The organism is Micrococcales bacterium (assembly GCA_009784895.1).
Classification (GTDB): domain Bacteria; phylum Actinomycetota; class Actinomycetes; order Actinomycetales; family WQXJ01; genus WQXJ01.
The window spans coordinates 1-49407 of record WQXJ01000013.1; the positions used below are offsets into that span (position 1 = coordinate 1).

Genomic DNA, 49407 nt, shown 5'->3' on the forward strand with positions numbered 1-49407 from the left:
ACCAGAGGCAAAACCGCCGGTCGCGGCACCAAGGGCACCAAGGCTCGCGGCCGGGTGCCGGCCCGCCTAGAGGGCGGCCAGATGCCACTGCATATGCGCCTGCCCAAGCTGCGCGGCTTCAAAAACCCGTTCACCACCCAGTACCAGGTAGTCAACCTGGACAAGCTCAATCAGCTCTATCCAGAAGGCGGCTTGGTGACCTCCGCCGATTTGGCCCTCCGGGGCGCCGTCAGGCCAAACCGGCTGGTCAAGGTGTTGGGCGGCGGTGACGTGACGGTCAAACTAGACCTTGAAGTCGATGCCTGCTCCAAGAGCGCCATCGACAAGATTTTGGCCGCTGGCGGGTCAGTCAGCGGTACGGACAGATAGAGTTGATCAGACTTCGCCCTAGGTGAGGTCGAACTAGGCACCGGGAGGGAATCAGTGCTTCGCACTTTCGCGAGGGCGTTTAGAACGCCGGACTTGCGCCGCAAGCTGCTGTTCACAATTGGCATCATGGTGCTTTTCAGGGTCGGCTCATTTATCCCGACCCCCGGTGTTGACTACGGCGCCATTGCCCAAATGCAGGAGCAGGCGGCGCAAAACGATCTGCTTTCGTTGATCAACCTGTTTTCTGGTGGTGCCTTGCTCCAGCTGTCGGTCTTTGCCCTGGGCATCATGCCCTACATCACGGCATCGATCATTGTCCAGCTGCTGCGCGTGGTTATCCCGCGCTTCGAAACCCTGCACAAAGAGGGGCAGTCAGGCCAAACCAAACTGACGCAGTACACCCGCTACCTGACCATAGCCCTGGCCGTGTTGCAGTCCACCATGGTGATTACCACGGCCCGGACTGGCCAGCTGTTTGGCAACACCGGCACCGATGTCCAGCTGATCTACAACGACGGCCCTATGACCATCGCTCTGATGATTTTGACCATGACTGCCGGCACCGGCTTGATCATGTGGCTGGGCGAGCTGATCACCGAAAAAGGTGTTGGTAACGGCATGTCACTGCTGATCTTCACCTCGATTGTGGCCGGCTTCCCAGGTTCGATGGCCTCGATTCTGCAGCGGGGCGGCCAAGGTAACGCGGTGACCAACTTCATTGTGGTGCTGGTGGTGTTCCTGGCCGTGATCGTGGCCGTGATCTTCGTTGAACAGTCCCAGCGCCGCATCCCGGTGCAATACGCCAAGCGTATGGTGGGCCGGCGAACCTATGGCGGTTCTTCGACCTACCTGCCCATCAAGATCAACACGGCCGGGGTCATTCCGGTTATCTTCGCCAGCTCGATCCTGTCTTTGCCTTCGATGCTGCTGCAATTCGCCGGCGACAGACAACTGCCTGAGGTATTCAACTGGCTGCAGAGGAACCTCCATTCCACGGCCGGGTTCTACATGCTCCTGTATGGCCTGTTGATCATCTTCTTTGCCTTCTTCTACACCGCCATCACCTTCAACCCCGAAGAAACGGCCGACAACATGAAGCGCTACGGCGGCTTCATCCCGGGCATCAGAGCCGGCAAACCCACGGCCGAATACCTGACTTATGTCATTAACCGAATCAACACTCCAGGTGCCATCTACTTGGCAATCGTGGCGTTGATTCCGCAAGTGCTGTTCGGGGCCCTGGGCATCACCCAAAACCTGCCGTTTGGCGGGACCACGCTGCTGATCATTGTTGGTGTCGGTCTTGACACCGTCAAGCAGATCGAATCCCAGCTCCAGCAGCGGCACTATGAGGGCTTTTTGAGGTGACTTGCCGCCTAGTTCTACTAGGTCCACCAGGTTCTGGCAAAGGAACGCAAGGGGCCATACTGGCCGAACGCTTAGGCATCCCGACCATCTCCACCGGTGCGTTGTTCCGTGACCAGATGGCTCGAGGCACAGCCCTTGGGGTCGAAGCCCAGACTTACATTGCCCAAGGCCATCTGGTACCGGACCGGGTGACCAACGCAATGGTTGATCAACGGCTAGATGGGGCTGATCTGGCCGGCGGTTTCATTCTTGACGGCTACCCGCGCAACGTCGACCAGGTGGCGGTGCTGGATGCGATGCTGGCCAAGCGGTCCATAGATATTGACGCCGCCCTTGAGCTGACCTTGCCGGAGGAGCTGATCGTTGACCGGCTGCTCAAGCGGGCGGTGATTGAAGGCCGGGCTGACGACACTGAACCAGTCATCCGCGAGCGGCTCAAGGTCTACCACGCCGAGACCGCGCCCATCGCGGCGCTTTACCGTGGCCTCAACGCCCTGCTGGAAGTTGACGGCCTGGGCACAGTCGACCAGGTCTCCCAGCGCTTGCAGGACCGGGTGGACTCTTTGGCGGGGTCGTAGGGTGTCCCGGCGCCGGATCGAGCTGAAAACCCCCGGTCAAATTGAGGCCATGCGAGCCTCCGGGCTGGTCACAGCGGCGGCGCTAGCGGCCTTGGAGGCCGCCGTTGTGCCTGGTGCAAAGGCCAAGTACCTTGACGACCTGGCCCGCGACATCATTCGCCAGCACGGCGCCGAGCCAAGTTTCCTGGGCTACCGAGGCTTTCCCGCCTCAATCTGCGTCTCGATCAACGAGGTGGTGGTGCACGGCATCCCCGAAGGCCAGGTCATCCACGAAGGCGATCTGGTGTCTGTCGATTGTGGCGCCGTGTTGGACGGCTGGCATTCAGACGCGGCTTTCACGGTGGTGGCTGGTGAAGGGTCGGCCGTGGCCGAATGCCTCAACCAGGTCGCGCGCCAGGCCCTGTGGGACGGCTTGGCGGCCTTCGCCAAAGCCAAGCATCTGGGTCAAGTTGGGGCCGCCATTGAACAAAGTGTCAAGGCCTCCGAACCGACGTTCTCTGTTGTCGAGGAGTACACCGGCCACGGCATTGGCACGGCCATGCATATGGAGCCAGAGGTGCCCAATGTGGCGCGGCGCTCCCGCAGTCCGCGTGTCTCGCCCGGCCTGGTGGTGGCAATCGAGCCGATGGTGGTGGCGCAGGCGATTGCCACATCCCTCGACTCAGATGGCTGGACCGTGCGAACCGTTGACGGCGGGTTGGCAGCCCACTGGGAGCACACCGTGGCCCGGACTGCCGCTGGCATTTGGGTATTGACCGCGCCCGATGGCGGCGCCTCAGAAATGCAGGCCCGCGGCGTCAACGTGGGACCCTAGTCGAGTGTCTGGCAACACTCTCCTAGGGTCCAGGGCAGCGTTTTCTGGCCGCATCTTCGCTGGTAGCCGTTTCACGGCTACCGCGTGCGACACGGCAGGGCCTGTTTTCAAGCAGGCCCCATGTCGAGTGCCTAACGACACTCTCCTAGGGCCCAGGGCGGCCATTTCTGGCCGCATCTTCGCTGGTGGCGCAGCGCGCGCACCGCGTGCGACACGGCGGTTGGTGTAATGGGTGGAGCACTGGGCGGTTTTGTTGTTGTCTCATTGCCCATCGCCGTGGGCTACACGGTGGCCCGGACCGGTTTGCTTGGACCGGCGACTCATGCTTCGCTTAGCCGGCTGGTTTTCTATGTCCTGATGCCGGTGCTGTTGTTCACCGTGCTAGCCAAGGCCGAATTGGACGTAGTTTTCTCCAAATTGGCCCTGACCTCCTTTGTCACCGCCTTGGTCATGTTTGCTCTCTACAGCCTGATCGCCGGACTGGTTTTGCGGCGCCAGGCCGGTGCGGTGGTGGTTGGCGCGCTCAGTTCCGGTTACACCAACGCCAATAACATTGGCCTACCCATCGCCATCCATATGCTGGGCCAGGCCTCACTGGTAGCGCCGGTGATTCTGTTCCAGACCCTGGTCTTTTCCCCGATCGCGCTGGCGGCGCTGGATCTGGGCTCTTCGCGGCGCGGCTCGCTGGGGCGGGTGCTGGTTGGGGCGTTGGCCAATCCGGTGGCGTTGGGTTCAGGGGTTGGGCTAGCAATCAACCTACTGCCATGGGATCTGCCATTTGTGGTGATGGACGCCCTTAGCTTGATTGGCGGTGCGGCGGTGCCAATCATGCTGATCGCACTGGGCATGTCGCTGTACGGGCGGCAGTCCCTCGGCTCGGGGACTTCAGGCCACGACGCCTTTCTGGCGGCCGGTTTCAAGCTGCTGTTGATGCCAGTGGTGGCCTTCTTGCTGGCGCATTTCGTCTTCGGTCTCGATTCTGTCCAAACCTATGCCGCCGTGGTGCTGGCGGCCTTGCCTACGGCCGGCAATGTTCACAACTACGCCATGCGCTTCAACCAGGCCACATCCTTGGCCCGCGACGCCATCACCCTGACCGTAATAGGCGGTGCCCCGGTGCTGCTGGCAGCGGCCGCCATCTTTGCCTAAACAGCTCCGCTAATGAACGCTGGCACGCTGACCAGGTTCGGTGATTTAGATCATTTGGATGAACCGGGCTTGCCAGGAGCCGCGGTCGCGCTCCATGCGCAGTGCGACGGTGCGCACCCGGCCAGGGCTGGTGCGGACCAAAGCGACCTCGAGGACACGCTCGTTGACCCGGCATAGACGCAGTTGGTGTCTAGATTGGCCGGCTGGACGGGGCCGGCTGCGGGCGGCCATGGCGTGCTGTTCTAGGCGGATAATGACGTCAGGACTGGCGTAACGACGCAGAGCTGGGGCGGGGGAATGCCCCTGCATGGCGGCCAGAATACAGGCCACTACAAACTTCAGGCAGACATCTGGTCTTTGGGCCCGGCCGGCAGGGTGGGGCATAGGCGGATGAGAGACCGTTCGAGTCAGGTCCATTGGACAACTCCCTGTGTCGTGGAGCCTGACCGGTGGCCAGACCCCGACCTTTGCGGACGCTGGTTGGCTAGACACCAATCAGCTGAGACGCGGAGCTCATCGCAGTCTCGATCCTCGACCACTAGTGCCAAGTCTGCTGGTGAACAATTCCCCTTGGCCACTTGTCGCTTTCAACGCACCTTGTTCACCGACTCCCGAGCGCCTAAGCCCGAGGACTGGACACTAGCCTGCACGATTTTCGCTAGACAAAGCCAGCGAAAATAGGCTGGCCTGTGGATGAGCCGGCGAACTACACCGCGGGCATTTTTGAGCCCTGGTCAGTAGCCCGGGCGGTTGAGGCATTGGACCCAGCCGGACTGACTGATGGCGGGCCGGCCACTGATTGCACCCTTTGCTTATGCAAAGTGTTAGCCGCACGGCTCTGGGGGACTTGGTCTGTGGTACCTACGCAAAGCGGTGCTTATTCGACAGTAGATTTCCTCTTCGCCGCGCGACCGGTGGTGCCAAGGGTCGTCGACTTGGGAATCGACAGGTCGGTTCCTTCGGGGAAGTAGTGGCGCAACTGATGACCAACCAGGCGCCACAACCGGTTCAGTACAGGTGGCTCAGGACTGACGAGGCTGCCTTGACACCGGAGCCAATGGCGGGCCCCGCCCGCCTGGCGACCTGGTCGAGCGGCTAGTTTGGCTGGTTCGGCCGGTCCTTGGCCCACAACACCTGTGGCTGCCGGATCAAGGCCGGGCTCCGGCCAAGCCAGACGGCGCTGAGGCCTGGGCCTTTATTTCTTTGCTGTCCGCTTGCATCTTGGTCACCTGATCTGTCAGACTGAAAGATGAACCGGTTCAGTGACTAAGGGGATCCAAGCCTGTGTCGCCTGTGGGCCGGGCTGTTGCACCGAATAGGAGGGATGGCGCAATTGGGCGAGCTTGATGTGGCTGGCTGGCGTCAGTCTCTTGACGAGGAGCTGCGCCACCGCATCATCCCGTTTTGGCGTTCACTGCGTGACGATGACTATGGCGGCTACTTTGGGCGCGTCGACTGGGACCTGAACCGCTGGCGGTTTGGCCACAAGGCCGCATTGCTCAACAGTCGGATCATGTGGTTTTTTGCCACCGCGGCCAAGCGATTTGGCGACGAGGATCTGCTGGCCGAGGCCCAACATGCTTTTCGTTTCTTGGTCGACCACTGCCTGGACCACGCCGGCGGCGGGGTGGTGTGGTCAGTCAGTCACGACGGGACTTGGCGCGACACTACTAAACAGGCCTACAACCAGGCCTTTGCCATTTATGCCCTGGCGGCCTATTACCGAGTCAGCCGGGACAAGGCGGCCCTTGACCTAGCCTTTGATCTGTTTGAGCTGGTCGAGCGACGCTTTGGCGCGGCACCTGGTTACATCGAGGCCTTCGATCAGAGCTTTAGGCCAATTGCCAACGACAAGTTGTCAGAAAACGGCGTACTGGCCGAGCGCACCATGAACACGCTGTTGCACACCTTCGAAGCCTACGCCGGCCTATACCAGGCCAGTGATGGTGAGGCGGCGGTGGGCCAGGCCATGGGTCGGATTCTAGATCTCTTCTGCAAGAGGATCTACAACCAAACAGAGCGTCGCCTCGAGGTGTTCTTTGACGCCAAGCTGGCCCCACTGCTTAACCTGCAGTCCTTTGGCCACGACATCGAGGCCTCTTGGCTGCTGGTGTGGGGAACGGATCTGCTCGGAGATCCTAAGCTCTCTCAGCGAGCCAGCGAGATTGGGGCTGGTCTAGTCGACTCTGTCTACAACCGCGCCTACCGCGACGGTTCGGTTGCCTTCGAAAGCCTCGACTCCAAGCTCAACACCAGCCGAGTGTGGTGGGTTCAGGCCGAGGCAATGGTGGCGTTTTACGCCGCCTCGACCAGAACCCCCGATCCGCGGCGAGCTCGGCTCTATCGCCAAGCGTCGCACCAGCTGTGGGACTTTTGCTCCAACCGCCTGGCCGACCCAAGACCTGGATCGGAATGGTTCTGGGCGGTTGACGCGGTGGGGCAACCGGTGCCCGGCCAGCCCATCGCCTCGACCTGGAAATGTCCCTACCATTCTGGCCGGGCCTGCCTAGAGATGTTGGCCTATCTTGAGACCCAGCCTGGAACTACCGTCACGGAGGATGAACGTGCTGCATCCTAACTACCACGCCCTAGCGGCCGAATATGCCGACCTGATTGCCCGCCCCAATTATGCGCTGCCCCAAGCCCGCGGGGTTCTGACCCGTTGGGCTAACCCGGTGTTGACCAGGGATCACATTCCCCCTGCCTGGGTCTTTGATCTCAATGTCGAAACCAACCCTCACTTTCTACCCCGCCTTGGCGTCAACTCGGTTTTCAACGCCGGGGCCATCAAGCTGGCCGGCCGCTACCATTTGGTGGCCCGGGTCGAGGGGGTCGACCGCAAGTCGTTCTTCGCGGTAGCAAGTTCTGACAGCCCAACTGAAGGTTTCGCTTTTGCCGACTATCCGGTTCAAATACCTGACACCGTGCCAGAAGAGGTCGACGTCTACGACATTCGGGTGACGGCCCACCAAGATGGCTGGATTTACGGTGTCTTTTGTTCTGAGGCCAAAGATCCCAACAACACCGAAGTCAGCGCGGCGGTAGCCTACGCCGGCCTGATCCGGACGCGTGACCTGGTGACATGGGAACGCCTCGGTAACGTGGTGACCTCTACCTCATCGCAGCAGCGCAACGTCGTGTTGCATCCGGAATTCGTGGACGGCCAGTACGGCCTTTACACCCGGCCGATGGACGGCTTCATCGATGTTGGTAGCGGCGGTGGCATCGGTTTTGGGCTGGCCCCAAACCTTGACCAGGCAGTGGTTGGCGCCGAGCGCGTCATCTCGCCGCGTCGCTTCCACGCCGTCTTTGAAGCCAAGAACGGGGCCGGCGTGGTGCCAATTAAGGGCCAGCGTGGCTGGTTGCACATCGCCCACGGTGTGCGACTAACTGCGGCCGGCCTGCGCTATGTGCTTTACGGTTTTGCCACCGCGCTAGACGATCCGGGCCGGGTGATTGCCGAACCAGGTGGCTACCTGCTGGCACCAATGGGGACGGAGCGGGTTGGCGACGTTGGCAACGTTGCTTTCAGCGGCGGCGCCATTGTGGGCGATGACGGCACCTGCTACGTCTACTACGCCTCGGCCGACACGCGCATGCATGTGGCCTCGGCCAGCCTCGAGGCTCTGGAGGACTACATTTTTGCAACTCCGCCAGACGCCCTGCGCTCGGTCGACTGCGTGCGCCAGCGCAGCGACCTGATTAGCCGGAATCTTGATCTGTTGGCGGCTGTGAACCGTTCCATCTGACCAGCCCACCGGACCGATCCAGACCACCTGGACCAGGCCGGTTCTCCATGGTTACCACATTGTTACCAAATAACTGAACCGGTTCATTGTATTGTCCGGCATTTGCCAGTAGCGTGGTACCCAGAGACCGCGGTGTGGCCGTGGGATCGCATCTTCGATGGCTCATCAAAGACGACGAGAGGACCTGACAATGAAGATCAAGGCGATGGCAGCGCTGGCACTGAGCGCGCTGGTGGCGACCTCTTTGAGCGCCTGCAGCAGCGACAATGAAGCTGACACTGCCTCATCCGAAATCAAAGGCGAAATAACTGTGTTGACCCACAGGACTGACCTTGACCAAGACGGCACGTTGAAGGGCTACGCCGACCGCTTCATCGCCAAGTACCCCGATGTCACAAAGGTTACCTTTGAGTCCATCACCGCCTATGACGAAGACGTCGCCCTGCGGCTGTCGACCGGTGACTTTGGCGACGTGTTGTCAATACCAAACGGCGTCACCAACGACCAACTGGCAAGTTTCTTTGAGCCGTTCGGCGCCATGGCGGACCTTGAAGGCAAGTACCGCTTCCTGGACGCTTTCGCAGTTGGTGACCAGGTCTACGGCTTGGCCCAAGGCGGCATTGCCACCGGAGTGGTCTACAACACCAGAATCTTCGCCGAGGCCGGGATCGACAGCCCGCCCACAACCTACGACGATTTCTTTGCGGCCCTGCAAGCGGTCAAGGACAAGACTGAGGCCATCCCGCTTTACACCAACTACAAGGACGCCTGGCCGCTGGGTGACCTGCAACGCAATATGGGCGCGGCCCTGGGCAACGCCAACGCCAGGAACGATATGACCCAGACCGACACCCCCTGGGCCGAGGGCGGCGACGCCTATTGGCTCGATTCGCTCATCTATGACGCAGTTGACAAGGGTCTAACCGAGGACAGCCCGGCCACCACCAACTGGGAAGAGTCCAAGACGCTGCTCGGCACCGGCCAGGTGGCCACGCTAGTACTACAGTCCTGGGCTATCTCTCAGATGCAAGGGGCGGCCGAGGAGGCCGGCGCCTCGGGCGACGACATCGGCTTCATGCCGGTGCCTTCAGCTGAAGCTGGCAAGAGCTACGCCGCCGTGCTGGGCGATCGTTACTACGCCATCAACAAGGACTCCAAAAACAAGGCCACGGCTCAGGCTTGGGTTGAGTTCATGATCGAAGAATCAGGCTACGACGCCGACCAAGGCTTTGTCTCAACCCTGTTGACAGCGCCCCTGCCGTCCAATTTGTCTGCCTTGACCGACCTTGGCACCGAGCTGTTTGAACCGACCGCGGCACCGGCCGGCCAAGAGGGTCTATTCGACGCCATCGACCAGGCGGCCGAGATCGGCTGGTCTTCAGGCCCCTATCGCCAAGCCTTAGTTGATCAAGCGCGTGAGCACAAACCCAAGGCGGAGGCGTTTGATGCGCTCAACGCCAAATGGGCCCAAGGCAGGGCTGAGGCCGGCTAATTAGTCTGCGCCAAGCTGCTTGACGGGTCTGGTCTGGTTGCTAGGTTGGGGGTTGGGGTCTAGAGGAAGCGACCCCGGCCCCCGGCCTTGCCAGCACAGGGAGGTGAGCGCTCTTGAGTGACGCCCTGGTGCGGCCGGTGCCCGCCGGACGGCCGGCATCGGCGCGGCGAGGGGGCCAAACCAGAAAGCCCTTGACCAAGCGCAAAGTCATTCGGGCCATCACCCCCTGGGCCTTTCTGGCCTTACCGCTGGGACTGTTGGTCCTGTTGACCTACCTGCCAGCGGCCAACCTGATCCGCTATTCGTTTACCAGCTGGGACGGGATTGGTCCGGATCAAGACTGGGTGGGGCTGGCCAACTACCAACGGATGGCGACCGACCCGAGCTTGTACCGGGTGTTGCTGGTCAGTGGGTTTTACCTGGCAGGCGCCTTTATCCAGATGGCGATCGCGCTCTACTTTGCCACCATCTTGTCCTTCAAAGTCAGGTTCAAGAACTTCTTCAAGGGCGTCTTGCTCTTTCCATATCTGCTCAATGGTGTGGCCATTGGCTTTGTCTTTTTGTACTTCTTCAAACCAGGCGGAACTCTAGATGTGACCTTGGCTTTCTTGGGGATTCACGATCCACCGCTCTGGCTCGATGAGCCCGGACTGGTTAACGCCTGCCTGTCCGGGGTATCTGTCTGGCGTTTCACGGGTTTGAACTTTGTCTTGTTCCTAGGAGCCATCCAGTCGATTCCAGGCGACCTGTACGAGGCCGCCAGCCTGGACGGCGCCAATTCCTGGCACCGCTTTTGGTACATCATCCTGCCCGGCATCCGTCGGGTCGTCACCTTGAGTTTCATCCTGGCGATTTCCGGGGCCCTTTCCGTCTTTGAGATCCCGTTCGTGATGCAGGGTTACGCTGTCCGCTCCAAGACCTTTGCCATTCAGGCCGTCGAAAAGGCTTTCGTCAACCACAAGGTCGGGCTGGCTGCAACTATGTCGATTGTGCTGCTGGCTTTGGTGCTGTTGGTTACCTGGCTCCAGCGGCGTTTCTTCCCCGACGAGAGGATCGACTTAGCATGATCCTGGTCCGTTTCCTGGCCGGCTGTGGCAAGTACGTCTCCTTGCTTATTGCCGCGGTGGTTTGCATTGGCCCGCTGGTGGTAGTGCTCTTCGCCTCGCTGAAGACCTCAGAGGAATACGCCCGGACCGGACCGCTGGTACCGCCACAAGACTGGGTCAACCTTTCGAACTACGCCACCGCCTTTAGTCAAGGTCAGATGGTTCGCGGCTTCATCAACACGGCCATCATCTTGGGTCTGTCCCTCCTGGGCGCCATCTTCGCCGGGACCCTGGCGGCCTACGCTCTTGATCGCTTTGCTTTTCGTGGCCGCCGCCTGGTCTACAACGCCTTTCTCGTAGCCAGTTTGATCCCTGCGGTGTTGATGCAGGTGGCGACCTTCCACATCATTTCCGGGCTGGGTTTGTTCAACACCCGAGGCGCCGCCATTTTGCTGTTCATGGGCACTGATGTCATCGCCATATACATCTTCTTGCAGTTCATGGCTTCAATACCGGTGTCGCTCGACGAGGCCGCCATGCTGGAAGGAGCTTCGCGCTGGACCATCTACTGGCGCATCATCTTGCCGCTGTTGCGCCCGGCCATCGCCACGGCGGTAATAATCAAAGGCATCGCCATTTACAACGAGTTCTACATCCCGTTCCTGTACATGCCGTCAGGTGACCTGGGCGTCATTTCAACTTCGCTGTACCGCTTCAAGGGGCCTTTTGGCGGCCAGTGGGAGATCATCTCGGCCGGCATTGTGCTGGTGATCGTGCCCACGCTGGTCTTGTTCTTGTTCCTACAACGGTTCATTTACCGGGGACTTGTCGCCGGGGCTGTCAAATGACCCCGAAACGGCCGAAGGCCGCTAGTGTTACCGGCGTGGGCAGGCCAACCATCACCCAGATCGCCGAGCTGGCGGGCGTGTCAAAGTCCGCTGTCTCCTACGCCTTAAACAACAAGCCCGGGGTTTCGCCCGCCACTAGAGCGCGGATTATGGCCGTGGCCAACCAGTTGGATTGGCGGCCCTCGAAGGCGGCCAGGGCTCTGGTCTGCAACCGGGTCGGGGCGATTGGCTTGGCGCTGAACCGGCCAGCCAGGTTGCTGGGCCTGGAACCGTTCTACATGGAGTTCATCTCCGGGGTCCAGGAGGTCTTGGCGCCCAGAGACATTCTGCTGGTGTTCAAAGTGGCTTCGACACTAGATGAGGAGATGGCGACCTACCGGTCCTGGGCTTCTGCCAAGACGGTTGACGGTGTGCTTCTAACCGACCTGGTTGAACAAGACCCGCGCCCAGCTTTCGTGCGCCAGCTGGCCTTGCCGGCGGTAGTGGTGGGTCCGCAGCCAGATGAGTCCACGGTGGCGCGTTGGACGTCCGATGCCGCGGCTATGCGTGAGGTGGTGCGTTACCTTGTGGCGCTGGGTCACCGGGATATCGCTCGAGTGGCCGGGACGGCCAACTACTTGCACGTCCAGGACCGCTCCGCCGCCATGGTGGACGAAATGGCGGCGCTGGGCCTGGCGGCGCCGACCATTTTGAACACTGACTTCAGCGAAGAACAAGGCATCCAGGCCACTCGCCGGCTCTTGTCCCAACCCGAACGCCCCACCGCCATCGTCTACGACAACGATGTTATGGCGGCAGTTGGTTTGGCGGTGGCGGCAGAAATGGGTGCCCAGGTACCCGGCGATTTCTCGTTTGTGGCCTGGGATGATTCGCTCCTGAGCCGGATGGCCCATCCGGCTTTGACCTCGACCTCGGTCCAGGTCCATCGCTATTCGATGGCTGTGGCCCAGGCCCTGCTGGACTTAGTCGACGGTGGTCAGCCGGATTCGGGACCCTTTGGCCAACCGGGGATCACCGTCAGGGCGTCAACCGGCCGCCCCAAGTAACGGTCAAGACGAATCTGGCTGCGGCCTTGTTGCCAGCAGAGCGGACCTGGGCGCTAACTGCGGCAATTGCGGATGCAGATTGGGCATGTCCGCGCTGATGGCGTACACTGGCCGGCTGGACGTGTGCGCCTGCCGGTGGCCGGTTGTCGCACCAGGTATTTGAGTCTTTGCGGAGGGATATGGCCAAGAAGGACGGTGTCATCGAAATTGAGGGCACAGTGGTTGAGGCGTTGCCCAACGCCATGTTCCGGGTCGAGTTGACCAACGGGCACAAGGTGTTGGCTCATATCTCTGGCAAGATGCGCCAGCACTACATCCGGATCCTGCCTGAAGACCGGGTAGTGGTTGAGCTGAGCCCCTATGACCTGGACCGCGGCCGTATTGTCTACCGGTATAAGTGAGCAAAGGAAACAACTGGTGAAGGTCAAGCCCTCCGTCAAGAAGATCTGCGAGAAATGCAAGGTCATCCGTCGCGGTGGCACCGTGATGGTGATTTGCCAAAACCCTCGCCACAAGCAGCGTCAAGGCTAAGAACCCGGTCAGCAACCAGGTTCTGGCTGTCACGGGCCTCGGTCCGGGGCGGTGAAAAAATGAAAAGCGCAATGGCATCGGTTGGCTCGTTTGGGCCAGCTGAAACCCCCGGTTGGAGGCCGGGGCCCGCAAGGGGCGCCGTTGCGGCAGACCTCCACCTGGACACCAGGAGTACAGCCATATGGCTCGTCTAGTCGGTGTGGACCTGCCGCGCGAAAAGCGCGTTGAGGTCGCACTCACCTACATTTTCGGCATCGGGCGCACTCGTGCCGCCAAGACCTTAGAGGCCACCAAGGTCAGCCCTGACACTCGCGTCAAGGACCTGGGTGACCAGGAACTGGTGGCCCTGAGGGATTTCATCGAAGCCAACTACCGCGTCGAAGGTGACCTTCGCCGCGAGATTCAAGCCGACATTCGCCGCAAGGTGGAGATCGGGTCCTACCAGGGTATTCGCCACCGGCGTGGACTGCCGGTCCACGGCCAGCGGACCAAAACCAACGCTCGCACCCGCAAGGGTCGCAAGCGCACAGTAGCTGGCAAGAAGAAGGCCGGCAAGAAGTAGTCCGCCCGAAGCAGACCTCAAAAGGAGAACTAGGCAGCCATGCCCCCTAAGACCCGCGCCGGCGCCAGGAAGGTGCGCCGCAAGGACAAGAAGAACGTGCCGGTTGGTCACGCCCACATCAAGTCCACCTTCAACAACACCATCGTTTCGATCACCGACCCGGGTGGCGCCGTGCTGGCCTGGGCCTCCTCTGGCCAAGTTGGCTTTAAGGGTTCGCGCAAGTCGACTCCCTTCGCCGCCCAGCTGGCGGCCGAGGCCGCCGCCCGCCGCGCCCAGGACCACGGTGTCAAGAAAGTTGACGTCTACGTCAAGGGCCCAGGTTCCGGCCGCGAGACCGCCATCAGGTCGCTGCAAGCCGCCGGCCTGGAGGTCGGATCGATCAGCGATGTCACCCCCCAAGCCCACAACGGCTCCCGCCCGCCCAAGCGACGCCGGGTCTAACAGCCTTGGTCTGAGGTTACGGGCTAGAACCCAGCCACCTCAGACACGCCCGCGTGGCCCTTTCCGCAAGGTCGGGTAGCCACAAAGGCCAGGGCCGGCATCGGGCACTGCCTGTTCCGGCCCGCACCTGGTCAACAGACCGAGTTTGATCAGGTGGAACTGAATCCGAAGCAGAGTCTCATATAGCGGGGGCTCTGAGAATAGGAATTCCTGCCAGTGCTGATTGCACAACGTCCCACCTTGACCGAACAGGTCGAATCTGACACCCACTCACGCTTTGTGGTCGAACCGCTCGAACCGGGCTTTGGCTACACCCTGGGCAACTCGCTGCGGCGCACCTTGCTCAGCTCCATTCCCGGTGCCGCCGTCACCTCATTGCGCGTCGACGGCGTACTGCACGAATTTTCCACTGTGCCCGGCACCAAAGAAGATGTCACCGATATCATCTTGGCGCTGAAGAACCTGGTCGTCTCCTCCGAACACGACGTGCCGGTGGTGATGTACCTGCGCAAACAGGGCCCCGGCGAGGTCACCGCAATGGATATCACACCGCCGGCAGGGGTCGAGGTGCACAACCCTGACCTGCATATTGCCACTCTCAACGCCAAGGGCAAGCTTGAGGTCGAATTGACCGTCGAGCGTGGCCGTGGTTACGTCAGCGCGGTGCAAAACAAGACCCCAGAAGCCGAGATTGGCCGTATTCCGATCGACTCGATCTACTCCCCGGTTCTCAAAGTCACCTACAAGGTTGAGGCCACTCGCGTGGAGCAGCGGACCGACTTTGACCGGCTGATTGTTGATGTCGAAACCAAGCGGTCAATCAGCCCGCGTGATGCCCTGGCTAGTGCCGGCAAAACACTGGTTGAGCTCTTTGGTCTAGCCCACGAGCTTTCGCCCGAGGCCGAGGGCATCGAGATTGGCCCCAGCCCAACCGACGCCGCCTTGGCAGCTGACCTGGCCCTACCAGTCGAAGACCTGGACCTGACGATCCGTTCCTACAACTGCCTCAAACGTGAAGGCGTTCACACAGTCGGCGAGTTGGTGGCTCGCAGCGAATCGGATCTGCTGGACATCCGCAACTTCGGCTCGAAGTCGATTAGCGAGGTCAAGGAGAAACTGGCGGCTTTGGGCTTGAGCTTGAAGGATTCGCCGCTGGACTTCGACGCCACCGAGCTAACGGGTCCGGAGTTCATAGAGGAAGATTCGGCCTTCTAGGGCCAACTAAGCAAAGGAGACTTTCATGCCTACCCCCGCTAAGGGTGCCCGGCTGGGCGGTGGCCCAGCGCATGAGCGGTTGATTCTGGCCAATCTGGCCACCCAGCTGTTTGAGCACAAGTCGATCACGACCACGCTGCACAGGGCCAAGCGCCTGCGGCCTTTCGCCGAGCGACTCATCACCTTCGGCAAACGAGGCGATTTGGCTTCGCGGCGCCGCGTCATGCGGGTGATCCGCGATAAGTCGGTGGTGCACGAGCTGTTCACCGAGATCGCCCCAACAATGGCCGAGCGTCAAGGTGGCTACACCAGGATCATCAAAATTGGCCCCCGCAAGGGCGACGCCGCCCCCATGGCCGTGATCTCACTGGTGCTTGAAGAGGTCAAACCAGCCAAGAAACGGACCAAACCCGAATCGAAGCCAGCCACCAAGGCCGACAAGCCAGACAAAAAGGCCAAAGAGGCCAAGGCTGACAAATCCGACAAGCCCAAAGCCGACGAGCCTGATGCCAAGGACACTAAGTCAGGCGACGGCAAGGCCGATGAGCCCAAGGACGAAGCCAAAGCTGATGAGGCCAAAGCTGATGAGTCCGATGAGCCCGGGGCCAAGGCTGACGAGGCCAAGGACGAAGCCAAGGCAAAGGCTGATGATGACTCGAAGGACGCCAAGGCTGACGAGCCCAAGGACGAAGCCAAGGCAAAGGCTGATGATGACTCGAAGGACGCCAAGGCTGACGAGCTCAAGGACGAAGCCAAGGCAAAGCCTGATGACGACTCGAAGGACGCCAAGGCTGACGACAAAGCCGACAAGGCAGAGGCTGGTGACGAAGCCGAAGCCAAGGCTGACGACAAAGACTGACAACTAAATCAATCGCGCAATCCGATAAGGGGGCGGGGCCAACCAGGCCCCGCCCCCTTGTTCTGTCGCCCAACCCCTCTCCCGACGCGAAACCGAGCCTTGGCAGATCCACGAGACTGAGGGGCGGCGCAGTGTTGTGGTCGGGGATTGGCTCCGGGCACATGCGACCGAGGCGAGCGTCAGTACGCCTGCGTACTGGACCGAGCCGATTGAGCATGTTGACGAGCTCGAAGGGCGAGGAGCATGGGTCTTATGGCGATGCGGAGCATCGCCCCAAGTCACGGCGCGCGACCACGATGCTGTGCCGCCCCGGACTGGACCATTCAGAAGCGAAATTGAGGCTGGCCGGACTGCTTACCATCGAGATTGAGGCTGGCCGGGGTGGCGTTCCCGCGCCACCTGGGGTTTCACACAGGTCGCGTCCGGTACAGGGTGAACTCGTTTGCTGCCTGTCCGGTACAGGGTGAACTCGTTTGCTGCCTGTCCGGTACTGGGCGAAGTCGATTCCACCTTGCCTGGTCTGGCGGGCCTGGCTCAGCTGTCAGCGCTGTGCGGCCGAGATCCGCCGAAAGCACCGCTCCGCTCCGATGCTTCTGGCGACACACCGACCTCACGGTAGTTGAGTGCTGTCAGTCCCCCACCTTGTGTGCCAGGACTCAACCTCGCGGGAATGACGGTCTTGACCTGCCCCTTCACCGCGAGAGACACAGCGGTCCACGAAACTGTGAGCATCAGCGTCAGACTCGGCATCAGCTGCCACCGGGCGACGACTGCTGCGGTTTGCAGAGCCGGACCAACCTGCTGCTGCACTTGGCAGAATCAGACGGACTTGCTGCTGCACTTGGCAGAGCCGGACCAACCCGCTGTTGCGGTTGGCAGAATCAGACGAACTTGCTGCTTCACTTGGCAGAATCGAACGAACTTGCTGCTTCACTTGGCAGAGCCGGACCAACCCGCTGTTGCGGTTGGCAGAATCAGACGAACTTGCTGCTGCACTTGGCATGCCGCCGCGTAACGATTGCCCACACCTGGCAGAAACCGCTCTCAGATCACCTGGTCCTTTACCCGGCCTGTCATGCAAGGCGCAGCAGAAGAGTTCAGGGAACATTCCCAGCGTCACAACCAACACCGGTTGACCTGCAAAGCGTCACAACCACTGCCGCCCCGGCCCTTTCGGCAAAAGCTCGGTGTCGCTGCAAAAAGGGCTCGGTGTCACTGGCTGCACCAGCTCGGTGTCGCTGCGAAGTGGGGGCTGGGTATCTTGGCTATTAGGTCTCGCGGGCTCAGTAAAGGTGCAGGTCAGGGGCTAGTTTGGCCAGAGTTAGTCAAGTGTTTACCCAATGTTTACCCATTGGCAGCAAAACGTTAGGACTAGGTCCGTAGCGTTCTCCCGGTGGTTGGATTCGCCACCTAAGACGACCTCACTTTCAAGGAGAATCGTGAAAAAAACCTCTGCATTGCTTGGAGCAGTCACGGCTGGCCTACTTGTACTAGCCGGCTGCGCCGCCAATGAGACCCCTGCCGAGACGGCCACTCCCGAGGCCACCGACGAGCAAACCCCAGAACAAGAGCCTCTCAGCGGCGAGCTGACTGGCTCGGGCGCTTCGTCACAATCGGCCGCACAAGAAGCCTGGAAGGCCGGCTTTGCTGGTATGCAGCCGGATGTGGTTTTGAGCTACGACCCGCAGGGTTCTGGTGCCGGTCGCCAGCAGTTCCAAGATGGCGCCGTTGACTTTGTCGGCACGGATTCTGCCTTCAAACAAGAAGAGCTGGACGAAGGCGACTTCCCTAGATGCGCCTCCAAGGAGATCGTGGAGATACCGGCTTACATCAGCCCAATCGCCGTGGCCTTCAACCTGGACGGTATCGACAATCTGAACCTTGATGCCGCCACAATTGCCAAGATATTTGTGGGCGACATCACCAAGTGGAATGACCCGGCCATCGCCGGTCTCAACGCTGATGTGACCCTGCCGGACCTGGCCATTGTGGCGGTCCACCGGTCTGATAAGTCCGGTACCACCGGCAACTTCACCGATTATCTCTCCCAGGTGGCCGGTGAAGTTTGGACCTACGGTGACGTTGAAGAATGGCCGCTGAACAGTGGCGAGGCCGCTGAAAAGACCCAAGGCGTGAAAGAGGTGCTATCCGGCACTGTTGGCGCCGTTGGTTACATTGATGCCAGCCAGGCCACCGATCTAGGCACGGCCTCAATCAAGGTGGGCGAAGAGTTCGTACCGTTCTCGGCCGAGGCCGCCGCCAAGGCCGTCGCCATTTCTGAAACAGTGCCGGACCGCGGCGACAACGACCTGGCTTTCAAGTTGAACCGGACCACCACCGAAGCTGGTGTGTACCCGCTGGTGCTGGTCAGCTACCTGGCTGCCTGCCAGAACTACACCGACGCCAACACTGGCGCCATGGTCAAGGCCTATCTCAGCTATGTCACTTCCCAAGAGGGCCAGGCCGCGGCGGCCGATAACGCCGGTTCGGCTCCGATCCAGGGTGAACAAGGCTTGGCTGAGAAAGTGATGAAGGCAGTTGACTCAATCGGTTAACTCAATGCCCCCAAGGGGGCCCAAACCGCTAGGTCAGGCCGCAACTGACCGAAGTTCGTCGGGGTCCTGGCTGTCTGCAGAAGACCAGCTAGGGCCCCGGCGGGCTACTTCCCTATCAGAGTACTTGCCCTCAGTGGCGCCGGCCGGCCGGCGCTGGGTTGATCCGGTATTCAGGACGGTGGCCTACGCCGCCGCCGCCATGATTGTCCTGATCCTAGGTGGGGTCGGGGTGTTTTTGTTGGTCCGTGGTGCACCGGCCTTTGCCGCCGGCGAAGGCGACCTGCCGGCTCATGCCACTAGCTTCTGGCAACTAGCCGGGCCGCTGGCCTTTGGCTCAGCCTGGGCGGCGCTGATTGCTCTGGCCCTGGCCGCCCCGGTGGCCGTGGCGGTGGCCCTATTCATCACCATGTATGCGCCGCGCCGCCTGGCCGGCACTCTTGGTTCGATGATGGACCTGCTGGCCGCCATCCCCTCGGTTGTTTACGGCCTATGGGGCCTGATGGTCCTGGCGCCACTGCTGGCCAAGTTCTACGGCTGGCTGGGCGCCCACGCCAGCTGGGTCCCGCTGTTTGGCGGCACACCCTCAGCTACTGGGCGGACCATTTTGACCGCCGGGGTGGTATTGGCGGTAATGATCCTGCCGATCACCGCTTCGATCAGTCGCGAAGTCTTCAAGCAGACCTCGCCCTTGGAAATGGAAGCGTCGCTGGCTTTGGGTGCCACCCGCTGGGAGATGATCCGAATGTCGGTCTTACCGCCGGCCCGTTCTGGCATTGTTTCTGGCGCCATGCTGGGTCTGGGCCGGGCCCTGGGTGAGACCATGGCCGTGGCCATGGTGCTTAGCCCAACACCCTTCCTAGTTACATTCCACCTGATCAACCCGGAAAACCCGGGCACGGTGGCCGGCTTTATCGCCTCCAACTTCCCCGAGGCACATGGCATGCAGGTCAGAGCTCTGATCGCGCTGGGACTGGTTCTATTCGCTTTGACCTTTGGCGTCAACTATGCCGCCCGGGCCATTGTCAGCAGCTCAGGCCCGTCCTCGGACAAGCCCCGCCGTCTCGGCCGCCGGGGCACCAATAACGACACAGCGACAAGACGCGGCCGGCTAGCGTTGCCATTTGGTTTCGGTGGGCGTGAAACCACCACCGAAACCCACCGGACGGAGGCCAGCCAATGAGCGTGCCAATCGCCCTGCCCACCAAGGCCAGGGTCCGCCGCAAAGTCAAAGACAAAGCCATGGCCGGTGTCGTTGGCGCTGCCTTTCTGTTGGCGGCCATACCGCTGATTTCGCTGCTCTGGACCGTCACCGTGCGCGGCCTGGCCCGTTGGGACGCTGAGTTCTTCACCTTTTCGATGCGCGGAGTGGTTGGCCCGGGCGGCGGTGTGGTCCACGCCTTGGTCGGTACGCTGCTGATTACCTTGGCGGCCTCGGTCATGTCGGTGCCGCTGGGCCTGATGACCGCGATCTACCTGGTGGAATACGGTTCTGGCGCCTTCGCCAGGACCATTAGGTTCCTGGTTGATGTCATGACCGGCATCCCCTCGATTGTGGCCGGTTTGGCCGCCTACGCCCTGTTCTCGCTGATACTTGGGCCGGGCACACGTTCGGGTTTTGCCGGCGCGGTGGCGCTGACCATCATCATGACCCCGGTGGTGGTCCGTTCAACCGAGGAAATGCTGGCCCTGGTACCGCTCGACCTGCGCGAGGCCTCCTATGCCCTGGGGGTGCCCAAGTTCCGCACCATCACCAAGGTGGTGCTGCCAACGGCTTTCTCCGGCATTGTCAGCGGCATAGTCCTGGGCATCAGCCGAATTGTGGGTGAGACCGCGCCTTTGCTGCTGGTAGCTGGGTTCACCGACGCGATGAACTACAACCTGTTTGACAAACGCATGGCCTCACTGCCGGTCTACATCTACGGCCAGTGGGCCAACAAGGGCGTCGACGCGGCGGCCTATGACCAGCGAGCTTGGGCGGCGGCCCTGCTGCTAATAGTGGTGGTGGTGACCTTGCACCTGACGGCCCGTGGCATAGTCCGCCTAGCTCGCCGGACCGCGGTATGACACAAGCCAAGGCTGTGGCCGGAACCCTAGCGCCGGCATCGGTCGCCACGCCAAGAGTCCCAGACCCAACTGAAGACAATCAGGATTGCCAAGCAATGACATCAAACCGAATCCAACTCGAAGACCTCAACGCCTATTACGGCAATTTCCATGCTGTCAAGGACGTTTCGATGACAATCGAACCGCGCGCCGTGACGGCCTTCATTGGACCTTCGGGTTGCGGCAAGTCGACCGTACTGCGCACCTTGAACCGGATGCATGAGGTCATCCCCGGTGCCACCGTGGCCGGATCGGTCAGGCTGGGCGGCGAAAACCTCTATGGCAAGAACGTTGACCCGGTCGACGTGCGCAGCCGGGTGGGCATGGTTTTCCAAAAGCCCAACCCGTTCCCCACTATGTCGATACGGGACAACGTCCTGGCCGGCGTCAAATTGCGCGGCGCCAAAATGCGGCGGGCCGAACAAGACGACCTGGTTGAAAACGCGCTGCGCTCCGCCAATTTGTGGGCCGAGGTCAAAGACCGGCTGCGCAAACCCGGCTCTTCGCTTTCCGGCGGCCAACAACAGCGGTTGTGCATTGCCCGGGCGGTGGCGGTTTCGCCAGAGGTGTTGCTGATGGACGAGCCTTGCTCCGCCCTGGATCCGATCTCTACCCAAGCCGTCGAGGATCTGATCGAAGAGCTAAAGAAGCGCTACACCGTGGTTATGGTGACCCACAACATGCAGCAGGCTGCCCGCGTCTCCCAGCGCACGGCCTTTTTCACGATTGACGGGCCACGGAGGCCAGGGCGGTTGATCGAATACGCCGACACTCTTGAGATTTTCCACGAACCAAAGGAACAAGCCACGGTGGACTACATTTCTGGACGGTTTGGCTAAACAGTTAGGGTGGTCAGGTGGCTATCACGATCCTGGAGTTGATCGCTGCGGCGGTTTTTGGGGCGGTCTTGGCCACGGTGTCAATGCCGTTGTGGCGCCTGGCCGGGCGCAACGACGGGCCGAGTCAGCCAACTGAGCCCGCAACTTTGCCGGAAGTGGCAATGGAAACCGCCCAGGCCTTTGGCGGCCTGGCCATAGCGGTGACGCCTTCGCATAGGGTTCTGTATTGTTCGGCCGAGGCCGACACCTTGCCTTGTTTCTCAGGCGCAGAGTTGGTCCACCCTTACCTTCGAGCCCTGGTCGACGAGGCCTGGAACGATATGGAAACGGTGGTGCGCCACTCCACCTTCACCACTTTGGGTCCAATCCAGCAAGCCGTGGTGCGGGCCACCCGCGTGGCTGACCGCTACGTCCTGGTGACCTTGTATGACCAAACCGATTTAGTGCGCACCCGCGATATTCGCCATGACTTCATCGCCAACATTGGCCACGAGCTGCGGACGCCAATCACCGCCGTCGACGTCATCGCCACCACGCTGGACGCCGCGTCCTCAGACGCTGAGACGGTAGAGCACTTCGCCGGGCGTTTGCGAGCCGAGGCCAGCCGTTTGGCTCGGCTGACCGAGGATGTCCTGGCCCTGGCCAGGGCCCAAGACGCCGATCCAACCCGCTTTGATGCGGTTGAAATGCCGCGGGTGGTCGAGACTGCCTTGGAGCGCCAGCGCACGGCCAGCGAGGCCAGGCAAATCGAGCTGCGCCCGCGTTTGGTCAGCCAGGCCGTGGTTTGGGGCGACTTCGAGTCGCTGACATCGGCAGTGGAAAACCTGGTGTCTAATGCGATTGGCTATTCACCCGGTGGCTCACGGGTTGATGTCCAACTGGCCCTCGATGACCCGCGCCGCGAGGTCGTTTTCTCCGTGACCGACCGTGGCATTGGCATTGAACCGACAGACCAAGAGCGAGTCTTTGAACGTTTCTACCGGGCTGACCAGGCCCGGTCCCGCCGCACTGGCGGCACCGGCTTGGGCTTGGCGATTGTGCGAAACGCGGTAGTCTCGCACGGAGGCAGGGTCATGCTGCGCTCCAAGCCCGGGGCCGGTTCGACCTTCATTGTCCGCCTTCCCCAGTTCAAGCCGAGGGAGGGGAGCATTGAGCAAGCTGCTTCTGGTTGAGGATGATGAGACCCTGCGTGAGGCGCTTAGTTTCCTGCTTCGGCGCGAGGACCACGAGGTGGTTGAGGTGTCCGATGGCGCGGCGGCGTTGGAAGCCTTCGAGGCCGAGGCCCCCGACCTGGTTTTGCTTGACCTGATGATTCCCGAGGTGCCCGGGATCGAGGTTTGCCGCCGGATCAGGCTGACCAGCGACGTGCCGGTAATCATGCTGACGGCCCTTGATGCCAAGTCTGACGTGGTCATGGGATTGGAGGTCGGGGCCGATGATTACATCACCAAGCCTTATTCGACCCCTGAGCTTTTGGCCCGGATTCGCGGCGCTCTGCGTCGCTCGAAGAGCCGGGTCTCGGCCGAGCGTGAAACCCGCCTGACTGGTGGCGGCATCGAAATGGACATTGAACGTCATCAAGTCTGGGTCGAAGGCGAGGTCGTCAAGATGCCGCTGCGCGAATTCCAGATCCTCGAAATGCTGTTGCAGCATCCCGGCCGGGTGGTCACTCGCACGGCATTGATGAACCGGTTCTGGGGCAAGGACTTTTTTGGCGACTCCAAGACTCTCGACGTTCACATCCGGCGTATCAGGTCCCGGATCGAGGCTGATCCGGCCAGGCCGACACGTTTGGTGACTGTGCGCGGTGTTGGCTTCCGGCTGCTCAACCCCGACCCGGAGGAAAGCGACGGCGCTTAAGGTCTCTGTGCCTTCTGGCCAATCGGCCTAGCTCATAGACCGGGCCGGGCCAATTCATCAGCCCAACCACAATGCTGTGCCGCCCCGGCCTTGCCTGTAATAGCTTGCCTCTGGGCAGATGAGAGGCTTGACCTGCACTTATGCGGCGAGACCGAGCTTTTGCGCACTCCTGCCTTGCGCTCAGACCGAGCCCTGGCGGGGTGTCTCCTTTTGGGCCTCGGCGAACAAGGCACTTGACAGGCAGCGAACGAGATGCAAGAAATAAGTTATAAGATTGTGACCATCGAAACCGTTTACACCACCACCGCGGCAACGCAGAATGGAAATGTGTTGATGACGACATCTGGCAGAACCCCTGCAAAGACGCTGGTGGTTGTGGGTACAGGCGGGACCATCTCGTCCCGGGAGGCCGCCGGCGGCGGCTCGATTGCCTCTGATACCGCCGAGGACCTGATCGGCTCAACCACGGGCCTGGAGTCAATGCGGATCGAAGCTGATTCGTTGTTCATGAAGAATTCCTATGAATTAACCCTGGAAGATATGGGCGTGCTGGCCCATCGCGTGGCTGAACATGTCGCCAGGCCGGAAGTGGCCGGCGTAGTGGTGACCCATGGGACTGACACGATCGAAGAATCGGCCTTCCTCCTGGAGCTGACCCACGCCTCGGACAAGCCGGTCGTGGTGACCGGCGCCCAGCGCAGCGCTGATTCTCCCGATTCTGATGGTCCGGCCAACCTGCGCGACTCATTGGTTCTGGCGGCAGCGCCGGCGGCCCGTGGCATGGGCGTGCTAGTGCAGTTCAGCGGGACGGTCTATTCCTCAGTTGGCATTCGCAAGGTTCACACCATGCGCATGAACCCTTTCGCGGTGCTCAACTCCGGCCCGATCGGCTACATCTTGGACCGCCAGCTGGTCATGGTAGCCCGGCCCTCCCGCCGCGGAGGGGTATTCCCGCTGCCCACAGAACAGTTCGGCAACTGTCGCGTCGAGGTGGTGCCGACCTACCCTTCGGCCGATGACGCGCTTTTGCGTGCGGCTGTCGCCAGCGGCGCCAGAGGTGTCATTATCGAGGGCACGGGCTGCGGCAACGCCAATTCTCGAATCAATGCCTGGATTGCCGAGGCCTCAAGCCAAGGCACAGTTGTGGCACTTGGCACCCGGGTGGTGTCAGGGCCTTTGCTGACCCGTTACGCCGGTGGCGGCGGGTTCGATTCGGTACGGGCCGGGGCTATTGGCACCGGACTACTCACCGTGGCCCAGGCCCGGACCCTCTTGGTCCTATTACTTGACCTCTATCCGGCCGAAATGGCCGCCAAAACGTTCGCTAGCTATGTCAGTGCCGCCCAGAAAAACGCCTGGGATGGGGCTGAGCGAGAAAGGAAATGACCATGAGCAAAGAGATTTTCGTCGCCTTTGGAGTCCATGTGGATGCCGTGGGCGGTTGGCTCGGATCCTACGGCGGGGAGGAATCGCCCGGTGACATCTCCCGTGGCGTCTTCGCCGGCCAGGTCGGAGTGCCGCGAATAAACAAGCTGTTGGCCAAATACGATCTGCCATCAACCTGGTTCTGGCCGGGCCATTCGATCGAAACCTTCCCAGCCGAATTCGACGCCGTTGTCGCCGCCGGGCACGAGATTGGGCTACATGGCTACAGCCACGAGAACCCAATCAACATGAGCCGGCAGCAGGAAACCGACATCCTCCAGCGTTGCATCGAGATCATCGCTGAACGCACCGGCCAGGCCCCCACCGGCTATTGCGCTCCGTGGTGGGAATTCAGCCAGGTGACGAACGAGTTGCTGCTGGAAAGCGGTATCAAGTACGACAACTCGCTGATGCACAATGACTTCACGCCTTACTACGTGCGCGTTGGCGACGATTGGTCAGCCTCGAGGATCAACTACGACCGGCCTGCCGCCACTTGGATGAACCCAATGACCTTCGGCACGGAGACCGACCTGGTCGAAGTGCCCGCTTCTTGGTACCTAGACGACCTTCCCCCAATGATGTTCATCAAGTCTGCGCCCAACAGCTTTGGTTTCATCAAGCCAAGCGACATCGAAGAGATTTGGCGCGAACAGTTCAACTGGGTCCACCGGGAAATGGACTACGCCGCCTTCACCATCACCATCCACCCCGATGTTTCCGGACGTCCGCAGGTGCAGCTCGCCCTAGAACGGCTGATTGAGCACATCAACAGCCACGATGGCGTTATTTGGTCGACCTTCGATCAAATCGCCAACGATTTCCTGGCCAGGTCGCCGCGCAGCTAGAAGTCAACTCAATGTCGTTTGTTCTAATCGACTCCATCAGCAAGTCGTTCGGCGCCACCCAAGCTTTACGGGATGTGTCGATGACCCTGGAACGCGGTGAGATACACGGGTTACTAGGGGAAAACGGGGCCGGCAAGTCAACCCTGATGAAGGCCATGTCTGGGGTGGTGGTACCAGACAAAGGCGAAATCAGCATCGATGGCCAATTGCTGAAGCCCGGCCGTCCGGAAGTCTCGCGGCGGGCCGGGCTGGGCATCGCCTACCAGGAGCTGTCCTCACCCCCCAATGTCCTAGTGGCGACCAAGCTGCTTTGGCCCAAGCTGCCCCGCGGCTGGAATGGGCTGGTTTCCCGCAAGGCCATGGTGTCCAAGGCCAACCAAATACTGGAGCGTTTTGACGCCACTGACATTGAACCGGACGCGATGATTGGGTCGGTCACCTTGGCGCAGCGGCAGAAGGTCGAAATCCTGGCGGCGATGTCGATCGACCCGAAGCTACTGGTGCTTGATGAGCCAACAGCGGCCTTGCCGGATACCGACTGGCTTTTTGGCATTTTGAAACGACTGAGCCAAGCCGGGACCACGGTGGTCTACATCACCCACAAGATGCCGGAGATCGACCAAATCTGCCACCGTGGCACGGTTTTGCGCAATGGGCGCACGGTCGGTGCCTTCGAACACGGCAGCCACAACGAAGACCAGCTGGTTGAGCTGATGATAGGCCGGTCGGTGGAGCACGATCCGGGAAGGCGGGCCGCCGCACTGCCCAGCGTTGGCCAGGGCAAGCCAACGCTGGCAGTTGAGCGCCTGGCCACCGACACTGGACTGGTCGACGGCACTTTGAGCGTCAGCCCGGGCGAGGTTGTCGGTATTGCTGCGCTGGAAGGCCAGGGCCAGCGTGACCTGTTCTACGCCATAGCAGGGGTTTTGCCGCGGGCCTCAGGAACGGTCGAGGTGGCGCGGACCGACGCGGCGGCGCCAACGGCATTGGTGCCAGAGGAGCGCAAGACTGAGGCACTGCTGCCGCGGCAGAGCACTGAATACAACCTGTCGATCTCGTCGCTGAAGAAGATTGCCCGGGCAGGAGTGGTCTCACGCCGGCGAGAGCGATCCTTTGCCGAAGACACAGCCTCCAACGTCAACTTGCCTAGTTCGATGCTGGCCAAACCGATCGATGCGCTGTCTGGTGGAAACCAGCAAAAGGCGGTGCTTGGACGCACCTTGGCCCGTGATCCGGCCGTCTTGGTGCTGTTTGACCCGACCCGCGGCGTCGACCCGGGCACCAAATTCGAAATCTACGATTTCATCCGAGGTTTCGCCGCCAAAGGACGTGCGGTTTTGATGTACTCAACCGAAATCCCAGAGCTGGTCCGGTTGTGCCACCGGGTCTACGCCATCTCGGGCGGGCGGATAGTGGCCGAGTTCAAAGGTGAAGAGATCCAAGAACGGGCGATTATGGCGGCCGTCCTGGCTTGGGACGGTGATTCGAAATGAAAGCGATTCTGGCCTGGGCCCGGGCCAAACCGGAAACGATCGCCGCCATTGGGATCTTCGCCGTGGTTTATGGAATCTTGCTGACCGTCTCGCCCTTCGAGCGCAGCGTCTATTCGATCCAGAACTTCTCTGTCTTGCTGGCACCGCTGGCCATGGCCGCGTTTGGGACCTGTTTGGTGCTGATCACCGGCGGTTTCGACCTTTCGGTAGCCGGCACCATCTCGCTGGCCAGCGCCCTAACCGCGACCTGGTTTGACGGCCAGGCGGGACCGCCCTGGGCCAAATTGGCTCTAATTGTGCTGATTGGTGCGGTAGCCGGAATGGTCAACGGGCTCCTGGTCTCATTTGGCCTGCAATCCCTGGCCGTATCCGTGGCCACGTTCACGGTCTTATCCGGGTTGGCTCTGGTGACTTTGCGCGCACCGGGTGGAAATGTGCCGCCGGACCTGATCAAGGCGGTCAATTCTGGTGTGGCCCATGTGCCCTTACCGCTGGTCTTTCTGATTGTGGCCGGGCTAGCCTGGTGGGCCTTCACCCGCACCCGCACCGGCACGGCCGCCTTCGCCATCGGCGCTGATATGCCAGCCACAATCCTCTCTGGCGTGAAAGTCCGCGGAGTCCAAATCACCGTCTACACCTCTGCCGGCTGCTGCTACGCGCTGGCGGGCATCTTCCTGGCGGCTGGTTCTTCTTCCGGCGACCCAGGCGCGGGCCGCCCGTTCATGCTCTCGGCCTTTGCGGCCATGGCCCTTGGCCTGGTCAGCTTCAGGGGTGGGCGCGGCTCGGCCGTCGCCGCGATGTTCGGTGCTGGCACTGTCACGGCCCTGCCCAAGATGCTTTTCGCCGTTGGCATTGCCGACTTTTGGACGGGGATATGCCAAGGCGCGGTCATTTTGGTGGCGTTGGCCATTCCACTCTTGGTCTCAATAGTTGGCGACCGGCGCAAGCTGGCTCGCGCTGTCAAGGCACAAGCCGTGGAGGTGACCCCATGAGCGAGAAGCCAACCAAATCCAAGTTCGCCTCGGTCAACATCCAGGTGCTGGTGGTGTGGTTGTGCGCGGCGGCGACTATCCCGGCCTCCAGGTTCTTTTCACCAACACTGCCCAATCTGGGCATGATCTCCTCGGTGGCGCCGCTGGTGCTGATCCTGGCCATTATCGCCTTTGGGCAGGGCATGGCGATCTTGTCCGGTGGCTTTGACCTTTCGGTCGCTCCGGTGGTGACACTGGGCGCCTTCCTCCCTGGGTTGCTGGCCAACGGGTATATGCACTGGTTGCCGGCAGTACTGATTGGTGTGGTTGCCTGTGCCGCCATTGGCGCCATCAACGGACTGTTGGTCGCCCACGCCGGCTTCCCACCGTTCATTGTGACCCTTGCCATCGGGTCGATCTTGGCCTCGGCCATGCTTGGGGCCAGCCGGGGTGCGCCAGCCCAGCCCGCACCGCGACAATTGACAGTCCTGTTCGCCCATGGCACTTCGTTTGCCGGCCTGCCGCTCTCGGCCTATCTGCTGTTAGTGGTCGTGGCTGGCGGATTCTTGGTCCAAAACCGCACCGGCCTGGGGCGTTCTGCTACCGCCGTTGGTGGCTCGGGGCGGGCGGCCTTGATTGCCGGGATCCCGGTCAAGCGCACTCTGGTTGGCGTCTACGCCACCGCCGGTGTCGCCTACGGCATTGCTGGGGTCTTGCTTTTGGGGTATTCCGCCGGCACCGACCTGACGATTGGAACCTCCTGGCTGCTGCCGTCGATTGCCGCCGTTGTAGTGGGCGGATCATCGATGAGCGGGGGTTCGGGTTCCTATATAGGCACTGTTGGCGGCGGCATGCTGCTGACACTTTTGAGCACCGATATTAACGCCCTGGGGATTTCCGAGGGATGGAAACAGGTGCTGTATGGCGCGATCATCGCCATCGCGCTGATTCTGTCCAGACTAAGCAAGGGAGGCCGTTGACGACCCTTCCGAGCTGACCAAAGCAACTATTAGCCGCTGGCTAGCGCCAGCCAATTCCAAGATGGAGCCAACAATGATCAAGAAAAGATACGGAGTGGCCTCTCTGGCCGCCCTGGCCCTAGCGTTGTCGCTCGCCGCCTGCACCTCGAGTCCTTCTGATCCCGCGTCCAACGCCGGAGGGGGCGGGGGCAACGGCGGCGAAAAGCAGCGCATTTACCTGAACCTGTCCTATACCGGCAACAACTGGCAAGATGAGGCCGCCAACTTGGCCAAAGCCATTGCCACCGCACCTGAATATGCTGAGAAGTACGAATTCGAGACGGTTATTTCCGGCACTGACGTGCAAAAGCAGATCTCTGACATCCAGTCGATGATTGGCAAGGGTGCCAAGCTGATCGTGTCCTACCCGCTGTCCCCGTCCGCCCTTGACCAGGTGGTGACGGCCGGTTGTGAGCAGGGAGTCACATTCGTTTTCTATGACTCCACTGTTAACGCGCCTTGTGCCTATAACATCTCGTTTATTACCAGCCCCTTCCGCGACGACAAGACCAGGCCGTTCTTCGGCGCGCAATCTGCTCAGGGCATTGTTGATGCTCTGGGCGGCCAAGGCAAAGTCGTCATCAACCGGGGTGTGGCCGGAACCTCCACCGATAACGTGCACCACGACACCATGATGCAGGTTTTCGACGCCAATCCGGGTATCGAAGTTGTGGCGGAGTTTTATGGCGACTGGAATTCGCAAGTCTCCCAGCAAGAGATGGCCAAGATCTTGGCGGTGCACCAAGATATTGACGCGGTTTGGAGCGCCGATGGCGAACCAGGCGTAATCAAGGCACTCGAAGCTGTTGGCAAAAAGGCATTTGTCACCGGAAACGGCTCGTCCTATCTGATGCAGAAAATGGCAGAAGACGGCTGGAAAGGCATCGCCTCTTCGGCTAGCCCCGGTCAGGGTGGCATCGCCATGAAACTCGGCCTGCACATCTTAGAAAACGGACCTGAGGGTATTCCAACCAATATCGAGGTTCCGCTGCCCTGGCAGACCGAGAAGACCGCCAAGCTTTGCGTTGGCACCGAGTTTGTCGATGGCTGCAACTACTTCAAGGGTGTTGATGACACCTATATCGTTTCGATTTACGACCAGGATCTGTTGCCAGAAGCTTCGCTGACGGCCGCCCAGACCGGTACCGGGATCGACAAGATCGTGCCGCTGCCGGACATGATGCAATTCGAACAGGCGCCGGAACGGCGTATCTACACCCGTGGCGTCTGTGACGAGGGTTGGCATGAAGGCGTTGTGACCGAAGGCCAAACACCGTCCGGCCTGAAAGGTTGCGTCAAGGACTGACGGGACTGAGTGGGGTGGGTTGTGCGGCCCGGAATTTTCTGGGCCGCACACCTACTCGCCCGTGCGAAAGGGGACGGTTTGGTGCAGGATGGAGGTATGCCCTCTCCGGCGGTCTACCAATCCAAGGGCGAAATAGCCTACCACCAGGTTAGGCAGATGATTCTGGCCGGTGAACTGGCGCCCGGATCAAGGGTCGACCAGTACGAAATCGCCGAATCACTGGGCATGTCGTTGACCCCGATTCGAGAGGCTGTGCAGAGGCTGACCTCAGAGGGTCTGGTTGACCCTTCGGCCCATAAATACGTTCACGTGGCAGATGTCTCGGCCGAAGAGGCCCACGATCTGCTTGAGACACGGATGGCCTTGGACCCGGTGGCCGTGGAGTTAGCCGCCGAGCGGCACGACTCGGCCGAAGCCGAGGTGATTCGACAGGCCGTCTCTCAGATCATGCCCTTTGGTGACACCCATCACGACATTGCCATTGACGCGCACCGGGCGTTTCACCGTTCGATCTACTCCGCCTGCCACAACAGCACGCTGACCAGGACGTTAGACGATCTATGGGACAAGACTGATCGCTACCGCCGGACCTACCTGGTGCTGCCCAAGGGTGAAACTGACCGGCGGATGGACTTCGAGCAGCATCAAGAGTTGGCTCGGTTGGTCCTAGATAGAAACGGCTCGATGGCCGTGGAAGTGGCCCGGCGGCATATCGAGCTTTCGGTCACCGCGGACGCCTTCAGGGCGCTGACCGAGCGGCAAGAGGCTGCCGTCGGTTCCGCCGTGGGCAGCTAGCGCTGCCCGTCTATTCGTAACGCACCTCCAGTGAAGCTGGAGGCAAGGTGCCTGGCTATGGCTTAGGCCGGCACCGTAACTAGTGGAAAAGAGCAAAGTTGATGACAACCTACGAGGTTGCGGTCTTACCGGGCGACGGGATTGGCCCGGAAATCATGGCGCCAACCCTGGCAGCGATGACGGCGGTGGCGCAGAAGTTCGGCTTCGCCTTGCGCTGGGCCGAATACGACTGGGGATCGGATCGCTACCGCCGGACCGGCGCAATGATGCCGGTCGACGCCCTGGAACAGTTGGAGCGCCACGATGCCCTGCTGTTTGGCGCAGTCGGCGTACCCGATATTCCCGATGTCGTCACCCTTTGGGGCCTGCTCATCCCGATCCGCCGGGGCTTTCGCCAGTACATCAACCTGCGCCCGGTGCGGTACATCGATACTGTCAACTCTCCCCTGGCCCAGCCGGGCGGCATCGACATTGTGGTGGTGCGCGAGAACGTCGAGGGCGAATACTCCCAGGTTGGCGGCCGGGCAGGAATTGGAGCCGACGAATATGCCATTCAAGAGGCCTGTTTCACCCGGAAGGGCGTTGCGCGGGTGGCGAGGTATGCCGCTCAACTCGCCACCCGTCGCAGCGGCAATCTGGTCTCGGCGACCAAGTCGAACGGGATTGTTTTCACCATGCCGTTCTGGGACGAGGTTGTGGCCGAGGTGGTGGCCGGTTTCGACAACTTGCGCTTCAGGCCGGTGCTAATCGACGCGCTGGCCGCCCAACTGGTGCGGGCCCCTCAAGACTTCGACGTCATTGTGGCCTCGAACCTTTTTGGCGACATCCTGTCCGACCTGACCGGTGCCTTGGTCGGGTCCTTGGGTCTGGCCGCCAGCGGCAACCTCAACCCAGAGAGAAGCTATCCGTCGATGTTTGAACCGGTGCATGGTTCAGCGCCTGACATTGCCGGTCGCGGTGTGGCCAACCCCATGGCTCAGATCTATGCCGGTGCCATGCTGCTAGATCACCTGGGCCAAGTAGAAGCCGCCGCGGCGCTGACCGGTGCGGTTGATGCCGTTTTAAGGGCCGGTGTTCACACCCCGGACTTGGGAGGCAGTGCGACTACGGCGGATGTGTCCAAAGCCGTGCTGGCACAGCTGGCCTAGCCCCATCCCGGCGCTAGTCGACCAGGGCCCAGGCCCGCACCCCGCCAGCAATACCGGCGGTGTTGGGCACCACCACGACATCGTCTTCCAGGCGCGAAAGCACGGTCGGCGTGATCATGCGCGAATTGCCGCCGCCTAGGTAGCAGCGGTCCCAGTGGTAGACCGGCCGCAGTATCTCAAGTAGGCGCAAGACTCGGCGAGACCACAACGGGTCGCCTAGGGCCAGCCGGGCTTGTTCACCAATGAACTCGTCGAAGGTCAAGCCCCGCCGGGCTGGGGCGTGGGAGATCTCGAGATGTGGCGCCAAATGGCCGCCGTCGAACAGAGCTGTGCCCAGGCCGGTGCCCAAAGTCAAAACCAGTTCACTGCCCGTGCCGGCAATCACCCCGGCGCCATGCATTTCGGCGTCGTTGAGCACCAGCACCGGCTGGTCCAGGACCGAGCGCAATTCGCCCCGCATGTCGAAGCCGCTCCAGGCCGCCAGTAGGTCAGGTTCGAGTCGGGTGCCAGGGCCAGCCTTGTTGATGTAATGCGGGGTGTGAATTACCACGCCGTGGCGGATCATGCCGGGCATGCCCACGGTGGTTCTCTCGGAGGGGGGCAGCTGGGCTGCCAACTGAGCCACCGCGCTGACCAGCGCTGCCGGTGGCAGCGGATATGTCACTGGCCGGCGGCAGGGCCGGCTGCGCGGAGTGCCGGATGTGTCAAGCACTGCCGCTTTGATGCCGCCGCCACCGCAATCGACGCACAGCGTGACCAGGTCTTCCACGTCCCACACGGTAGCCTAGGACTGTGTTTGGCGACACTGGGCCAGGGCCACGAACACTGCTGGCCGGCGGTGTGGCTTTGAGCTGGCGCTCCCTGCGGGCCGCCTTGTGACGGTCGGTCTTGTGACCCAGCGGTTCCGGCTTGACCTGGCCTATGACGGCACGGACTTCAAAGGTTGGGCCGTCCAGCCTAGGCGGCGTACCGTCCAGGGCGTCGTCGAAGCGGCTTTGGAGCGGATTACAGGGGAAGTGGCCGCGGTGACGGTGGCCGGGAGGACTGATGCCGGCGTTCACGCCCGCGGTCAGGTTTGCCATGTCGACCTGACTATGGTGGCCCAAGCCAAGGTCACTGGCCAGGCCCCAAGGCCGGTCGAGGTGGCCTTGCTGGCCCGTTTGGCCGGTGTATTGCCGCCGGATGTCACGGTCAGCCAGGCCAGCCTTATGCCGCCCGGCTTCGACGCCCGGTTCAGCGCCCTGTGGCGACGCTATTGCTACCGCATTGTTGACCAGACCAGTGCCGTTGACCCCTTAAGGCGTCGCTACGAGTGGCGCTCGCCAAGAGCCTTGGAGCTGCGCCCGATGGCGGCTGCCGCTCGCCGCCTTTTGGGCGAACACGACTTTGCGGCCTTTTGCCGGGCCCGGGAGGGTGCCTCGACCGTCAGGACCTTGCAGGGGCTAGAGGTCGACCGGGTCGAACCGGGCCGGATCGAGATTTGGGTTCAGGCCGACGCTTTTTGCCACCACATGGTCAGGGCCATTTCCGGCGCCTTGGTGGCCGTTGGCCGCGGCCAAGTCGACGCCCTGTGGGTGGCCCAAACCTTGGCCGCCGGCCAGCGCGAGCCTGCCGTCACCGTCCTGCCGGCCCGCGGTTTGACCCTGGAAAAAGTGGCCTATCCGGCACTAGAGCAAATGGCCGCCCAGGCGGCCAAATCACGGGTCAAACGCGGCAAACCCAACGCAGAAGCCGAACAGCCTTAGGGGTTTGAGTCTTCGCCAGCGCCGCCATCGCTTGGGTCGCCCTCAGCCCCCGGCCCCTGGCCCAATTCCTGTAGCAGGGCTTCGAGCTCGGCGTCGACGGCGGCATCGGCCGCCTGTTGGGCTTCGCGCCGTTCAACAAAAGTGTCCGGGGCGGTTAGATCCTCGGCAGTGGGCAGGAAATCTGGATGAGCCCAGATTTCGTCACGGGCGGCCGAACCCAGGCGTTTGGTGACGTCAGCCCACAGCCGGGTGGCTTCGCGGGCTCGGCGTGGCCGCATTTCCAGGCCCAACAGGGTGGTAAAGGTCTTTTCGGCCGGACCGCCCACCGCCCTGCGCCGCCGGATCATTTCACGCAGCGGCCCAAGCGGGGCCAAAACCGAGTCGCAGGCCTTGGCTGAAACAACGTCGACCCAGCCCTCAACTAGGGCCAGGGCAGTTTCCAGGCGGTCAAGGGCGACCCGTTGGGACTGAGTCACGCTAGGTGCAAAGACGCCGCTGGCCAGGGCCTGGCCAATCGAGGATTGGTCAGACAGGTCAAGGGACTCAAGGGCCCGTTCCATTAGCTCAATGTCGATCGAAATACCGCTGGCGTAGGCCTCGACCGCGCCAAACATGTGATCTGCCAGCCACGGCACGGCCGCAAACAGCCGGGCGTGGGCGGCCTCACGTGTGGCCAAAAACAGGCGTACGTCGTTTGGCGGCAGGTCTAGATCGGCGGCGAAGGCCTCGACCCGGGTGGGCAGTAGGGCCATGGTCCGGCCCGGTCCCAGGGCCAGGCCCGTGTCGGTTAGGCCAAAGACATCCCGCGAAATGGTGCCAACCGCCTGGCCAATTTGGACCGCGAAAAGCGATCCTGTGACCTGCTGGAACATTGGGCTGGCCTGGTCGAGCTGTTCGGCTTGCGAAGGGTGTGCCAGGCCCTGCTGGGTCAGCAACTCGGTCACGGTTTCGATAACGGAGGTGGCCACTGGCGCGGTGATATCGCGCCAATGGGGCCAAGTCGCTTCGATCCAGGTGGCCGAGGACAGGGCTTGGATTTGGCCGCCGGCGGCTGGGAATTCGACCACCTGGTCCAGCCACAAGTCAGCCAATCGGATGGCTTTGTCCACAGCCCCGGTTTGGCTGGGGTGGATCGAAGGGTCGGGACCGGATCCGGCCGAGACCTGCCGGGCGGTGTTGTAAGCCAGCTCCCAGTTGATGACTTCGCCGCTGCCCCCGCCCGAAAGCATCCTTTTGACCTGGTCAAGGATCATGCCCATAGTCGCCGGGTTGGCTGGCAGCCCAGCCTGGGCCAGAAGCTGGTTCGGGTCAAAGCCGGCCTGGCGCATGCCTTGGAGCATTTCCTCGGCCTGTTCGCCAAAAATCGTGCGCAAGAACTCGGCGAATTCCGGCGGCAGTTCGGCATCGGGCGAAGGCGGGTCCACGCTCAAGTCCTCACCCCCTGTTAAGTATGGCGCCACCGCGCTGGGGGTCGCCGCTACCGAGCATACGGGGCCTTTGTCGCAACAAGTGGCACAATTGGCCCGTGAGTTCTGCCCAGCCAGGCGCGGCGCCCCCGGGCGAAGGCGGCCTGGACCCAAGCGCCGGCCACAACCCGGCCGATGCCGGCACCGGCCCTGGCGCGGAGGTGACAGTGCGGCGGCGGCGTCGCTTGGCACCGCGCATTTGGACCATGCTGGTTTCCGGTGGGGCGGCGGTGGTGTTATGCGGCGTCATGTTTGCCCTGCCGGTGCCCTATGTTCTCGAAACGCCCGGTCCGGCCATTGACACACTGGGCTCCCAAGACGGGGTTGAACTAGTCCAGGTAGACCAGGCGCGGTCTCATCCCTCTGAAGGTCAATTGCTATTGACTACGGTTGGCGCCTTCGGCTCTGACCCGGGCTCATTGTCGTTACTGCAAATGGTCAGGGGCTACTTCGACCCGACAAACTCGCTGGTGCCACACGACCTGATGTTCCCCCGGGGGCAAACCAGCGAGCAACGCAGCCAGGAAACGGCCGACCAAATGGTCTCTTCCCAGGAAAAGTCGACTTTGGCAGCCCTGGAGTATCTGGGTTACGAAGTTCTGCCGGTGGTCAAGGACTTGCGGGACTCTGCGGCTAAGGGCCTGTTGGAGCCGGAGGACACTATCACCTCGATCAACGGCCGGGACCTGAAGGCTTATGGTGACCTGATTGCCCGGTTGGACGAGCTCGAACCCGGCGACGAGGTCACAATTGGCTACAACCGCGGCGAGCAGGCTGGCGAGGTCTCCTTTAAGACAGTTGACATTGGCGGCCAAGCCCGCCTGGGCATTGCGGTTGGTTTCGCAGCCCCGGTCGAAGTCGAGTTTGGTCTGACCGATGTCGGTGGGCCCTCCGCCGGGTCGATGTTCGCACTGGCCATCATCGACAAACTGGGAGAGGAGGACCTGACCGGCGGCCAGATCATCGCCGGCACCGGCACAATCGAACCCGACGGCACAATTGGGCAGATTGGCGGTGTTAGGCAGAAAATGGTTGGCGCTGATAGGGCCGGTGCGGTGGCATTTTTGGTGCCTATCTCCAACTGTGTTGATGTGGCTGGCCACTCGCCTCCAGGCTTGCAGATCATCGCCGTGGAAAACCTCGACCAGGCCGTCGCCTCGCTCTTGGCTCTGCGCGATGGTAAGGGCGATAGCTTGCCGAGTTGCGCCGGCGTCAGTGCCCCGTGATCGCGTTTGGGTGACAGGCTCTTAGCGAACAAATGAGCCGAAGCGCTTAGTGCCTGGGGGCCGGAGGGCCGGGTATGACAAGCTTAACGGCGTGTTCTCATTCAACTTGCCCTCGAGGAGCCCCCGCCCCCCGCAAACCAAGAAGCCACCCGGGCGGCCCGTTTGGAAGTCGCCCATAGTTTGGACCGTCGCCATTCTGGTGGCGATTGTGCTCTTATTGGTCGCGGCCTCGCGGGTTTGGACTGAGGTGTTGTGGTTCCAGCAGGTCGGTTTCTTGACTGTGTTCACCACCCAGTGGTTTGCCCGGATCGTGTTGTTCCTGATTGGCGGGGTCATTATGGCCGCCATCATTTGGCAGGCCATGTTTTTTGCCTTCAAAACCCGGCCGCTTTACCCGCCGGCCAGCACCGCCGGCGCTGGCAGTGCTGCCGCCGAAGCGGTGGCCAGATACCGTGAGATGCTCGACCCGGCCAGGCGTTGGGCCCTGGTGTTGGTGCCGGCCTTCCTGGGCATCTTCGCCGGTATCAACGCCCAGGCTCGCTGGCAAGATGTTCTGCTGGCGCTGAACTCGCACTCCTTCGGTTTCACTGATCCCCAATTTGGACTTGACGCCTCGTTTTACGTTTTCCAGTTGCCGGCAATCCGCTTTGCTGTTTCGTTCCTGATGGCCGCCGTGGCATTGTCGTTGGTGTTGGCCTTTGTCATCCAATACCTCTATGGCGGTGTCAAGTTTGGGCCTGGTGTAACCGACCGGGTGACCAAGGGCGCGCGGGCTCAACTGGGTATCACCGCAGCCGTATTCTGCCTGTTCGCGGCCGGGCAGTACTGGCTTGACCGGTACTCGATGATGAATATGCAAGGCGAGATGTTTGACGGCGCCGGCTACACCGCCGTCCACGCCACAATGCCGGCCAAAGCCTTGTTGGCGTTTATCGCACTGTTCGTGGCGGCACTGTTCGTAGTGGCCTCAATGCTGGGCGACTGGAAGCTGCCTGCCATTGGCTTGGGGCTGATGGTGCTGTCGCTGGTTGCGGTGGGCTGGGCCTACCCGGCGCTGATCCAGAAGTTCTCGGTTGACCCTTCGGCTCAGACCAAAGAGGCGCCCTACATCCAGCGCAATATCGACGCCACCCGCATGGCTTTCAACATTGATGACGTCGAAGTGGCGGATTATTCGGCCAAGACGTCTGCCGAAAAAGGCGCCCTGCGTGAAGACGCCGATACCACCGCCTCGATCCGTCTGCTTGACCCGACCTTGGTGACACCAACCTTCAGGCAAAAGCAACAGAACAAGCAGTACTACGACTTCCCCGAGTACTTGGCGGTTGACCGTTACAACATCGACGGCACCAACCGCGACACAGTCATCGCGGTGCGGGACCTCAAGATCGAAGGTCTGGGCGATAACGCCACCTGGGTCAACTCCCACACTGTTTACACCCACGGCTACGGCGTGGTGGCGGCCTACGGCAATACCACCGACACTCAGGGCTGGCCGGCCTTCTATGAAGGCGATATTCCGGCCATCGGCGAGCTCAACGTCGACGAGCCAAGGGTCTATTTCGGTACGTCCTCACCCGACTATTCGATTGTCGGTGGACCCAAGGGCGGGCAGAAGGTTGAGCTGGACTACCCATCAGATGACGACGGCGGCGACCGGCAGGTCAACACCACCTTCACCGGCGATGGAGGGCCCAACGTGGGCTCGCCGCTGAACAAGCTGCTTTATGCCTTGCGCTTTGCGTCAACCAACATCTTGTTCTCTTCGAACGTCAACTCCGAGTCGCAGATCCTCTACTATCGCGACCCGGTCACCCGGGTGCTCAAAGTGGCACCCTATTTGACCGCAGACGAACGAACCTACCCGGCGGTGGTGGACGGCCGGATCGTCTGGGTGGTCGACGCTTACACCACGACCGAAAGCTTCCCCTATTCCAGGCACGCCGTCTTGTCGACAGCAACCCAGGACTCGATCACGGCTCGTTTTGGCGGCAATGTGGCCGGCATGAACCGCCTGGGCGGCGACTCGGTCAACTACATCCGCAACTCAGTCAAAGCCGTGGTCGACGCCTATGACGGTAGTGTCAGGCTCTACGCCTGGGACACCGAGGACCCGGTGCTCAAGACCTGGGCCGCGATTTACTCCAATACCTTGACACCGGCATCGGAAATCTCCGGGTCTTTGATGAGCCACCTGCGCTACCCAGAGTCACTCTTCAAGGTCCAACGCGCCATGCTGGAGCGTTACCACGTGACCGAGGCAAAGACTTTCTACGGTGGCCAAGACTTTTGGAAGATTCCGAACGACCCGACCAAGGATGACCAGACCCAGCAGCCGCCCTACTACCTGACTTTGAAGATGCCGTCGCAAGAAGAGGCCACCTTCTCGCTCAGTTCTTCATACATTCTGGCTGGTCAGGGCACCTCTGATAGATCGGTGCTGAAAGGATTCTTGGCGGTCGACTCAGAGACCGGCGACCAGAAGGGCAAAGTGGCGCCCGGCTACGGCAAGATGCGGCTGCTGCAATTGCCGCAAGGCCTGTCGGTGGCCGGTCCAGGCCAGGTGCAAAACACCTTCAATTCCGACGCCAACGTCAAGAGCCAGATCCGATTGCTGCAAGACCAGGGCACAGAGGTGCTCAAAGGCAATTTGCTGACTTTGCCTGTGGGCGGCGGGTTGTTGTATGTCCAGCCACTTTACGTTCAAGCCACCACCGGCACCAAGTTCCCGTCGCTGCAAAAGGTGGTGGTTGGTTTTGGCGACCAGGTTGGCGTAGCCAACACCTTGAACGAGGCCTTGGATATGGTCTTTGGTGGCGAGTCTGGGGCCGCCGCCGGCGATGTTGGTGTGACCAAGGACCCGGGCCTCGATACCGGCGGTGAGACTCCGCCGGTGGACGATGGCGGTGTTACGCCTTCACCCAGTCCGTCGCCATCGCCATCGCCTTCTGCTGGCGCTTCTGACCTGGACCAAGCCCTGGCCGACGCGCAACAGGCTTTGCAGGATGCCGATGCGGCCCTCAAGGCCGGTGATTGGCCGGCCTACGGCCGAGCCCAGGATGCGTTGAAGGACGCGCTCAGCAGAGCCCAAGAGGCCCAGGCCAAGGCCACCGGCAAAGCCACTTAGCCGGCCATAGCCGTGGTGGGTGCCGCTGCCAAGGGACAGCCGGTGGCCGTTATCAAGGCAGAACAGCGACGCCAATTTTGACAGCCGCGGCTGCCAGATCGGCATCAAGCGTGGCCAAAGGCAAGCCCTGAGCTCTGGCCAAAGCCAGGTAGGCGGCATCGTAGGCCAATAACCCGTGCTGATACGCGGTGGCGACTAGTTCTTCGCTGTTCGGCCGGCCGGCGCACACGTCCAACGGCAGCGAATCGAGTAGGGCCCTCAGCCTGTGCAGTTCTGCCTCGGCTAGCCGTCCTTTCCGCATTGCTGTCACCAGAGCGTTGCTGATCTCATAGACCCAAAGAGGGGGAATAATGCCGCCTTCGCGCTGGACACGCAATAAAACTCCATCTGTCGCTGGGGTGGCTTCGTCTTCAAAGCACCAGGCCAACGCCACAGAGGCGTCAACAACTATCACTGCCGGCCCTCGTCGATGAGCTCGCGGACACTAAGTCCGCCCAGCCGAACCCCCTGCCGGGCCTTCCGGAATGCCTCCACGACCTCATCAGGGTCGCCACCAGCTGCGGGATTGACTGGCGTCAGCCGGGCCACTGGTGTGCCGTGGCGCAGGATCGTGATTGTGTGGCCGGCCGCGACCTGGTCGAGCAGTTGGGACAGATGTGTCTTGGCCTCATACGCCCCAACAGTGGTCTTGGTCATGATTTCAGACTAGTCGACGACTAGTCTGAAATCAAGGTTGTGGCGGCACCTGAGCCCTGCTGGATCCATCACGGCTCGCGGCGAAGGCCGGTTGGTGAAGGCGGCCGAGAAACCAGACTTGATGCTTGGCGGTGTCATGGCGTAATCTTGCGGGGCTGAACGACGCGGGGTGGAGCAGTTCGGTAGCTCGCCGGGCTCATAACCCGGAGGTCGGTGGTTCAAATCCACCCCCCGCTACTTGTCCAAGGGTCTGACCAGTGGAAACACTTGCCAGGCCCTTGTGACTCTTCTCCGGCGCGATCCCAAGTGTCCATTTGCTGTCCACTTTCAGCGGGATTTTGTCCGGTTCGGACGCGTTTCGGCGAGCACAAACGGGTGCCGTTGAGACCGCCTGTCGGCGGTCGAGGGCTCCGCAGGTGCGTCCAAAAACTGCCGAGATTTCGAAGCCTCGACCGCCGCCAGGCACCATTTGACCCTTCCCATACCTGGGAGATACTTCCCGAATCCAGCACCTGTTACGGCTCGCTTTCCGCGGGTAGTGAGTCATTCTGGTATTGTCAATTGCAACCTTACTTGCCAGATATGTTAGAAAAACGGTTTCAAATGACAGAAACGAGGGCCTTGCCGCGTCGCGTGGCTGGGGTTGTCGAGCGACTGGAGATTGACCAACCGCGCGTCGTCACCATGCGTGAGCTTGCCCGGATCGCTGTCGATGTGGGGGCGTGTTCTGACATAGCAGATGCTCCGAAACTGGCTTACTGGCTGCAAACCCTGGGCTGGCTAGGGAGTTTGCGAACCGAAGGCGTGTGGGAGTTCCTTCCTGGCGCGCGAGCTGGGGCGTACGGGTCGGGTGACCGGTTCATTGAGTTCAGGGCACAACGGGCTGTCTACCCTTGGTGGCCTGGTGTCTTGGCAATGGAGTCGGCGGCGAGCTTACTAGGCCTGGCTCAGCGGCTTCCGACCAGCGAAGTTGTTGCTTTACCTGCGGGGGTGGCCTTACCCAAGGCGTTGTCTGTGTGGCGTTACGTCACGGTTGCTCTGCCGGACTCTGCTCAGGTTGAGCGTGATGGGTTGGTCTATTGGAGCATGACTGGGCTGATCGCTGGAATAGCTTTCCGCCCATCAGGTTACCGAGACCTAGCTGGGCTGGCTCAGTGGTTGCCCGAGGCGGGTGCCCAACTGGATCAGAGCATTCTGATGGAAGCTTTGGAGGCTGCCGCTTCGTCGGTGCGTCAGCGGGCGGCCTACCTGGCTCGGCTGGCTGGCGCTGATGCCGTCGCTATGGCCCTGCTTGCAGGGCATCTTCCTGTTAGGCCGGTCTGGTATGGGCCTACCCGTGCGGCTGGAGCTCGATACGACCCGGTCACAGGTGTATCCGACGGTGATCTGGCACCGTACCTGACAGGAGGTTTCGGATCATGACCGGTATCACCGAGGGCTACCTGGCCCGCCACTACCAGGGCATCCGGGGTGCCAGAGATGCCGCTTTGCTTGACATCGCTCAGGACCATGCCCTCTACCACTTGCACCATGTCGGCTTGTTCGACCGTGGCTTGGTGTTCAAAGGCGGCACCGCGCTGCGCAAATACCGGGCAGGTAGAAGTGGCAGGTTCTCTACCGATCTCGACTTCGCCGCCCCGGACGAAACGCTGGCCATTGACACGCTCAGCACCATTGAAGACATTGACATTGATGACTTCCGTTTCCAAGCCGTCGATCTGGGGGATGACGGGAGGCGCGCCACCCTCATAGTTGATACGCCATTCGGGCGCCCGAACATCGCCGCCAAGATAGAACTGGCCAGGCACCCGCTCAGCTTGTCTGTGGAGCTTTTGGCGCCCATTCCGGTTCCGATCCACCGCCTTTACGGCTTCGACGTGCCAGCCGTGCCCGTCGTCAATCAAGCTGAGGCCATCGCTGAGAAGCTTGCCCGTTTCCGTCGCGTCGATCTGGCCCGTGACCTCTACGACCTCGCCTGGTATGCCAAGCGTCCGTTCAATGAACCGCTGGTGCGTCGCCTATGGATTCTGAAGACCTATCGGGACATCGTTCATGACAAGCGCGGCGACAAACCCATCGACCCCGAACAAGTCCTCCGTATCCGCAAGGCCGATGCTTTCCGCAGCGAGGACATCGGTTACCTCACCGGCAAGGTCGATATTTCCGGTTGGATGGCAACAGTCGCCAGTCGTTTCGGCTTCCTCCGAGACCTTGATGACCAAGAACAGCTTTGGTGCACCTGCAACCTGCGCGATGATTACGACGTCACACAGGCCTTCGCCGCAATCAGCGACTGGCCGACACCCGCTTCGTAGCCACGCCGTCCAACTCGATTCTTACTTTGACTGGGAGATATGTCCCGGTTATGCGTAGTGATTCACGCGACGTGAGTACGTTGCAATACCTCGGCTAACCAAGATCAAGATGCTCGGCGACATAGTCGGCGGGCAGGATCGCCGACGCACCTCGGGTGTACCCGGCGCGACGAACCGTCACCGCACCGTCATGGTGGGTCTTGAGGATGGTCCACCGGTCACCATTGCGGACCCACCCTGTTCTGCCTGCGATCAGGTGACGATTGTTCTGCCGGGTGATGACGGTGTCTCCAGTCGACACACGGCTCCCGTCGTTCACCTCAAGTTCCCGCTGCGGATCGACCTGCCCCGCCAGAATCCGGTCATGGCGTGCTTGCCGGTTCAACTCCTGGACCGTGGTCAAGGCGTCGGCAACGAGGAGCGAAGCCACCCCTTGAGTGGTGTCGTCTCGCCATGCTTCATACGCCAGTTGGGTGACTTGGTCGAGATCCCCATCAATCAACCTGCCGTGGGTTTCATACTGGTCGAGTGCCGCAGGGTCGGCGTGACGTAGGGCGAGGGACGCGGTTTTCTCCCATTCGTTCGTGAACCGGTGAATGTCGGTCAACTCCGGGGCGTCCCTGCGGTTGGCGACAAGCATGGTGAACGCACCACCAGCATCAACAGCTTGGAGTTGCGCCCAATCACCCACGAGCACCACTTTCGCGCCCGCCTGGTTGGCGAGGCTGGTGATTCGGTCCAGGGTGAAGGTTCCCGCGAGCGAGGCTTCGTCGATGATCACCAGTTGCCCTGGTTGGTAGTCCACGCCTGTGTGGTCGTGGAGGGCTAGCCAGCGAGCGGTGTTCTCGGTGGGGATGCCGAGGTCCTCACCCAACACGGCGGCAGCGGTCGCTGAGGGTGCCAATCCGATCACCGATCCTGGCCCGTGCTCGGTTTCCCACGCGGTTCGCAACGATGTCAGCGCGGTGGTTTTCCCGGCACCTGCCGGGCCGACAAGCACGTCAAGCATCCGCCCCGAGGTGGTGATCCACGTCAGCGCATCGACCTGGTCAGGGCCGAGCATTCTGCCGTGCGAGTCTGGTTGCGCCGCGACTCGATGGATCGTGGCGTAAGGGACGACTGGGCCGGTTAAGACTTCCGTCAGTTCAGCGAGTCTGGTTTCGGCGTCGAAAAGGTCCTGGGAGGAGTACACGGTCATGTGTTTGGGGCGGAATCGTGAGGACCCATCAGGTCGGCGGAACTGATCCGGGGCCGACATCTCGGCTGGTGTCAGCCGCAGCGACTGATGTTCGGCGGCGTCACAGATCAACTCGGTCAGGGCCACCCGGTCGCCAGTAGATGCGAAGCGCCAACCCATGGTTTGCCGAGATGCCTCGGCGTGAAGATTCCAACGCCGCCAGGTCGACCGGCGTTCACCCACCGTGGCCAACACGGACAGCGCGAGGGCATCAATCATGTCAACAGGAATGTCATCGGCGCGAACCACGACAGACTCGGACTGCGCGATGACCCGCCGCGCCCAGCTGGTGGCATCCTCATCAAGCTGACTGGAGGCGCGCTGCCGCCACTCGGCAGTCAGATCCGCCAGCGAGCGGATCTGTTTGTCTGGTCTGGTCGCCAGTGTTGCCTGTTGACGCAACTGGAGGATCATCCGCCTCGAGGGGCGTCTGCCATGCTCGGCCACATAGGCGGCGATCCGCCGGTCGGTTTCCTGGTCGATGTCGCCTGCCCTGGTGGAGAACATGCCGATCAAATCGTCACCTACCCCGGTGATCTCCCACGCCGGATTGCGGTCCCTGCCGCGTTCCCGCGCATCCCAATCGACACCTAGGACGCGGGTCATCCGGTCTGCCAGGACCGCGTTGTACAAAGCGGACAATGTGACCACTGCTGAGTGCATCGGACGCGAGTCGACGCTTCGCCATTTCCCATCATGGGCAGCGCACACCTTGTTCGCCACGACAACGTGCGTATGCAACTGGGGGTCGCCAGCTCGCGAGTCGTAATGGTCGAACCCGGTCGCCACGATCCCTGTCACATCGGCTTGGACAATTGACCCGTCACGAGCCTCCACTCCCGTGCGAGTCGCGACGACCTCCCGCTCCATGAAACCCACCACATCAGCGACCGCGTCATGATGCGCCTGTGCGATCAGCGCCTGAGTCCCAGCGTCAGCGACACCCCACAACACGCTCACCGACTTCGGGACACTAAAGGTGTAGTCGAACCCGGCGACGGCTCGACGCGTACCCCGCCGGGTCTCATCCTGCTCAATCTCCACCAGGGCCTGAGCACGCTCAGCGCCCGACAAGGCGGGGTCGAGTGCTCGAGCCCGCTGATCAACACGCTCGCTCACCGAGGCATACTGCGGATAGGCACGCCCGAGCGGTTCACCTGTCACCGGGTGACGCCCCTGACCGATCAGCAACTCCAACTGAGCCTCAGTGACAATCTCACCTTCACTGAGCATCTGGTCACCCAGCGAGGTGACACCTGATCCCATCCACCGTCCAGGTGGACAACCAGCCTCGTCGTAGTAACGCGTCAACGGAGTCGACAGTGACCGGTCGCCATCGCCCGCCGCCACCGATGTGAGCAGATACTTGTACCCATCCCCGGCGCTCATCAACCGCATCGACACCGTCACAAACGCTCCCTTCCACCACGAAGGTGAGCACGGACCCCCCGACTGCCAACGGTGTGAGGAGAATATTCAGCCTGACAAGGTAAGGCGACTGGTGCGGCAAGGATCGACGGTGACCTTCAGCAGGGGTGATCACTGCTCGAAAGGGCTGGAGCGACAGTGCGGGCTGGGTGATTATGTGGTCGGATGAGTGGAGTCAAGGTCGTTCATGGCCGGTCCCCTCTCGTCGGAGTCCTCGCTAATGTTGCGGGATGGTCAGGCGTCGAAAAGACCCACCCGTACGGGGCCAGAGGACTAGACGATGAGTTCTACGGTGAGCGTCATTTGTTTGGTCTCTCAGGCACAGTCACCTCTCGTGACACCGTCACTTCTGAAGGTCGGGTGAGCCAACCATGCAGTGAGTTCAGCCGGTGTACCAGCTAGGTGAGTTCCGAAGCTATGAATGTCCTGCCTGCTCTGGAGCGCGTGCCGCAATGCGTTGTCGGTCATCACAGCGTCACAATATGCAAACGCGGTCGACAGTGCGTCGATGTCGAAGACGTCGTTCACTTTCCATGATCGCCGTGGGTCTTTGTGATAGGCGGTCTTGACGCTGATGGCCACCTGGACGTGCGGCATGGCCGTGATTAGGGCTATCCACCGATCTGGCGTCATGTCGACCCATGACAGCCCGTCGCTCACTCTCTCAAGCAGATGACGGTTTATCAGGTCGACCCACTCGCCAATGACTTCCCTGCCTGTGACGAAGTCTCTGAGGCGACCGGCGCGAAGCTCAGGGTTCTTGTCCAGGATGGAGACCGACTCCACTTCCCATGCCAGGCGGCTGTCCATGCCCACGTCAACGCTTTCGGGCCTGTAGCCGTAGTTCGCTCTCAAATCCGCATCCTGGGCATCGGTCGGACCGCGCAGCATGATCTGTTCGAACTGCATTCGTCCGTCGAGAAACAAGCTGTCGAGTTCCGCCGATCCGACCAACTTGCGAACAGCATCGGTCACATTTTCACAGCCTGAGTCTTGCACTTTGAAGGCGATTTTGATCCCGTAGGCTTGACCTGAGCCGAAGCCGACCAAGGGGATCTGCCAGGAGGGTGGCGGCTCCCCAGCGATTGCCGCCACGCCGCTCGCAATCTCCAGTTGAGCCAGAGGCTTCGGGCCGAGAATGTACTGAAGTCCGCTCAGTCGCTCCATGAGGGCTGCGACTCTCGCCCGTTGTGGATTCTTGCTCTTGTTGATTTCCCAGAGGTGCTGCAGCGAAAGCGGAACCACGACTTGGTGGTTATCGACTGCTCTTTCCAGGGCCGTCAGGAGGTGCGCATTCTCGGTGGGGACGTTCGGGTTTCCTGCCCGCGAGCGTGCCATGTAGATGAAGTGGTTGATATCCAGGTATACCGATGGCACACCAGGCCACTGCATCTGGGGCCACACCAGTTCGGCAGCGATATCAGCGCGGTTCGACATCGGTCGTTCTCCGTCCAGTTGCGCTCTCACTAGGGGGACGGCACTTCTGTGTCCAAGTCCTTGTCACTTCGCTCCACCGGCCTCCTCTGTCTCATCCGCTTCAGGATCGTTACTGCTCTGCGTCAGCCACTCGGCTCTGGCAAGCAGCTCATCAAAGGTGATGATCTCCGGAGCATGCGTGTTTCGCCTGAGTAACTGGAATGACCGAACTTTGTCCGGATTGTCACCTCCCGCATGCCCGCGCAGTTCTGCCAGACTCCCGATGACGAGGAACGACCTTGGTTGGACGAGGTACGTGACGTCATTAGGGATCTCACCACCGTCCGAGTCACGCGCGTAAATACGGTCGCCAATCTGCTGTGTCGCCAAATGCACGGTGCCCTGACACTGGGCGATTCCGCCAGCGAGTTCCTCTGATGCAGACCAGCAACCAGGCCTGTACTCCCTACCAAGCAGAGGCGCCCGGTGGTGTTTGAACTCGGCAAACACCATGGAGCTGACGATGCCAGCGGTGCGAAGTAAGGCATCCGCACGCTTGCCAACTCCAGAAATAGATCGGCCCGTGACAACCTGTTCAAGTTTCTCATCGCTCCAAGAGGTAAGGAGCTGTCCCGTCAGCCCAACACCGAGAATCCAGGAGTTCTCCTCGAAGAACGTCTGCCACACGGCTTCACTGCCTGCCACTCCCAGGCGCTGCTTCTCAGCGTCAAAGAAACCTTGATCCTCAAGCAACCGGCGAAAATGGTCTACTGCAACACGCCGGTTGGCCGTCGCCACCACGTCCTTTGCATTGACATTGCCCTCGATGACCTGTCTGATGGCGTCCGGGTCAGCATCGTACGCGGAGATCAGCGCCGTCGGGTCCGAGAACACTTGTCTGACCAGGGCATCGTCGATGCGGGTTGTGTACTCGTCGCCCTGGATCGGCACGTAGTCCAGGTTACGTAGTGTCTCAACCAACGACTCAGCCTCCCGGCCCGACAGAGCCAGCACAGTGACGCACTCGAGGCCGTCTTTCGACTGCTTCAGCTTCTGAATCCATAGGTCCTTAACATGCTTCGCATCACGCGCCACCAGGAGTTTGATCTGCACACGACCGCCTGGCGACCTACGGATGTCCCACGCATGGCCATCTACTTCGACGTGAATGTCACCGTCAATGAGTTCTTCATACACCTTGTAGACGAACCGTGCTGGTTGCCCGTCATCGGCAGATCCCGGCCTCTTCAGCCTAAAAGTCCTAGACAGGTACGTCCTATCTAGCTGGCGGCCAACCATGTATGTCGTTTCATCCGGCTCGGCCAGGTCCCAGAAATCCCGATCATCTATGGTCATGGTGCCTCCTGTCTACCTGGTTCGACCTGCTTGGCACGTACACGGTGAAACCACCGCTTCTGGTTAACTAGGCAACGCACCTTTGTTGGGCCGGTGAGCCACTCCACGTCAACTCTCCCCATCAGCAGTGATCGCTCCAGCCTCGCTGAAAGTCAGGCGCGGCAACGAGTCGACGATCTCGACGGTGCGCATGCTGACGGTGACGATGCGGGTGAGTAGGTCGAGTATGTAGCGGGGTTGACCATGCTCGCTGGACCAATCATTAGGGTCGTTCACGATGCCGGAGGCCTTGTCGGTCTTGACTTGGTAGCGCTCGATGATCCAATCGATGGCGCTGCGCGCACCGAGCATGTACTCCTGCGCCTCGGGCGGGATACCGTTGATCGTGATGTGTGGGTTGTAGATGACGGTGGTCTTGTCAGGCACCAGCTTGCCGTCTACTCGCCTTTTGCCGTAGGCCATCTTCTGCACCTGGAACCAGGCGTGCTCATCCCCCTGGGGGTCGTTTCCGGTGATGGTTAGGCCGGGCAACGGCTCCATCTGCTCGTATCCAACGTGGAGGTCGAACAGCTCGCGGCCTGCCTCGACGAATGCTTCGAAGATCTCGCGGGTGTTGACCTTGGGGATTCGCGGAAGCATCTTTTTTAGGTCTGCCGCGAAAGTCTCTCGGTAGTCCTGGCTGTGTAACAGGGCGTAGGCGTAGTAGAAGATGTCGTCCTTGGTGGTTTGACTACCATAGGTCAGTTGGTAGTCGACAAGCGCTGCATCCGTTACATTGTCGATTCGCCGGTGCCCATCGACGATGACGACTTCAGGCTCGTCAAACGAGAACGCCCCTTGAGGGGTTGTCGGGTCGTCAAGCGGCTCGTAGCGCCAGCGCGGGAAGAACTGGCCGGGGTTGCCCGCCCCTCCAACGACCAAATTCGGTATCCGGTCGGTTGCAAGGACGCTAAACGGTGCCGCAGA

At 61.3% G+C, this 49407-nt stretch carries 44 protein-coding genes, 1 tRNA gene and 1 pseudogene; 37 read left to right on the top strand and 9 right to left on the bottom strand.

Going from position 1 to position 49407, the window contains the following annotated elements; all coding sequences use genetic code 11:
• The 5 genes from rplO to FWD29_03665 form a co-directional block, all read left to right on the top strand.
• On the top strand, positions 1-369 hold a 369-nt coding region (gene rplO, locus FWD29_03645; GenBank protein MCL2803036.1), incomplete at its 5' end, for a 50S ribosomal protein L15.
• A 54-nt stretch (positions 370-423) separates the two neighbouring features.
• Positions 424-1737 carry a preprotein translocase subunit SecY gene (secY, locus tag FWD29_03650; protein ID MCL2803037.1) on the top strand — a complete coding sequence of 438 codons (1314 nt, stop codon included), beginning with the start codon at positions 424-426 and terminating at the stop codon, positions 1735-1737.
• Positions 1734-2315, top strand: coding sequence for an adenylate kinase (locus FWD29_03655; protein ID MCL2803038.1), 582 nt, complete (start codon positions 1734-1736; stop codon positions 2313-2315). Before secY ends, FWD29_03655 begins: the two co-directional genes overlap by 4 nt.
• Before the next feature lies 1 nt (position 2316).
• Positions 2317-3129, top strand: a complete 813-nt coding sequence (map, locus tag FWD29_03660) for a type I methionyl aminopeptidase (GenBank protein ID MCL2803039.1) — start codon at positions 2317-2319, stop codon at positions 3127-3129.
• Positions 3130-3357: 228 nt separating this feature from the next.
• On the top strand, positions 3358-4278 hold the full coding sequence (locus tag FWD29_03665; GenBank protein ID MCL2803040.1) for an AEC family transporter: 921 nt from the start codon (positions 3358-3360) through the stop codon (positions 4276-4278).
• A 45-nt stretch (positions 4279-4323) separates the two neighbouring features.
• Here FWD29_03665 and FWD29_03670 read toward each other — a convergent pair whose 3' ends face one another.
• Positions 4324-4695, bottom strand: coding sequence for an Rv3235 family protein (locus FWD29_03670; GenBank protein ID MCL2803041.1), 372 nt, complete (start codon positions 4693-4695; stop codon positions 4324-4326).
• 907 nt (positions 4696-5602) lie between these two features.
• On the opposite strand from FWD29_03670, the gene FWD29_03675 reads away from it, so the two are divergent.
• The 26 genes and pseudogenes from FWD29_03675 to FWD29_03800 all read left to right on the top strand — a co-directional run bounded on the left by FWD29_03675 (position 5603) and on the right by FWD29_03800 (position 32429).
• The gene (locus FWD29_03675) at positions 5603-6856 is read left to right on the top strand and encodes an AGE family epimerase/isomerase (GenBank protein ID MCL2803042.1); all 1254 of its coding nucleotides are present in this window, start codon (positions 5603-5605) and stop codon (positions 6854-6856) included.
• Positions 6857-6926: 70 nt separating this feature from the next.
• Positions 6927-8027: pseudogene (locus FWD29_03680) on the top strand (glycosidase).
• Between the two features lie 190 nt (positions 8028-8217).
• Entirely contained in the window at positions 8218-9519 is a 1302-nt protein-coding gene (locus FWD29_03685; GenBank protein MCL2803043.1) for an ABC transporter substrate-binding protein, read from the top strand.
• A gap of 191 nt (positions 9520-9710) precedes the next feature.
• The gene (locus FWD29_03690; GenBank protein ID MCL2803044.1) at positions 9711-10586 is read left to right on the top strand and encodes a sugar ABC transporter permease; all 876 of its coding nucleotides are present in this window, start codon (positions 9711-9713) and stop codon (positions 10584-10586) included.
• Positions 10583-11413 (top strand): carbohydrate ABC transporter permease, encoded by an 831-nt coding sequence (locus FWD29_03695; protein MCL2803045.1) that lies wholly within the window; start codon positions 10583-10585, stop codon positions 11411-11413. Before FWD29_03690 ends, FWD29_03695 begins: the two co-directional genes overlap by 4 nt.
• A complete protein-coding gene (locus FWD29_03700; GenBank protein MCL2803046.1) occupies positions 11410-12459 on the top strand; it encodes a LacI family transcriptional regulator in 1050 nt (349 codons plus the stop codon). Before FWD29_03695 ends, FWD29_03700 begins: the two co-directional genes overlap by 4 nt.
• Positions 12460-12638: 179 nt before the next feature.
• Positions 12639-12860, top strand: a complete 222-nt coding sequence (gene infA, locus FWD29_03705; protein MCL2803047.1) for a translation initiation factor IF-1 — start codon at positions 12639-12641, stop codon at positions 12858-12860.
• Positions 12861-12876: 16 nt separating this feature from the next.
• Positions 12877-12990 (top strand): 50S ribosomal protein L36, encoded by a 114-nt coding sequence (gene rpmJ, locus FWD29_03710; protein MCL2803048.1) that lies wholly within the window; start codon positions 12877-12879, stop codon positions 12988-12990.
• Between the two features lie 181 nt (positions 12991-13171).
• Entirely contained in the window at positions 13172-13552 is a 381-nt protein-coding gene (rpsM, locus tag FWD29_03715; GenBank protein ID MCL2803049.1) for a 30S ribosomal protein S13, read from the top strand.
• A gap of 39 nt (positions 13553-13591) precedes the next feature.
• Positions 13592-13993 (top strand): 30S ribosomal protein S11, encoded by a 402-nt coding sequence (gene rpsK, locus FWD29_03720; protein ID MCL2803050.1) that lies wholly within the window; start codon positions 13592-13594, stop codon positions 13991-13993.
• Between the two features lie 216 nt (positions 13994-14209).
• Complete coding sequence (locus FWD29_03725) at positions 14210-15208, top strand: DNA-directed RNA polymerase subunit alpha (GenBank protein ID MCL2803051.1); 999 nt, start codon at positions 14210-14212, stop codon at positions 15206-15208.
• Between the two features lie 25 nt (positions 15209-15233).
• Positions 15234-16067 carry a 50S ribosomal protein L17 gene (gene rplQ, locus FWD29_03730; protein ID MCL2803052.1) on the top strand — a complete coding sequence of 278 codons (834 nt, stop codon included), beginning with the start codon at positions 15234-15236 and terminating at the stop codon, positions 16065-16067.
• A 1439-nt stretch (positions 16068-17506) separates the two neighbouring features.
• Positions 17507-18622 (top strand): phosphate ABC transporter substrate-binding protein PstS, encoded by a 1116-nt coding sequence (locus FWD29_03735; protein ID MCL2803053.1) that lies wholly within the window; start codon positions 17507-17509, stop codon positions 18620-18622.
• A 133-nt stretch (positions 18623-18755) separates the two neighbouring features.
• A complete protein-coding gene (gene pstC, locus FWD29_03740; GenBank protein MCL2803054.1) occupies positions 18756-19802 on the top strand; it encodes a phosphate ABC transporter permease subunit PstC in 1047 nt (348 codons plus the stop codon).
• Positions 19799-20686, top strand: a complete 888-nt coding sequence (gene pstA / locus FWD29_03745) for a phosphate ABC transporter permease PstA (protein ID MCL2803055.1) — start codon at positions 19799-19801, stop codon at positions 20684-20686. The genes pstC and pstA overlap by 4 nt, the downstream gene beginning before the upstream one ends.
• Positions 20687-20781: 95 nt before the next feature.
• Complete coding sequence (pstB, locus tag FWD29_03750) at positions 20782-21564, top strand: phosphate ABC transporter ATP-binding protein PstB (protein ID MCL2803056.1); 783 nt, start codon at positions 20782-20784, stop codon at positions 21562-21564.
• 17 nt (positions 21565-21581) lie between these two features.
• A complete protein-coding gene (locus FWD29_03755; protein ID MCL2803057.1) occupies positions 21582-22736 on the top strand; it encodes a HAMP domain-containing histidine kinase in 1155 nt (384 codons plus the stop codon).
• The gene (locus FWD29_03760) at positions 22714-23424 is read left to right on the top strand and encodes a response regulator transcription factor (GenBank protein MCL2803058.1); all 711 of its coding nucleotides are present in this window, start codon (positions 22714-22716) and stop codon (positions 23422-23424) included. Before FWD29_03755 ends, FWD29_03760 begins: the two co-directional genes overlap by 23 nt.
• 252 nt (positions 23425-23676) lie before the next feature.
• Positions 23677-24810, top strand: a complete 1134-nt coding sequence (locus FWD29_03765) for an asparaginase (protein MCL2803059.1) — start codon at positions 23677-23679, stop codon at positions 24808-24810.
• 2 nt (positions 24811-24812) lie between these two features.
• Positions 24813-25697, top strand: coding sequence for a polysaccharide deacetylase (locus FWD29_03770; protein ID MCL2803060.1), 885 nt, complete (start codon positions 24813-24815; stop codon positions 25695-25697).
• 11 nt (positions 25698-25708) lie between these two features.
• Positions 25709-27190: a sugar ABC transporter ATP-binding protein gene (locus FWD29_03775; protein ID MCL2803061.1), complete on the top strand. Its 1482-nt coding sequence runs from the start codon at positions 25709-25711 to the stop codon at positions 27188-27190.
• Entirely contained in the window at positions 27187-28182 is a 996-nt protein-coding gene (locus FWD29_03780) for an ABC transporter permease (protein MCL2803062.1), read from the top strand. Before FWD29_03775 ends, FWD29_03780 begins: the two co-directional genes overlap by 4 nt.
• Entirely contained in the window at positions 28179-29141 is a 963-nt protein-coding gene (locus FWD29_03785) for an ABC transporter permease (protein MCL2803063.1), read from the top strand. The genes FWD29_03780 and FWD29_03785 overlap by 4 nt, the downstream gene beginning before the upstream one ends.
• A gap of 73 nt (positions 29142-29214) precedes the next feature.
• The gene (locus FWD29_03790) at positions 29215-30486 is read left to right on the top strand and encodes a sugar ABC transporter substrate-binding protein (GenBank protein ID MCL2803064.1); all 1272 of its coding nucleotides are present in this window, start codon (positions 29215-29217) and stop codon (positions 30484-30486) included.
• 96 nt (positions 30487-30582) lie between these two features.
• The gene (locus FWD29_03795) at positions 30583-31281 is read left to right on the top strand and encodes a GntR family transcriptional regulator (GenBank protein ID MCL2803065.1); all 699 of its coding nucleotides are present in this window, start codon (positions 30583-30585) and stop codon (positions 31279-31281) included.
• A 98-nt stretch (positions 31282-31379) separates the two neighbouring features.
• Positions 31380-32429: an isocitrate/isopropylmalate family dehydrogenase gene (locus FWD29_03800; GenBank protein MCL2803066.1), complete on the top strand. Its 1050-nt coding sequence runs from the start codon at positions 31380-31382 to the stop codon at positions 32427-32429.
• A gap of 13 nt (positions 32430-32442) precedes the next feature.
• Here FWD29_03800 and FWD29_03805 read toward each other — a convergent pair whose 3' ends face one another.
• On the bottom strand, positions 32443-33198 hold the full coding sequence (locus FWD29_03805; protein ID MCL2803067.1) for an ROK family protein: 756 nt from the start codon (positions 33196-33198) through the stop codon (positions 32443-32445).
• 121 nt (positions 33199-33319) lie between these two features.
• On the opposite strand from FWD29_03805, the gene truA reads away from it, so the two are divergent.
• A complete protein-coding gene (gene truA / locus FWD29_03810) occupies positions 33320-34174 on the top strand; it encodes a tRNA pseudouridine(38-40) synthase TruA (GenBank protein MCL2803068.1) in 855 nt (284 codons plus the stop codon).
• Here truA and FWD29_03815 read toward each other — a convergent pair.
• Positions 34171-35598 (bottom strand): zinc-dependent metalloprotease, encoded by a 1428-nt coding sequence (locus FWD29_03815; GenBank protein ID MCL2803069.1) that lies wholly within the window; start codon positions 35596-35598, stop codon positions 34171-34173. The two genes, truA and FWD29_03815, sit on opposite strands and share 4 nt — an antisense overlap.
• A gap of 101 nt (positions 35599-35699) precedes the next feature.
• On the opposite strand from FWD29_03815, the gene FWD29_03820 reads away from it, so the two are divergent.
• Both FWD29_03820 and FWD29_03825 read left to right on the top strand, forming a co-directional pair.
• Positions 35700-36866: a PDZ domain-containing protein gene (locus tag FWD29_03820; protein MCL2803070.1), complete on the top strand. Its 1167-nt coding sequence runs from the start codon at positions 35700-35702 to the stop codon at positions 36864-36866.
• 199 nt (positions 36867-37065) lie between these two features.
• The gene (locus tag FWD29_03825; protein ID MCL2803071.1) at positions 37066-39993 is read left to right on the top strand and encodes a UPF0182 family protein; all 2928 of its coding nucleotides are present in this window, start codon (positions 37066-37068) and stop codon (positions 39991-39993) included.
• A 52-nt stretch (positions 39994-40045) separates the two neighbouring features.
• Here the strand turns inward: FWD29_03825 and FWD29_03830 are convergent, their stop codons facing one another.
• Positions 40046-40447, bottom strand: coding sequence for a type II toxin-antitoxin system VapC family toxin (locus FWD29_03830; protein ID MCL2803072.1), 402 nt, complete (start codon positions 40445-40447; stop codon positions 40046-40048).
• The gene (locus FWD29_03835) at positions 40444-40689 is read right to left on the bottom strand and encodes a type II toxin-antitoxin system prevent-host-death family antitoxin (protein MCL2803073.1); all 246 of its coding nucleotides are present in this window, start codon (positions 40687-40689) and stop codon (positions 40444-40446) included. The genes FWD29_03830 and FWD29_03835 overlap by 4 nt, the downstream gene beginning before the upstream one ends.
• 163 nt (positions 40690-40852) lie before the next feature.
• Here FWD29_03835 and FWD29_03840 point away from each other — a divergent pair.
• The 3 genes from FWD29_03840 (at position 40853) to FWD29_03850 (ending at position 43004) form a co-directional block, all read left to right on the top strand.
• Positions 40853-40926 (top strand) — tRNA-Met (locus tag FWD29_03840).
• Between the two features lie 366 nt (positions 40927-41292).
• A complete protein-coding gene (locus FWD29_03845) occupies positions 41293-42111 on the top strand; it encodes a hypothetical protein (protein ID MCL2803074.1) in 819 nt (272 codons plus the stop codon).
• Complete coding sequence (locus FWD29_03850) at positions 42108-43004, top strand: nucleotidyl transferase AbiEii/AbiGii toxin family protein (GenBank protein ID MCL2803075.1); 897 nt, start codon at positions 42108-42110, stop codon at positions 43002-43004. The genes FWD29_03845 and FWD29_03850 overlap by 4 nt, the downstream gene beginning before the upstream one ends.
• Positions 43005-43098: 94 nt before the next feature.
• Here FWD29_03850 and FWD29_03855 read toward each other — a convergent pair whose 3' ends face one another.
• The 4 genes from FWD29_03855 to FWD29_03870 all read right to left on the bottom strand — a co-directional run.
• Positions 43099-45639, bottom strand: a complete 2541-nt coding sequence (locus tag FWD29_03855; protein ID MCL2803076.1) for a relaxase domain-containing protein — start codon at positions 45637-45639, stop codon at positions 43099-43101.
• A 345-nt stretch (positions 45640-45984) separates the two neighbouring features.
• Positions 45985-47106 (bottom strand): hypothetical protein, encoded by a 1122-nt coding sequence (locus tag FWD29_03860; GenBank protein MCL2803077.1) that lies wholly within the window; start codon positions 47104-47106, stop codon positions 45985-45987.
• A gap of 63 nt (positions 47107-47169) precedes the next feature.
• Positions 47170-48441: a DUF4263 domain-containing protein gene (locus FWD29_03865; GenBank protein ID MCL2803078.1), complete on the bottom strand. Its 1272-nt coding sequence runs from the start codon at positions 48439-48441 to the stop codon at positions 47170-47172.
• Between the two features lie 108 nt (positions 48442-48549).
• A partial coding sequence (locus FWD29_03870) for a damage-inducible protein (protein ID MCL2803079.1) occupies positions 48550-49407 on the bottom strand: 858 nt, incomplete at its 5' end.

Excerpts from the sequence above, each read along its gene's own strand:
- FWD29_03835 (MCL2803073.1), bottom strand. The coding sequence starts at position 40,689 with ATGACCAAGACCACTGTTGGGGCGTATGAGGCCAAGACACATCTGTCC.
- FWD29_03665 (MCL2803040.1), top strand. The coding sequence starts at position 3,358 with ATGGGTGGAGCACTGGGCGGTTTTGTTGTTGTCTCATTGCCCATCGCC.
- FWD29_03785 (MCL2803063.1), top strand. The coding sequence starts at position 28,179 with ATGAGCGAGAAGCCAACCAAATCCAAGTTCGCCTCGGTCAACATCCAG.
- FWD29_03855 (MCL2803076.1), bottom strand. The coding sequence starts at position 45,639 with ATGCGGTTGATGAGCGCCGGGGATGGGTACAAGTATCTGCTCACATCG.
- rpsM (MCL2803049.1), top strand. The coding sequence starts at position 13,172 with ATGGCTCGTCTAGTCGGTGTGGACCTGCCGCGCGAAAAGCGCGTTGAG.
- FWD29_03765 (MCL2803059.1), top strand. The coding sequence starts at position 23,677 with ATGCAAGAAATAAGTTATAAGATTGTGACCATCGAAACCGTTTACACC.
- FWD29_03865 (MCL2803078.1), bottom strand. The coding sequence starts at position 48,441 with ATGACCATAGATGATCGGGATTTCTGGGACCTGGCCGAGCCGGATGAA.
- FWD29_03845 (MCL2803074.1), top strand. The coding sequence starts at position 41,293 with ATGACAGAAACGAGGGCCTTGCCGCGTCGCGTGGCTGGGGTTGTCGAG.
- FWD29_03670 (MCL2803041.1), bottom strand. The coding sequence starts at position 4,695 with ATGGACCTGACTCGAACGGTCTCTCATCCGCCTATGCCCCACCCTGCC.
- FWD29_03790 (MCL2803064.1), top strand. The coding sequence starts at position 29,215 with ATGATCAAGAAAAGATACGGAGTGGCCTCTCTGGCCGCCCTGGCCCTA.
- FWD29_03685 (MCL2803043.1), top strand. The coding sequence starts at position 8,218 with ATGAAGATCAAGGCGATGGCAGCGCTGGCACTGAGCGCGCTGGTGGCG.
- FWD29_03675 (MCL2803042.1), top strand. The coding sequence starts at position 5,603 with ATGGCGCAATTGGGCGAGCTTGATGTGGCTGGCTGGCGTCAGTCTCTT.
- rpsK (MCL2803050.1), top strand. The coding sequence starts at position 13,592 with ATGCCCCCTAAGACCCGCGCCGGCGCCAGGAAGGTGCGCCGCAAGGAC.
- FWD29_03700 (MCL2803046.1), top strand. The coding sequence starts at position 11,410 with ATGACCCCGAAACGGCCGAAGGCCGCTAGTGTTACCGGCGTGGGCAGG.
- FWD29_03695 (MCL2803045.1), top strand. The coding sequence starts at position 10,583 with ATGATCCTGGTCCGTTTCCTGGCCGGCTGTGGCAAGTACGTCTCCTTG.
- FWD29_03780 (MCL2803062.1), top strand. The coding sequence starts at position 27,187 with ATGAAAGCGATTCTGGCCTGGGCCCGGGCCAAACCGGAAACGATCGCC.
- FWD29_03775 (MCL2803061.1), top strand. The coding sequence starts at position 25,709 with ATGTCGTTTGTTCTAATCGACTCCATCAGCAAGTCGTTCGGCGCCACC.
- FWD29_03860 (MCL2803077.1), bottom strand. The coding sequence starts at position 47,106 with ATGTCGAACCGCGCTGATATCGCTGCCGAACTGGTGTGGCCCCAGATG.
- rplQ (MCL2803052.1), top strand. The coding sequence starts at position 15,234 with ATGCCTACCCCCGCTAAGGGTGCCCGGCTGGGCGGTGGCCCAGCGCAT.
- FWD29_03850 (MCL2803075.1), top strand. The coding sequence starts at position 42,108 with ATGACCGGTATCACCGAGGGCTACCTGGCCCGCCACTACCAGGGCATC.
- FWD29_03795 (MCL2803065.1), top strand. The coding sequence starts at position 30,583 with ATGCCCTCTCCGGCGGTCTACCAATCCAAGGGCGAAATAGCCTACCAC.
- pstA (MCL2803055.1), top strand. The coding sequence starts at position 19,799 with ATGAGCGTGCCAATCGCCCTGCCCACCAAGGCCAGGGTCCGCCGCAAA.
- FWD29_03770 (MCL2803060.1), top strand. The coding sequence starts at position 24,813 with ATGAGCAAAGAGATTTTCGTCGCCTTTGGAGTCCATGTGGATGCCGTG.
- pstB (MCL2803056.1), top strand. The coding sequence starts at position 20,782 with ATGACATCAAACCGAATCCAACTCGAAGACCTCAACGCCTATTACGGC.
- infA (MCL2803047.1), top strand. The coding sequence starts at position 12,639 with ATGGCCAAGAAGGACGGTGTCATCGAAATTGAGGGCACAGTGGTTGAG.